At 43.0% G+C, this 57,671-nt stretch carries 50 protein-coding genes and 6 pseudogenes (2 of these 56 cut by a window edge); 44 read left to right on the top strand and 12 right to left on the bottom strand.

Going from position 1 to position 57,671, the window contains the following annotated elements:
• The 4 genes from G9G54_RS03495 to G9G54_RS03480 all read left to right on the top strand — a co-directional run.
• Positions 1-400: the 3' end of a lanthionine synthetase C family protein gene (locus G9G54_RS03495; protein WP_238807689.1), read on the top strand. 884 nt of this gene lie to the left of the window's left edge; the window shows 400 of its 1,284 coding nt (coding positions 885-1,284); the start codon falls outside the window, past its left edge; the stop codon is at positions 398-400.
• 50 nt (positions 401-450) lie between these two features.
• Entirely contained in the window at positions 451-1,128 is a 678-nt protein-coding gene (locus G9G54_RS03490) for a winged helix-turn-helix domain-containing protein (protein WP_165176091.1), read from the top strand.
• Positions 1,103-4,357 carry a lantibiotic dehydratase gene (locus G9G54_RS03485; protein WP_165176089.1) on the top strand — a complete coding sequence of 1,085 codons (3,255 nt, stop codon included), beginning with the start codon at positions 1,103-1,105 and terminating at the stop codon, positions 4,355-4,357. Before G9G54_RS03490 ends, G9G54_RS03485 begins: the two co-directional genes overlap by 26 nt.
• Before the next feature lie 193 nt (positions 4,358-4,550).
• Entirely contained in the window at positions 4,551-6,245 is a 1,695-nt protein-coding gene (locus tag G9G54_RS03480; protein ID WP_238807688.1) for an ABC transporter ATP-binding protein, read from the top strand.
• Between the two features lie 44 nt (positions 6,246-6,289).
• Here the strand turns inward: G9G54_RS03480 and G9G54_RS03475 are convergent, their stop codons facing one another.
• Together G9G54_RS03475 and G9G54_RS03470 are read right to left on the bottom strand one after the other, a co-directional pair.
• On the bottom strand, positions 6,290-6,613 hold the full coding sequence (locus tag G9G54_RS03475; protein WP_165176085.1) for an AzlD domain-containing protein: 324 nt from the start codon (positions 6,611-6,613) through the stop codon (positions 6,290-6,292).
• Positions 6,610-7,335 carry an AzlC family ABC transporter permease gene (locus G9G54_RS03470; RefSeq protein WP_165176083.1) on the bottom strand — a complete coding sequence of 242 codons (726 nt, stop codon included), beginning with the start codon at positions 7,333-7,335 and terminating at the stop codon, positions 6,610-6,612. Before G9G54_RS03470 ends, G9G54_RS03475 begins: the two co-directional genes overlap by 4 nt.
• A gap of 519 nt (positions 7,336-7,854) precedes the next feature.
• On the opposite strand from G9G54_RS03470, the gene G9G54_RS03465 reads away from it, so the two are divergent.
• Complete coding sequence (locus G9G54_RS03465; protein ID WP_061831444.1) at positions 7,855-8,823, top strand: LacI family DNA-binding transcriptional regulator; 969 nt, start codon at positions 7,855-7,857, stop codon at positions 8,821-8,823.
• 220 nt (positions 8,824-9,043) lie between these two features.
• Here G9G54_RS03465 and rpoN read toward each other — a convergent pair whose 3' ends face one another.
• Entirely contained in the window at positions 9,044-10,426 is a 1,383-nt protein-coding gene (gene rpoN / locus G9G54_RS03460) for an RNA polymerase factor sigma-54 (RefSeq protein ID WP_165176081.1), read from the bottom strand.
• 274 nt (positions 10,427-10,700) lie between these two features.
• Here rpoN and G9G54_RS03455 point away from each other — a divergent pair, with 274 nt between their 5' ends.
• From G9G54_RS03455 to G9G54_RS03400, 15 genes and pseudogenes are all read left to right on the top strand, one after another.
• Entirely contained in the window at positions 10,701-11,234 is a 534-nt protein-coding gene (locus G9G54_RS03455) for an HAD family hydrolase (protein ID WP_202983869.1), read from the top strand.
• A complete protein-coding gene (locus G9G54_RS25965) occupies positions 11,168-11,518 on the top strand; it encodes an HAD-IIB family hydrolase (RefSeq protein ID WP_202983868.1) in 351 nt (116 codons plus the stop codon). The genes G9G54_RS03455 and G9G54_RS25965 overlap by 67 nt, the downstream gene beginning before the upstream one ends.
• Before the next feature lie 49 nt (positions 11,519-11,567).
• Positions 11,568-14,348, top strand: coding sequence for a sigma-54-dependent transcriptional regulator (locus tag G9G54_RS03450; protein ID WP_069291546.1), 2,781 nt, complete (start codon positions 11,568-11,570; stop codon positions 14,346-14,348).
• A gap of 200 nt (positions 14,349-14,548) precedes the next feature.
• On the top strand, positions 14,549-14,968 hold the full coding sequence (locus G9G54_RS03445; protein ID WP_013309476.1) for a PTS sugar transporter subunit IIA: 420 nt from the start codon (positions 14,549-14,551) through the stop codon (positions 14,966-14,968).
• A gap of 1 nt (position 14,969) precedes the next feature.
• Positions 14,970-15,452 (top strand): mannose/fructose/sorbose PTS transporter subunit IIB, encoded by a 483-nt coding sequence (locus tag G9G54_RS03440; protein ID WP_160790381.1) that lies wholly within the window; start codon positions 14,970-14,972, stop codon positions 15,450-15,452.
• A gap of 39 nt (positions 15,453-15,491) precedes the next feature.
• Positions 15,492-16,262 (top strand): PTS mannose/fructose/sorbose transporter subunit IIC, encoded by a 771-nt coding sequence (locus tag G9G54_RS03435; RefSeq protein WP_023988666.1) that lies wholly within the window; start codon positions 15,492-15,494, stop codon positions 16,260-16,262.
• Positions 16,263-16,290: 28 nt separating this feature from the next.
• A complete protein-coding gene (manZ, locus tag G9G54_RS03430; RefSeq protein WP_165176079.1) occupies positions 16,291-17,115 on the top strand; it encodes a PTS mannose transporter subunit IID in 825 nt (274 codons plus the stop codon).
• Between the two features lie 203 nt (positions 17,116-17,318).
• Positions 17,319-17,474, top strand: a pseudogene (locus G9G54_RS25375) (PTS mannose/fructose/sorbose transporter subunit IIC); the annotation flags it as partial.
• Between the two features lie 129 nt (positions 17,475-17,603).
• Positions 17,604-17,726: pseudogene (locus G9G54_RS03420) on the top strand (PTS system mannose/fructose/sorbose family transporter subunit IID); the annotation flags it as partial.
• Between the two features lie 125 nt (positions 17,727-17,851).
• Positions 17,852-18,898: pseudogene (locus G9G54_RS26115) on the top strand (glycoside hydrolase family 32 protein); the annotation flags it as partial.
• A gap of 90 nt (positions 18,899-18,988) precedes the next feature.
• Positions 18,989-22,759: a GH32 C-terminal domain-containing protein gene (locus G9G54_RS25365; RefSeq protein WP_342355955.1), complete on the top strand. Its 3,771-nt coding sequence runs from the start codon at positions 18,989-18,991 to the stop codon at positions 22,757-22,759.
• Between the two features lie 172 nt (positions 22,760-22,931).
• Positions 22,932-23,093 (top strand): annotated as a pseudogene (locus tag G9G54_RS26195) (DeoR family transcriptional regulator); the annotation flags it as partial.
• 9 nt (positions 23,094-23,102) lie between these two features.
• Positions 23,103-23,699, top strand: a complete 597-nt coding sequence (locus tag G9G54_RS03410; protein ID WP_235307908.1) for a DeoR/GlpR family DNA-binding transcription regulator — start codon at positions 23,103-23,105, stop codon at positions 23,697-23,699.
• 27 nt (positions 23,700-23,726) lie between these two features.
• Positions 23,727-24,530, top strand: a complete 804-nt coding sequence (locus G9G54_RS03405) for a Cof-type HAD-IIB family hydrolase (RefSeq protein WP_165176075.1) — start codon at positions 23,727-23,729, stop codon at positions 24,528-24,530.
• 181 nt (positions 24,531-24,711) lie between these two features.
• Complete coding sequence (locus G9G54_RS03400) at positions 24,712-24,987, top strand: hypothetical protein (protein WP_202983867.1); 276 nt, start codon at positions 24,712-24,714, stop codon at positions 24,985-24,987.
• A 434-nt stretch (positions 24,988-25,421) separates the two neighbouring features.
• On the opposite strand, the gene G9G54_RS03395 is transcribed toward G9G54_RS03400, so the two are convergent.
• Both G9G54_RS03395 and G9G54_RS03390 read right to left on the bottom strand, forming a co-directional pair.
• Positions 25,422-26,396, bottom strand: a complete 975-nt coding sequence (locus G9G54_RS03395; RefSeq protein ID WP_165176073.1) for a carbohydrate kinase family protein — start codon at positions 26,394-26,396, stop codon at positions 25,422-25,424.
• A gap of 22 nt (positions 26,397-26,418) precedes the next feature.
• Positions 26,419-27,453, bottom strand: coding sequence for a LacI family DNA-binding transcriptional regulator (locus tag G9G54_RS03390; protein ID WP_165176071.1), 1,035 nt, complete (start codon positions 27,451-27,453; stop codon positions 26,419-26,421).
• 505 nt (positions 27,454-27,958) lie between these two features.
• Between G9G54_RS03390 and G9G54_RS03385 the strand changes: the two genes are divergently transcribed.
• The 6 genes from G9G54_RS03385 (at position 27,959) to G9G54_RS03360 (ending at position 34,421) form a co-directional block, all read left to right on the top strand.
• Positions 27,959-28,843, top strand: a complete 885-nt coding sequence (locus tag G9G54_RS03385) for an ABC transporter permease (protein ID WP_230584986.1) — start codon at positions 27,959-27,961, stop codon at positions 28,841-28,843.
• A 14-nt stretch (positions 28,844-28,857) separates the two neighbouring features.
• On the top strand, positions 28,858-29,739 hold the full coding sequence (locus G9G54_RS03380; protein WP_013309484.1) for a carbohydrate ABC transporter permease: 882 nt from the start codon (positions 28,858-28,860) through the stop codon (positions 29,737-29,739).
• Between the two features lie 18 nt (positions 29,740-29,757).
• The gene (locus tag G9G54_RS03375) at positions 29,758-31,377 is read left to right on the top strand and encodes an ABC transporter substrate-binding protein (protein WP_165176069.1); all 1,620 of its coding nucleotides are present in this window, start codon (positions 29,758-29,760) and stop codon (positions 31,375-31,377) included.
• Positions 31,378-31,475: 98 nt separating this feature from the next.
• Positions 31,476-33,014 (top strand): glycoside hydrolase family 32 protein, encoded by a 1,539-nt coding sequence (locus tag G9G54_RS03370; protein ID WP_238807686.1) that lies wholly within the window; start codon positions 31,476-31,478, stop codon positions 33,012-33,014.
• 242 nt (positions 33,015-33,256) lie between these two features.
• Positions 33,257-33,805: a helix-turn-helix domain-containing protein gene (locus G9G54_RS03365; protein ID WP_039269838.1), complete on the top strand. Its 549-nt coding sequence runs from the start codon at positions 33,257-33,259 to the stop codon at positions 33,803-33,805.
• Between the two features lie 100 nt (positions 33,806-33,905).
• The gene (locus G9G54_RS03360) at positions 33,906-34,421 is read left to right on the top strand and encodes an acyl-CoA thioesterase (RefSeq protein WP_165176065.1); all 516 of its coding nucleotides are present in this window, start codon (positions 33,906-33,908) and stop codon (positions 34,419-34,421) included.
• Positions 34,422-34,530: 109 nt separating this feature from the next.
• Here the strand turns inward: G9G54_RS03360 and G9G54_RS03355 are convergent, their stop codons facing one another.
• Positions 34,531-35,997 (bottom strand): RICIN domain-containing protein, encoded by a 1,467-nt coding sequence (locus G9G54_RS03355; RefSeq protein ID WP_165176063.1) that lies wholly within the window; start codon positions 35,995-35,997, stop codon positions 34,531-34,533.
• A 227-nt stretch (positions 35,998-36,224) separates the two neighbouring features.
• On the opposite strand from G9G54_RS03355, the gene G9G54_RS03350 reads away from it, so the two are divergent.
• Together G9G54_RS03350 and G9G54_RS03345 are read left to right on the top strand one after the other, a co-directional pair.
• Complete coding sequence (locus G9G54_RS03350; protein ID WP_165176061.1) at positions 36,225-36,917, top strand: 4'-phosphopantetheinyl transferase family protein; 693 nt, start codon at positions 36,225-36,227, stop codon at positions 36,915-36,917.
• A gap of 50 nt (positions 36,918-36,967) precedes the next feature.
• Positions 36,968-38,557: an amidohydrolase gene (locus G9G54_RS03345; RefSeq protein WP_165176059.1), complete on the top strand. Its 1,590-nt coding sequence runs from the start codon at positions 36,968-36,970 to the stop codon at positions 38,555-38,557.
• A gap of 68 nt (positions 38,558-38,625) precedes the next feature.
• Here the strand turns inward: G9G54_RS03345 and G9G54_RS03340 are convergent, their stop codons facing one another.
• From G9G54_RS03340 to G9G54_RS03330, 3 genes are all read right to left on the bottom strand, one after another.
• Positions 38,626-40,260: an S-layer homology domain-containing protein gene (locus G9G54_RS03340; protein WP_165176057.1), complete on the bottom strand. Its 1,635-nt coding sequence runs from the start codon at positions 40,258-40,260 to the stop codon at positions 38,626-38,628.
• A 157-nt stretch (positions 40,261-40,417) separates the two neighbouring features.
• Positions 40,418-41,269 (bottom strand): DegV family protein, encoded by an 852-nt coding sequence (locus G9G54_RS03335; protein WP_069291558.1) that lies wholly within the window; start codon positions 41,267-41,269, stop codon positions 40,418-40,420.
• A gap of 32 nt (positions 41,270-41,301) precedes the next feature.
• Positions 41,302-41,775, bottom strand: coding sequence for a hypothetical protein (locus G9G54_RS03330; RefSeq protein ID WP_165176055.1), 474 nt, complete (start codon positions 41,773-41,775; stop codon positions 41,302-41,304).
• 219 nt (positions 41,776-41,994) lie between these two features.
• Between G9G54_RS03330 and G9G54_RS03325 the strand changes: the two genes are divergently transcribed.
• Entirely contained in the window at positions 41,995-42,378 is a 384-nt protein-coding gene (locus tag G9G54_RS03325; RefSeq protein WP_165176053.1) for a DUF423 domain-containing protein, read from the top strand.
• A 107-nt stretch (positions 42,379-42,485) separates the two neighbouring features.
• Here the strand turns inward: G9G54_RS03325 and G9G54_RS03320 are convergent, their stop codons facing one another.
• From G9G54_RS03320 to infC, 3 genes are all read right to left on the bottom strand, one after another.
• On the bottom strand, positions 42,486-43,034 hold the full coding sequence (locus G9G54_RS03320) for a hypothetical protein (protein WP_069291561.1): 549 nt from the start codon (positions 43,032-43,034) through the stop codon (positions 42,486-42,488).
• 364 nt (positions 43,035-43,398) lie between these two features.
• A complete protein-coding gene (locus G9G54_RS03315; RefSeq protein WP_165176051.1) occupies positions 43,399-44,169 on the bottom strand; it encodes an ANT(4')-I family aminoglycoside nucleotidyltransferase in 771 nt (256 codons plus the stop codon).
• A 60-nt stretch (positions 44,170-44,229) separates the two neighbouring features.
• On the bottom strand, positions 44,230-44,742 hold the full coding sequence (infC, locus tag G9G54_RS03310) for a translation initiation factor IF-3 (RefSeq protein WP_165176049.1): 513 nt from the start codon (positions 44,740-44,742) through the stop codon (positions 44,230-44,232).
• A 168-nt stretch (positions 44,743-44,910) separates the two neighbouring features.
• Between infC and G9G54_RS03305 the strand changes: the two genes are divergently transcribed.
• From G9G54_RS03305 to G9G54_RS03245, 15 genes and pseudogenes are all read left to right on the top strand, one after another.
• Positions 44,911-45,906 (top strand): ABC transporter substrate-binding protein, encoded by a 996-nt coding sequence (locus tag G9G54_RS03305; protein WP_165176047.1) that lies wholly within the window; start codon positions 44,911-44,913, stop codon positions 45,904-45,906.
• Positions 45,903-47,951, top strand: coding sequence for an iron ABC transporter permease (locus tag G9G54_RS03300; RefSeq protein WP_165176045.1), 2,049 nt, complete (start codon positions 45,903-45,905; stop codon positions 47,949-47,951). Before G9G54_RS03305 ends, G9G54_RS03300 begins: the two co-directional genes overlap by 4 nt.
• A gap of 130 nt (positions 47,952-48,081) precedes the next feature.
• Positions 48,082-48,393 carry an ArsR/SmtB family transcription factor gene (locus G9G54_RS03295; RefSeq protein WP_061831898.1) on the top strand — a complete coding sequence of 104 codons (312 nt, stop codon included), beginning with the start codon at positions 48,082-48,084 and terminating at the stop codon, positions 48,391-48,393.
• A gap of 76 nt (positions 48,394-48,469) precedes the next feature.
• Positions 48,470-49,645: an MFS transporter gene (locus tag G9G54_RS03290; protein ID WP_165176043.1), complete on the top strand. Its 1,176-nt coding sequence runs from the start codon at positions 48,470-48,472 to the stop codon at positions 49,643-49,645.
• Between the two features lie 237 nt (positions 49,646-49,882).
• Positions 49,883-50,404: a hypothetical protein gene (locus tag G9G54_RS03285; protein WP_061831894.1), complete on the top strand. Its 522-nt coding sequence runs from the start codon at positions 49,883-49,885 to the stop codon at positions 50,402-50,404.
• A gap of 98 nt (positions 50,405-50,502) precedes the next feature.
• Entirely contained in the window at positions 50,503-51,180 is a 678-nt protein-coding gene (locus G9G54_RS03280) for a VOC family protein (RefSeq protein WP_165176041.1), read from the top strand.
• Positions 51,181-51,277: 97 nt separating this feature from the next.
• Complete coding sequence (locus tag G9G54_RS03275; protein ID WP_165176039.1) at positions 51,278-51,733, top strand: GNAT family N-acetyltransferase; 456 nt, start codon at positions 51,278-51,280, stop codon at positions 51,731-51,733.
• Positions 51,734-51,956: 223 nt separating this feature from the next.
• Complete coding sequence (locus tag G9G54_RS03270; RefSeq protein ID WP_165176723.1) at positions 51,957-53,288, top strand: helix-turn-helix transcriptional regulator; 1,332 nt, start codon at positions 51,957-51,959, stop codon at positions 53,286-53,288.
• On the top strand, positions 53,278-53,403 hold the full coding sequence (locus G9G54_RS25960) for a hypothetical protein (RefSeq protein WP_274597331.1): 126 nt from the start codon (positions 53,278-53,280) through the stop codon (positions 53,401-53,403). Before G9G54_RS03270 ends, G9G54_RS25960 begins: the two co-directional genes overlap by 11 nt.
• Before the next feature lie 435 nt (positions 53,404-53,838).
• Complete coding sequence (locus G9G54_RS03265; RefSeq protein WP_165176037.1) at positions 53,839-54,408, top strand: hypothetical protein; 570 nt, start codon at positions 53,839-53,841, stop codon at positions 54,406-54,408.
• A gap of 36 nt (positions 54,409-54,444) precedes the next feature.
• A complete protein-coding gene (locus tag G9G54_RS03260; RefSeq protein WP_165176035.1) occupies positions 54,445-55,065 on the top strand; it encodes a hypothetical protein in 621 nt (206 codons plus the stop codon).
• Positions 55,066-55,191: 126 nt separating this feature from the next.
• Positions 55,192-55,361, top strand: a pseudogene (locus G9G54_RS25360) (IS3 family transposase); the annotation flags it as partial.
• Positions 55,316-55,678 (top strand): hypothetical protein, encoded by a 363-nt coding sequence (locus G9G54_RS03255; RefSeq protein WP_238807783.1) that lies wholly within the window; start codon positions 55,316-55,318, stop codon positions 55,676-55,678. The pseudogene G9G54_RS25360 and the gene G9G54_RS03255, both read left to right, overlap by 46 nt.
• A 260-nt stretch (positions 55,679-55,938) precedes the next feature.
• The gene (locus G9G54_RS03250; RefSeq protein ID WP_165176033.1) at positions 55,939-56,484 is read left to right on the top strand and encodes an RNA 2'-phosphotransferase; all 546 of its coding nucleotides are present in this window, start codon (positions 55,939-55,941) and stop codon (positions 56,482-56,484) included.
• Positions 56,485-56,667: 183 nt separating this feature from the next.
• Positions 56,668-57,671 (top strand): annotated as a pseudogene (locus tag G9G54_RS03245) (WXG100 family type VII secretion target); it runs 339 nt beyond the window's last position.

Raw genomic sequence — 57,671 nt, 5'->3', positions numbered from 1 at the left:
ATTCAGAGCAGGAATTGAGTGCAGTAATGGAGAATGGAAAAAGATAGCGGAAAAAACTATCAAATCCATATTTTGCTTAGATGATGAGCTACTAAACGCGCTATCCCCTACTTTCTGTCACGGGTTGGCCGGTTTGCTTCATATGGCTCATAGATTCTATAGCTTAACCGGTAATATAGCAGCCCTAAACTTTGCCGATCAGATAGCTTTAAAGTTAGTAAATTTATACGATGAAGAGTTCCCATTTGGATACCGGGATTTGGAGGGGACAACTCATGTTCATAATGTAGGAATACTGCAAGGAGCAACAGGGATTGCGTTAAGTTTGCTGGACTATGGAATTGGGAAAGAACATCCTAAATATTCAGGGAGATGGAGTGAATTGTTTCTAATTTCTTAAGGGCGCTCTACCTTATTGCTTATCTGAAGCATTGGTTTTGGGGGGATTAGATGAAACAAAAATTTATGGTTATATCATCTTTTAGGAAGATTAAGCATTTTTTTGAGACTTTAAGCACTCCAGAAAACATTCGAATCATGTTTTATGATTCGCTTTACCAGGCTCTACCGGAGATTGATGAGCAGTGTATCGGTATAGCTTTGAATCAGGATCATTTAACGCTAGAGGACTTGTCTTACTGGCACAGCATTAAAGAAAAATTTACGGTTCCATTTATCTTTCTTTCCTATCATAGTGATGACCAACGGCAATTGGATCTCCTCCAACAACTGTTTTCAATGGCTTCATCTGCATGTGGAGTGGAAAGAGAACAGCAGGCTATTAGTTTATCACCCAATGTCATTTTTGATCCTGCTGGAAAGGTTATTTGGAAGCAAGGGCATGAGCATATGCTGACTATGATGGAATTCCGATTATTAATGTATCTTCTAACTGCAAAAGAGTGTGCTTCTACGATTGATCACATTATAGACAGAGTCTGGGGAGTGGATGCTTTTACTACGTCTAATACGGTGTATGTGCACATCCGAAAATTGAGAGAGAAAATAGAAGATGATCCAAGTCATCCAAAAATTCTGGTAACATGTCATGGAATCGGTTACAAGTTGAATATATTTCCTAAAAACTTGGAGGTGGTCAGTTGTGAAGAGACAACTGCATTACACTGATGCGCATAAACTACATAATGAAGTGAGAGATCGGGATGAAAGATGGTTTAGTGCATGTGATTTTTTTCTAATCAGAGCTCCATTACTACCGCTAGACCGATATTTTCAGGTGTTTTCGGATCAAGATGGGGACAGCCAGCTTACTTTGGAGGAAATAACTCGTCGATTAAAGTTGATATCCCAAGAAGCTGTTGTTCAAGAAGCCATATCATTAGCCTCTCCGTCCCTAATGCAGTTTTTACATTACTTAAATGCTGGCCATGCTTTGGATAATAAAGGAGAGCTACAAAAGTATGAGAAGACGCTGAACAGCTTTTATCGGTATTTTGTTCGGATGACTACCCGAACGACTCCATTTGGGTTGTTTTCAGGAGTGGGGCAGGGGATTTGCGGGAAGACTACCGATCTGGATATTGGTAGCTATCCTAAGCATCTGAAGAGAGCCAGACCCGACATGGAATGGATATATAAACTGATTCAAAAAATAGAAGCTGATCCGGCCATATTTAATCAACTAAAGGTCTTCCTAAACAAAACGGTTATGATCAAAGGAAATCGAGCCAAATTACCATTCCGACCTAAGCATGGAGCAGCAGAAGCTGATGATTCGGCAGAAATTTTTAATTCCATTCGGTTTACTGACGTTGTTCGAATGACGTTTGAAGCTGCTGAACATCCAATTCGAGTGATGGAACTCAAAGAAATACTATTAAAGGCATTCCCTGACGCTACTTTGGAAATCATAGCTGATTATTTGCAGCAACTAGTAGAGCAAGAGTTTATTTTGAGCGAGCTTAGACCTCCGTTAATGGATCATTCACCCTTCCATTACATATTCGAAAAAATTAAAAAACTGGACATTTCTGATCCTTGGATTCACATTTTACACGAAATTGATGCTTTATTACTTCAATATAATCAATGCACGATTGGAGAAGGAGAGAAGGTCTACCGGAAATTATGTGACAAAATGCTGGATATCATTTCTGTAAAAACACCTGTACAAGTTGATGTTAAATTGGATAAAGAAGTAACGCTGCCGAAACATGTGCTTGATGAGGTTTCATTAGGGGCTGAAGTCATGTGCAAATTGTATGCATCCCCCAAAACGGATGAATTGGCTGAATATTTGAATCGTTTCTTGGAAAAGTACGGTGTGTATCAGGAGGTTCCTATTCATGAACTTTTTGATGAGGATTGGGGTCTGGGTATACCGGAAATGTATCGTTCAAATGAAAAAAAATCAATGGGCATGGAGGCATTTAAACGCAACGCTGTTCTCTTTCAATGGGTTTCGAATGCCATTTCTAATCATGAAATAGAACTCGTCCTTACAGATGAACAGTTGGAGCAACTGATGATTTCTGATAACTACGGCACTTCCCCAGAATCAATGGAGATCTATTACAGTATATTTGCTGATTCTCCTGAAAAAGTTGATTCTGGAGACTATTCGCTTTTACTTGGAGCCAGTGCTGGCTCGAATAGAGCGGGTAAAACCTTTGGACGTTTTCTGGATATGTTTAGTGAGGAGTTTGTACAAAAATTATCTGAAATATATGATCATCACCGATGCTTTCATCCCGATGCCTTATTGTCAGAGATGGTTTTTATGCCGGAACAGGGGAAAATATCAAATATCTCATTAAGCAAAAATTTAATGGAATATGAGATTGTATCGGGAACCACGTCTTCTAAAGATGAGGACCATACGCTCTGTATTGATGATTTAATGGTGGGTGCTACTCATGATCGTTTTTATGTCAAGTCCAGACGTTTGGGTAAGGAAATAATTCCCTTGCAAACACACATGCTGAATTACAAGCTTTCACCACATATATTCAGATTTCTAACGGATATTACTAATAAAGAGATTGGTACGTGGTCTTATTTTGACTGGGGGCCATTAGAGCAGTCCCCTTTTTTGCCAAGACTAGTATATAAAAAGATCGTTATTAGTGCTGCGCAGTGGAAACTGAGCAAAGCTTCATTGAATATTTCAGAATCATGCGAGTCCAAAGAAGGAGAAGAACTTTTCCAGGTGTGGAGACAACAATGGAATGTACCGCGCTATGTTTACCTAACGATGGGGGATAATCGCCTTTTATTAGACCTATGCAACCTCTTCCATATCAAAGAATTGCTACATGAGGTGAGCAAGACACGTGAAGGACAGGAACTTCTTCTTACCGAGTGTTTGGGTAATCCCTTCCATACCCCATTACAGGGGCCGGCAGGAAGATATATGGGAGAATTTGTGTTTCCACTAAAGAAGAAGAAAATAAAGGTGAAACCGAGTATCCCTAGTTTACAAAACCATGTTGATTCGCAAAAGTTCATTGCTCATACTCCTTCCAGCATTCATAGAGGAATACTTCCAGGAGGCGAGTGGCTATACCTTAAATTGTACGGAGTCAAGGAAAGAGAGACTGACCTGGTAGGCTTAAGCCTAGGGCATCTCTTAAAACAGCCGGGGTTTAAGGATTGGAGTCAAAAATTTTACTTTTTGCGATACGTTGATCCTGAACATCATATCCGTTTACGTTTTCAGGGAGAGCCCGATAAGCTATGGACAGCTGGTTTGGCGCAGTTAAATCAGTGGGCAGCCGAGTTACGTGAAGAGGGGCTAATAACGAATATGGTCATAGATACATACCATCCTGAATTGGAGAGGTATGGAGGACAGACACTTATGGAGCTGGCAGAACAGGTTTTTGACGTGGATAGTCAATGGGTCATCGCCTATATGAAGGGAATTCGCTCTAATGCTTTCAATCTGGACATAGAGATAGCGGCTGTGATTAACATTATTCATTATCTGAGTGGTTTTGGCTTAACAATTCAGGAGCAAGTGAGCTGGCTAGAAGAGAGAATTGATTGCAAGCCTCATATGAAGGCGTTTAGGGATGTCAAAAAAACATTGATTACCGCTGTAGAAGCGAATTATGAATGGATTGGACAAGCAGATTCGGCCACACAGGTTGCTTTCTTAGCACTTGTAGAAAAAAGACAGACTATGATTCAGCAGTATGCTCAAGCGATAAACCTGGCTAAAAATAATCACGAGCTTACCAATCATCCTGATGATATTTTGGGCAGTATCATTCATATGCATTTGAATCGTCTGCTTGGTGTAAATAGGGAGCGAGAAATAAAATGTATGGCTTTAGCTAAGCATACAGTAGCTAACCTGTTGCATAGGAAAGGGGTAAGCTATGTCACAGTCTAATGGACAAACCAATGACCTGATCTCTTTGTCCTATAAAAATATATTTCGTACCTTTCTATTTTGGCCTCGTATATTCAGACTGCTTTGGGACACACATCCTTCCTTTTTGATTGCTATACTCATTACGAATTTGTTGAAGGGTGCAATTCCTGCTGTGATCCTTTTAACCACGAGAGAATTAATCAACAGTGTCGTGGCCGGAGCGTCAGGGGGAAGCTTTCAACCTGTTTTTATAGCTTTTGGCGTCTTAATTGGTGTCAATTTGCTGTACGATCTGATCAATATTGGCGAAAGCTTTTTTCGTAAAATGTTTCAAAGCCGGCTATCAAATCAGGTAAATATCAGAATTATTGAAAAAGCACAAAAGATGTCTTTGCAGTCGTTTGAGGATGCAGATGTGCAAAATATGCTTCAACGTGCTCAGGGAGAGGCAGATTTTAGGCCGTTTGAAATATTTACTCAAATCCTTGCTATTATTAGCAGTGTTGTAACCTTATTTTCGACGGGTGCGATTCTTATCGCATGGAGATGGTGGGCATTCTTATTCATTTTTCTCATTCCATGCTTGTCATTCTATTCTTTTTTACGTATCGGGCAAAGAGAATTTAATGTTCACTTTCAAAGAGCAGGAAGACAACGTGAATCCTGGTATTTGTCGTTTTTGGTGACAAGAGATAATAGTTTTAAAGAAGTGAAAATATTTCAATTGGGAGACTATCTACGAAAAAGATACAAAACGATACTCGAAGGGTTTTATCGCGAGGATAAAGTGCTAGCGGTTCGTAGATCCTATACTTCTCTTGTATTTCAGATTGTAAATCAGGGTGCGTGTGCATTTATTATTTTCATGGCCATACAAGCCACTTATGTTGGTCAAATTTTAGTGGGGAACTTGGTGAGCTTAATTCAGGGTATCACGTTAACTCAGTCAACATCGCAGAGCATTGTACAAGGGATTTTAAGCTTGTGTCAAAATAATTTGTATATCAAGCAGCTATTTGATTTTTTAGATATGCCGGAAGAGGCAAAAATACAAAAAACGGTTCAGCAATTGCCTTTGTCCGCTATTCATAGTATTGAATTCCGGAATGTATCGTTTAGATACCCGAACACGGAGGAGAATGCCATTTCTAATGTTAGCTTCAAGCTTCATCAAGGAGAGAAGCTGGCGATTGTAGGGAGAAATGGATCGGGTAAATCAACGATCGTGAAGTTACTAACTCATTTGTATTCCGATTTTGAAGGAGAAATATTAATTAATGGACATTCTATACATGAATTGGATAAAGACATTTTTAGAGAAAAGATAGGCGTTGTTTTTCAGGATTTTGTACATTATGAGATGGCTGTTAGAGATAATATAGGCTTTGGTCATGTGGCTTCCAGAGAAAATGATGAGGCTATTTGGACAGCTATAGATAAGGCGGGAATTACAGATTTGATAGTCGGCCTGCCTGATAAAATGAATACCTTGCTTGGAAAATGGTTTGAAGATGGACAGCAGCTATCCGGAGGACAGTGGCAGCGTATTGCAATAGCCAGGGCTTTTATGAGAAATGCCGATATATATGTCTTGGATGAACCGAGCTCTTTTTTGGATCCACATGCGGAGAAAGAGGTTTTTCAAAAGTTTGATCAGCTTATTCATGAGAAAATTGGAGTGTTTATATCCCACAGATTGTCCTCCGCACGTATGGCGGATACCATTATTTTAATGGAGGAAGGCAGAATTGTAGAAGCAGGTAGCCATGAACGCTTAATGGATATAGACGGAGTGTATGCAGAAATGTTCAGGCTTCAAGCCTCCTCGTATCTTTCACAACGAGAATGTGACTTTGAGGAAGAAGATCTGTCGCCCTCGTTAGTAAGGACGACAGGTGGATCATAAGAAATGGCAGATGCCCTCCTATTGTAGGAGGGTAATTTTTATCTTCACCACAATAGTCGAACTACAGCCATACTCACAATACCGACAACGACGGTAGCCAGCAGGTTTTTGCTCCACAAGGCGGTCACTAGCGTAGGAAAGACAGCCATAAGCACTTGCCCATTAAGAGTGACTGAGGATTCGGTTCGGACGAGCAAATTCTCCATCACGAGGGCCGTGAATATGCAGATGGGAATATAGGAAAGCCATTGTAGCACTGGCTTGGGTAGCGCCAGCTTTTGCAGCACGACAAAGGGAATGATCCTTGGAATCGCCGTGACAATCATGGCACCGATAATGATATACAGGACATTGGGATTAATGCTCATTTGTCGGTTAACACTCCAATCGTTGCGGTGATCATGGTTGCTACAATGACGGCGATATGTGATGGCACCCACCAGGACAAAAGGTACATCAGAACAGCCATACATAGCACAAGCAGCAGGCGATGCTTGAGTTTGGAGGTCTGGACACTTTGGAGCTGGGAAATAAGCAGGGCAAGGAACATCGCAGGCAAGGCAAAGTCCAGACCAAAAGCCTCCGGCCGGGAAATCCAGTTCCCGAGAACCCCTCCCGCCACACAGGATGCAATCCAAGCGAGATAAGCTGTAATATTAAGCCCGTTCATCCAGCGGTCACTGACCTGCCCACCTTTAGCCAATTTATCCGACGCTACTCCAAAGGATTCGTCCGTCAAAAGAGCGCCGATGCCTATGTTTTTCCACAATGAATATTTAGAAAAGTAAGGAGCCAGCGACGCACTTAACAGCAGATGACGAGCATTCACAATGAATGTCGTTAAAATAATGACGGATGGAGGATTGGATGCAGCCAGCATCGAGCACATAATAAACTGAGAGGCTCCGGCGTATACAAGCGCCGACATGAAGGCAATTTCCATGGTGCTAACCCCTGATGAGGCACCCACAATGCCTGCCGCGAACCCAATACATACATAACCGAGCAATGTAGGAATACAATCTTTAACCCCATGTAAAAAGCTGAGTGAATCGGGCTTCGTTCCGCTCAACTCCGAAGCTATGGACATTTTAACCTTACCCCCAGTGTATAAATTTTATAATAGTATATAACGTAAGTTGTAAAGTATCAATATATTATACGTTTGTACGTTATATTGAATAATGTCTATAGCGAACACACAGGGAGAATGTTTATTTTATTGCTTTTAGAACTTGACCCTATGATCTCTATAGTGAAAAGAAACTTGCAGTCTATTATGCACTACAAGCATCCACGATCTGATTTATGAAGAATTATTCAAACTACCGATGTTATTATGGAAGGACATTTCAGTACAAGGATCGTGCAGAAGTGATTGTAAAAGAAGGACTTCAAAAAGTGGCCATACTAAAACAAGAAGGATAGAGATGAATATGAACAGATGTAGAGGACAAGGACGTATACCTAATGGAATCCGCGCTGGTGCTTCAGCCCGGTAAGGAAGATAAAGAGCTTCAGCGAAAAAAGAGCATCAACAAAATTGAAACGTTTCCATCTTAGTGTTATTATAATTTTCATAAAGAGAGATAGGGGGAGGGAGATGCCGATGCCAAGTATTAAAGATGTAGCTAGCTTAGCTGGCGTAGCTGTAGGAACTGTATCCCGAGTTATTAACAACTCGGGCTCTGTAAAACCAGATACACGCAGAAAAGTGGAGGAAGCTATACAAGAACTGAATTATTTTCCTAATGAAGTCGCTCGAAATTTCAAGATGAGGAAATCCAAGATGGTAGCCTTGCTGCTTCCAAGTATCTGGCATCCTTTTTTTTCTGAACTGGCTTATTACATTGAGGATGAGTTGGATCAGGAAGGCTTTAAGCTCATGTTGTGTAATAGCGGCGGCAAGCCCGAAAAAGAACTGTATTATCTGGATATGCTACGGCAAAACAAAGTGGCTGGTATTGTCGGCATTACTTACAATGATATAGAAAATAGCGTAAGCAATGACATTCCGATTGTAAGTATTGATAGGCACTTCAACAAAAAAATTACTTGTGTGACCTCCGATAATTATGAGGGAGGGCGTCTGGCTTTGAGGGAGCTTGTTAAAGTGGGGGCCCAGAAACCGGCTTTTATGGGAAGCGTCACTTCCATTTTCAGTGAAACCATGAATCGGAGAAAAGGTTTCATTCATGAGGCGCAAACATTGGGAGTCGATTATGTAATCTACGAGAAGCCCGACCCTATAGTGGACGACGATGCCTATTTTAACGAGTTCCTAAATGAGCATCGCGATGTGGACGGCATTTTTGCTATTACCGATATGTTAGCCGCCAACTATATAGAAAGAGCACGCAGGGAGGGCATTCGCGTTCCAGAGGATGTAAAGGTTATCGGCTACGACGGGATTCAGGACCATCCTTATTTTCATCCGATATTGTCTACAATCAGGCAGCCAGTGGAGGAGATGGCACGTATGACAATCAGACTGCTTTATAAGAAAATCGAAGGTGAAACTTTAGATCAGCAAGTGTATCGTCTCCCCGTTGTCTTCAAGCAAGGCGAAACTACATGATTTTATTGTAAAAATATTAGCTCATTCGGTCGATTCATAGTATGGATCTACTAACTGATGTTTTTCTCACAGCAAATTGGAAGCGTTTCAAAAGTGAAAACATCCTAGTTCAAGAAAGGAGGTGTAATGGTGAATTCAAGAACTAGCGAGTCGGATCATTCAGGATCAAGCCAAATCGAAAAATATGGAACCGGATCAAACGCGACTATTCCTTAAACATTCAAACTTCAAACTTTTTTCTTTTGGCAGAAGAAAGATATCTCAGTTCTTCCCGATATTTCGCCACGGTTCTGCGTGATAGATGCAAACCTTCCTTTCCCAGCAGGGTAGTAATAGCCTGATCCGATAACGGTTTTTGCTTGTCCTCATCATCTATCAAATTTTTGATACGCTTTTTTACACTCTCCGATGAAGTAGCATCTCCGTCCGCTGACGTCAAGGAGGAAGTAAAGAAAAATTTGAGCTCGAACAATCCGCGAGGCGTCTGTATAAATTTATTACTGACCGCCCTGCTGACCGTGGATTCGTGTAAGCCCGTCTTATCGGCAATCTCCTTTTGGGTGATTGGTTTGAGGAAATACACGCCATGCTCAAAAAAATCCTGCTGCTTTTCCACAATGGCCTTGGCAACCCGTAGAAGGGTCAGCCGACGTTGCTTCAGGCTATTGATCAGCCATTTTGCCGTATTCATCTTCTCATGGATAAAACGTTTGGTTTCACTATTCGGTAGATCCTGCATCATTTGCCGGTAAAAAGGGTTGATCTCAACCCGCGGCGCACTAATGTCATTAATCAGGACAAGATATTCCCCGTTGGCTTTTTCGACCGTGATATCTGCTATGATGTATTGCTGCTCTTTATGAGCAAATGCTGCGCCCGGGCATGGATTTAGCTTGCGAATTCGATCGGCCATCTGTATAACCTCTTGCCTACCGATTTCAAGAGCATCCGCAATTTTTTGTATCCGATTGTTCGCCAGATCGGCCAGATGGTTGCTTACCATTCTGACTATGCATTCATCATCCATGCCAGCAAGCTGGAGCTGGAGAAGAAGACATTCTTCCAAGCTGTAAGAGGCGATCCCCGGTGGATCAAAACTCTGTATCACCAAGAGCATATCCTCAATTTCGGCTATGGGAACGTCCAACAGTGAGGCGACCGTTGGAACATCAAGTTCTAAATATCCCATTTCGTTCAAATTGCCAATGAGGTACCGTGCCACCATACGCTGTGAATTTGTAAGCCCACATACCAGTCCAAGCTGCCTGTTCAGATGTTCAAACAGGGTATCATTCGGATTGGGGACAAAATCCAGAAATGTAACGGGGTTTGCTCGCTGGACCGATGGATATTTTTCTCCGCCACGATAATGTTCAAGCAGATCTCCTTGATCTTTCTGTGAAAACCGCTCTGCTTCTTCTTTGATACTGCCTATGGACATATTAAACTCCGGCAAATCAATGACTGGATTATTGTTCGCCTGTTCATGCAGAAAGGATATTAAATCAGCCGAAGAATATTGCAAGATCGTGATTGCTTGTCGCAATTCGGGCGTCATAACCAGCTTGAATCCTTGTTCCTGTTGTAATCCATATCGTATCATTGACTTATTAAAACTCCTTTTCCATACATTTCCGGTACGAATTCACAGTCAGTCATTTATGAAAGATCTACTTCTCTAAGCCTATGCAATTCTCCTGCCTAGATGTTAACGTTACCGAGTAATTTTATCTGATAGAAACGATTCATAAACAAGCCAAAGCTTGTCGTAATAAGTAACAGTTATTATGTGTGTTGTATTTTTGGTTATATACACTATCTTTCTTGTATACTCATTCATTGAATAACAAAATACACTGGAGCTGGAGGAATCATTTATGGAAACTTATAAAATTGTCTGCATTGATATTGACGGGACGCTGCTTAACTCGGCGCATCAAATCACGGAAGCAACCAAAGAAACCATTCTCCAGGTTATAAATGATAAGCAGATTCCAGTGGTTCTTGTCTCTGCGCGAATGCCAAAAGCAATTATTCCATTGCAGAATCATCTTGGTATTTCTGAGCCTCTCATATGCTACAGTGGGGCACTTGTTATAGATAAACACGGGAACAAGCTGAACACCCGTTATATAGATAAGAAAATGACACAGTGTTTGCTTGACAGCCTGGCTGCCTATGATCTTCACGTAAGCCTGTATAAGGATGAGTGGTATATTGAGCAATTGGATGCATGGGCGCTTCAAGACGTGACATCACCAATATCGAGCCTCGCATTTATAGTTTTTCTAAGCTTACCAGTGGTTGGAGGGAAGAGACTGATGGAACCAGTAAAATTTTGTGCATGGGTGATCCCGAAGAGATCAGACGCGTCCTTCAAGTATTGCGACCCGTATACGGCGAAGAAGTAAATCTCTACTTATCCAAGCCTACTTATCTGGAAATCATGTCAAAAAAGGCTTCCAAAACGGCAGCCATTCAAATTCTGCTAAAAGAGTACCAACTGAAACAAAGCGATTGTCTGGCTATGGGTGACAACTACAATGATATCGACATGCTGGCCTTTGCGGGACTTGGCATTGCCATGGAAAATGCTCCCCTTGAGGTCAAAGCTGCTGCCAACACCGTTACTCTCTCGAATGACGAGGATGGAGTAGCTCATGCGCTGAAAAACCATATTCTGTTCCCTAAATAAGCGGGTTGGAATAGATTTCCAATGACTGATTCAGGCTGGAGGAATACAGGTGAAAAGAATAGATAAGATTTTAGAGTATATTGCCGAAAGCACCAAGAAAATTTCCAAAGAGGCTTTATTTGCGGGGGAAGGGATTACGGCTGCGGAAATTGCTGATGATCAAAAGATGTTGAGAAACAATGTGAGCAAAGAGTTGAATAATCTGCTACGTGACGATCTAATCCTTAAAATCAAAGGAAGACCGGTCAGATTTCTGCACAAGCAGATTATCGAGGACACCTTTCGGGTTCGGCTGAAAGAGAAACAAATTGAGGTCAAAAGCATCAAAGAGGTATTGCTGCCTGACGAACAGGTCGATCCGTTCCATGCTTTGATCGGTTTCAGGGGCAGCATGCGTAACCAGGTTGAGCAGGGGAAGGCAGCGATTCTGTATCCTCCTAGAGGTCTGCATACCCTGATAGTCGGGCAGACGGGTGTTGGAAAAACTATGTTTGCCAGGTTGATGTACCATTATGGAAAATATATGAAGCGGTTTTCAGAGCATGCGCCATTTATCGTTTTTAACTGCGCTGATTATTTCAATAACCCCCACTTGTTACTTTCCCACATCTTTGGTCACGTTAAAGGGGCGTTTACAGGCGCTGATCATGAAAAAGCAGGGCTGGTGGAGAAAGCTGACGGAGGCATCCTGTTTTTGGATGAGATTCACCGTTTACCCCCGGAAGGCCAGGAAATGATTTTCTATTTCATGGATACTCACACCTATAACAAATTGGGCGAAACGGATCGAAAAAGAGATGCGAGTGTGTTATTGATTGGAGCTACGACGGAAGATCCCGGATCATCCATGCTGAAAACCTTCATTAGGCGCATACCCATCACGATCAATATCCCTTCCCTTCAGGAACGTGCTATTGAGGAGCAAATGCTGATTTTGAAGTATTTGTTTGCTAACGAGGCCAATAGGGTAAACAAGCCGATTAGGATTGAACCAGAGGTAGTAAGAGCACTGATCGGCAGCGTCACCTACGGCAATATCGGCCAGTTAAAGTCGAACATCCAGCTGGTATGCGCTAAAGGTTTTTTAAACAGCATACATGAAAACAAAGAAGAAATAGGACTTGATTTTAAAAACCTGCCGGGAAATATCCGAGATGGTTTGTTTAATATTGATAAAACGCAATATAAGATGAAGGAAATCGGATGTATTTCCTCGTGCCTATACATTACTCCAGAAGGAAGAAAAGCTTTGGATGAAGAGGTTGTTTCCGAGCTGCCGTTTAACCTTTACAAATTAATTGAAGACAAGATTGGCATGCTGAAGGAAGAAGGGCTCGACGACGCCTACATCCACAGATTTATTGCTACGGATGTCAATATCCATATTAAAAGCTTTTATAACCGTTTTTATAACACCAAGGGGAGCAGGGAACGAATTCTGAAAATTGTGGACAAAGACATCCTTGAATTCTCCGAGCAGATTAAGGAAATGGCCAAAAAGGAACTAAACCGAATTTACAGCGAGAGATTCGTGTATGCTTTCAGTCTTCATTTAAGCGCCTTTTTCAAGCGCACCAGAGAGAGAAAATACGGTGATGCACGAATCTATGAACCGATGAATGAACATGATGAAGAGTACAGACTGGCCCAGACTATCAAAAGTTTGATCGAGTCTAAGTTTGGTGTACATGTACCGGAGGCCGAAATAACTTATATGGCGATTCTTCTGAAATCTGTTGAGGAAGAACGACAGGGTAGTGTGGGAATTATTGTGGCAGCACACGGTACCAGTACAGCGAGCAGCATCGTCGGCGTCGTAGACAGCTTGCTGGGCAGTTCTAATCTTTGTGCTGTTGATATGCCCCTCGATGTCAGTCCTAGGGAAATTTTGGAGCTTATTATCGATAAAGTAAAGAGCATTGACCGTGGTAGAGGCGTGTTGCTGCTGGTTGATATGGGCTCTTTGCTCAATCTTGAAGAAACTATTATGGAACGTGTTGGAATCAATGTAAAGACTATTGATATGGTTTCAACTCCGCTCACGCTGGAGGCTGTCCGAAAGGCCAGTGTTTTTGACATGGGGATAGAGGAAATATACCAATCGCTAAAAGATTTCAGGGGATATAACAATAGCAGCGCCGCAGTGAAAGTAGTCCATAAGGCAATTGTGACGGTTTGCTCCTCCGGCAAAGGTGCAGCGGTTAAATTGAAAGAGTTTGTAGAGAAAGTTGTCTGCGATTTGACGGATGAGGAGATACTGGTTGTCCCGGCAAACGTAAGAGAGTTGGATAAAGTGGTCCAAGATATGCGGTCTAAGCGAACAATTCTTGCCGTGATTGGAGTAAAACGGCCAAGCGAGCCGGAAATCCCGTTTATTCCCTTGGAAAAGCTGATTGAAGCGAGCGGTGAGCAGACATTGAGAGAGCTACTGCTGAATAACAAGCAGATCCCTGCTGTGGATCAAAGTGTAGTCGTCAGGGAGTTATGCGAGGAAAGTCTGAAAGAATTTATGACGTATTTGAATCCCCACAAAATTCTGGGAATGGTGATGAGATTTGTGCAAGAGCTGGAACTTGGATTAGAAGTCAAATTTGATTATGCAACAAAAGTCCAAATTTCTACTCACACAGCTTATGCGCTGGAACGTATGGTTATTCGCGATGGACTTGTTTATCAGGGGGAAGTGAAACAGCTCGACCAGCACATATTCGAGGTGGTAAACCGTTCATGCAGCATATTTGTTTCTGGTATGAATCTTATACTTTCTGAAGACGAAAAATATTATATTTGCGAAATGTTGAGCGAAGTATATAACTTTATTCCACAGTAATGGCCAAAGAGTATAAAACGCTTTCATATGTGTATGAAAGCAGTGGAGATTGATAAATAATGATCTGTTCAGACTGGAAAAAAACCTCCGACGCAACGGGGGTTTTTTTGTTGTTTACAAAATTTTCTCTGATCTATACAGAAGTTTGGCACAGAACTTGCATCATAGATATGTGGAGAGAAACAAAGGGGGTGAGACAGATGATCGGTGTAATTGTTGGGACACACGGGAAATTTTCTGAAGAAATACTGAGGTCAACAGAAATGGTTTTCGGCCAATTGGATAATGTGGCAGGTGTTACGTTTGAACCAGGTGAAAGTGTCAGCGGACTTGTAGAGAAATATAAGGCTGCGTTGGCATCGCTGGATTGGACGGACGGTGTTATCTTCCTTGTTGATCTATTCGGCGGCAGTCCTTATAATGCTGCCAGCCGAATTGCAGTTAACCATGAAAAAATGGATATTGTGACAGGAGTAAACCTGCCAATGATCGTTGACCTTCTTGCAAACAGAGGAATTGAACAAGTGGAGAATTTGGTAAATTTAGCGATCCATGCAGGGCACGATTCCATGATGTCTTTTCGTGCCATTCGAAACAGTCAATTAGAGGAGGAATTATAGAATGGAAATTGCATTAGTTCGTATTGATGACCGTCTGATTCACGGTCAGGTGGCGACCGTTTGGGTGAAAGAAGCGAAGTGCAACAAGATTATCGCCGTTAGCGATGAAGTCGCAGCGGATACATTACGCAAAACCTTATTGCTTCAGGTGTCGCCGCCTGGAATCAAGGCGTATGTCGTAACGATTAACAAAGCGATAGAGGCTTATAATAACCCCAAATACAGTGATTTTAAAACATTGTTTCTCTTTACCAACCCTACGGATGTACTGCGGGTTGTGGAAGGGGGAGTACCCATCCGCTCGGTGAATGTTGGAGGAATGTGTTTTAAGGAAGGAAAGACACAGATTACCGGGGCGGTATCCGTAAACCAACAGGATGTAGATGCATTTCGTAAGCTGCATGAAAAAGGCATTGAGCTGGAAATCAGAAAAGTAGCCAGTGATCCGAAAATCAACTTGATTACCAAACTGCAGGATATGTGATCGTAAATACCAGGCGGCAACTAGAGAGGAGTTATAGAAATGACTGTTTTTCAAATTGTGATGGTAACACTGGTAGCGGCCATATGTGGCATGGGTAGCGTTCTGGATGAAGGGCAAACCCATCGTCCTCTGATTGCGTGTACGTTGATTGGCCTTGTCCTCGGCGATCTCAAAACTGGCATTATACTTGGCGGTACTCTGGAATTAATGGCTTTGGGATGGATGAATGTAGGAGCATCCATGGCACCAGACGCTGCTCTAGCCAGCGTGGTTTCAACCATTTTGGTCATCGTCGGCCATCAATCGATCGGCGCCGGAATTGCCGTTGCGATTCCAATTGCAGCCGCCGGACAAGTGCTTACCATTTTTGTCAGGACAATTACTGTCTTCTTCCAGCATTTAGCCGATAAGTATGCGGAATCTGCAAATTTCAAAGGAATTGAGCTATGTCACTTTATTGCCTTACTTTTGCAAGGTCTGCGCGTTGCTTTGCCCGCTGTTTTGGTGGCAGTTGCCGCAGAAACGGGCCTGGTGACTGCTATGCTTAACGCAATTCCGGAGGTTATCACCAGAGGACTACAAATTGCGGGCGGCTTTATCGTCGTCGTAGGGTATGCGATGGTCATTAATATGATGGCAGCCAAATACCTGATGCCATTCTTCTTTCTGGGCTTTGTCATTGCAGCTTTTACCAGCATTAATCTGGTTGGTTTTGGGGTCATTGGCGCGGTTCTGGCTCTGCTTTACATCCAGCTGAGCCCAAAATACAACCAGCGTAATGAGAAGATGGAAGAAATCGAAGAGTTATAGTAACTACCTGAAGGGAGAGGAGAGCACTATGAAAGAAAAGAAGCTGACTAAAAGTGATTTAAATAAGATGTTTGTCCGTTCATGCTTCCTGTTAGGCTCGTTCAATTTTGAGCGAATGCAGTCGATCGGTTTCTGTGTCACCTTGATCCCTGCGATTAAGCGGCTGTACAGCAAGAAAGAAGATCAAAAAGAGGCATTGAAAAGACATCTGGAATTTTTCAACACTCAACCGTTTATCTCGGCGCCTATTATGGGTGTAACGGCTGCGATGGAAGAGCAGAAAGCGAGCGGCCAGCCGATTGACAATGCCACCATAAGTGGAGTCAAAGTCGGTTTAATGGGACCTCTGGCGGGAGTGGGTGACCCCATTTACTGGGGGACTTTACGCCCGGTTCTGGCTGCTCTCGGAGCCTCAATCGCCTTATCCGGCAGTCTTGTCGGACCGGTTCTTTTCTTCCTTCTCTTTAACACTGCACGCTTGGCAACGAAATGGTACGGTCTGAAATACGGTTATCACAAAGGTACGGAGATTGTCTCCGATATGTCGGGAAACCGGTTGCAAAAACTCACGGAGTCAGCCTCCATACTGGGGCTTTTCGTTATGGGTGCACTTGTTTCCAAATGGACCACCCTGAATGTGCCGCTGGTGGTATCAAGTTATGTGGGAACGGATGGAAAAGAGGTTATTACGACCGTTCAGATGATTTTGGATCAATTGATGCCTGGACTTTTACCACTATTATTGACCTTTTTATGTATGAGGCTACTGAAAAAGAAAGTGAACGCAATCGCTCTGATTTTTGCTTTATTCGCAGTAGGCATCATTGGGTACGCATTTGGTGTTTTGGCTTAAAACGTGCGGTCAGGGAGTCATCCTTGGCCGGACTTTGTCGGATTTTGTGACCAAAGCAGCGTAAATATAAGATATTGAGCTATAGAGTTAAATATAAACGCTTTGTCAAGAACATTACTTGGAGTTCAAAATATTAAAAGAGGATTTGAAAGATGGTGAAGAGGAAGTTAAGTATGCTGCTTATTTGCAGTGGGCTATAACATCCCTTCTTCTTCCTGGGATTTGTCATTGCCGCTTTCACGAACATCAATCTAGTTGGTTTTGGGATCGTAGGAACTGTGCTGGCTCTGCTATACATCCAGCTCAGTTCGAAATACAATCTGCGGAACGATAAAACGGCGGAAATTGAAGAGCTATAAGAAAATATTTTATGAAAGAAGGAGAGTACATATGGAAGAAAAGAAGATGACCAAAAACGACTTAAACAAAATATTTGTACGTTCTTGGTTCCTTAATTCCGACGATTAAGCGGCTGTACAGTAAGGTTACTACCGTTCTTACTGACCTTTCTTTGCATGAGACTGCTTAAAAAGAAAGTGAACGCCATGGCTCTCATTTTTGCGCTATTCGCAATTGGTATTATTGGATACGCTCTCGGTGTCTTGGCTTGAATAATTCTTAAAACTATTTGGTCAAGGAGTTATCCATCACCGGGGATAGGCTTTCATTATAAGGCGTTTTGAACTGATTTATAAAATTAGTTATAAAGGGAGTGAACAAGATGAGGATTAAAAATATGAATCGGATTTGTTCTTTAGCACTTAGTATCATCTTATTATTATCTTTAACTTCATTCACGAAAGCGTTTGCATCAGATCCAGGATATTATCAGGAAACGTACCGCAATCAATTTCATTTTTCTCCCGAGGCCAACTGGTTGAACGATCCCAATGGAATGGTTTATTACAAGGGTGAATATCATTTATTTTACCAAAATTATCCATATGGAACGACATGGGGACCGATGCATTGGGGGCATGCAGTGAGTAGAGACCTTGTTCATTGGGAACATCTACCTGTTGCACTTTCTCCTGATATCCACGGACAGATTTTTTCCGGAAGCACTGTAATCGACTGGGGAAATACAGCCGGCTTTGGAAAGGAAGCAATGGTAGCCATCTTTACCCATGCAGGTGATAAGGGGCAGGTTCAAAGCATTGCTTACAGCTTGGATAAAGGGAGAACATGGAAAAAGTATGAAGGGAATCCGGTAATGCCTGAACCTCCCGCCGCCGATTGGCGCGATCCCAAAGTATTTTGGCATGAACAATCCAATCAGTGGGTGATGTCGTTAGTTGCTAACAATAAGGTGATGTTCTATACTTCTCCCAATTTAAAAAATTGGACTTATGCCAGTGAATTTGGTCCAGATGGTGGAATACAGGCCAATAGTCTGGATTCCACTTCTTACGCGATTTCCTCACAAGAAGGTGGATCATTCAACTATGAGGGCGACATTACCCTTAATGCAAAAAATGGCCGGGAAGGATCAGGAGGACTGGTTTTTCGTTCTGATAAGCGTGCGGCCAACGGCTATGTAGTCAATCTAGATGCCAAAAATGATCGCGTAACTTTAACCAAAAATAGGAATGGAGAAAGCATTGAACTTGGGGTCAGTTCTTTGCGCTTGGATACTTCATCTACCTATCATTTACAAATTGTAACGGATAGACATCACATTCAGGTTTTTGTAAACAACCAATCGGTTATCGAACAAACGGATGATGAATTTGTATACGGCTACTATGGGTTAACCGCATGGAATTCAACAGCCTCTTTTCGAAATGTGAAATTCAATAATACATCAAACTTTGTGACCAATTTGTCAAAATGGACTACTGTAAGCGGTTCCTGGGAAGACACCGTGAAAGGAATGACCGGGACTTCCGTGGTGAATTCATATGTAATGAGCGGGCAAGCCGGGGAAAACTTTCGATATCAGGCGAACATTGAATTATCGGATGGTGGAGATGAAATCGGCTCACTTGTTTTTCGGGCAGATGCCGAGGTGAGAAATGGATATATGGCGAGCCTCGACGCTCACAACGATAAAATAAAATTGATGAAGCTTGAGGACGGGAAGCAATCAGTCCTAGCCGAGGCCACTGTATCTCTCGCTACGTATACGGATTACCCTTTAGAGGTGAGGACCTATGGAGAGAATATAAAAGTATATTTAGATGGTAAACTTACTCAGGATGTAAATGATTCTACCTTTTCCTCCGGCGTTTTCGGCTTGCATTTGGCGAATTCCTCTGTGCTCTTCCAGAATGTTCAGTTGGGCAAAAATATCATCACAGAGGAGAATGAAATACTTAACCATGATTTTGAAACAGGGGATCTGACTGGGTGGACCAGTGTACAAGGGGAAGCATTTACTAATGACCATGTAACAGATCGAAAGGATTGGTGGGGTGGAACTTTCGACCAGCAAGGCAAGTATCATCTATGGGGGTTTTCCGATAGTCACAAGGGGGATGATGCTACTGGAGAACTGCATTCATCCTATTTCAAACTGGGTGGCTCCGGAGAGATTAACCTGATGATGGGCGGAGGCAAAGACGTCAGCAACCGTTATTTATCATTAGTCAGAGCTTCTGACGATCAGGAATTGCTTCGTCAAACAAATACGAAATCCGAAAAGGAAACGTATAGCAGATACGTATGGGATGCTTCCAATTATATTGGTGAAGTGCTATATATCAAAGCTGTAGACAATGCAACGGGACGTTGGGGGCATATCAACCTGGATGATATCAATGTTTATAATGACAAACCAATTCCGGAAGACGTTGACCAGGTTGCACAAGATCCGGAAAAAGGCAATTTGCCACAAAGTGGCCTCATAACGGATTGGTCTGCCGTCTCAGGTTCGTGGATACCTTCTACAAACGGAAGTATAGGTGGCGTATGGGAATGTCCTGCATTAATTGAATTGCCTATTGATGGCGACCCTTCAAAAAAGAAATGGGTTCTGCAGGTAAGTATAAATCCGGGAGGACCTGCAGGCGGATCCGGAATGCAATATTTTGTAGGAAGCTTTGATGGGAAAACCTTCACCAATGAGAATTCTTCCGACCAAATATTATGGTCCGATTATGGAGCTGATTATTATGCCGCTGTGGAGTGGAGCGGAATTGAAGGGGAGAAGGGCGAGAAATACTGGCTTGGCTGGATGAGTAACTGGACTTATGCTCAAGATACACCTACTTCAACATGGAGAAGTTCCATGTCACTGCCGCGAATGATGGAACTGACCCAGACAGAGGAAGGATTACGGTTAAAACAAACACCAATTTCTCTGGCCGGCATTCGTGCTGAAACAAAGGGAATTTCATATATAAATGAAAAGATTAAGGGAGAAAGCGACCTCCTATCCAACTTTTCTGACGATACATTTGAAATGATTGCAGAGTTTGATCTTTCCAACACCGAAGCAACTGAGTTTGGTTTTAAGGTTCGTAAAGGAACTGAGGAATATACAACGGTCGGGTATGATGTCTACAATGAAAAGCTGTTCGTTGACCGTACGAATTCCGGGAATTATGATTTCGGACCTGATATCACAAATAAACATGAGGGCCCGCTGAAGGCTTTAAACGGTACGGTGAAAATGCATATTTTTGTTGACCGGTCGGCGCTGGAGGTGTTCGGGAATAATGGAGAAACAGTGATAACTGACCAAATATTCCCTCATCCTTCGAGTAAAGGAATGCAAATCTACAGTAAGGGCGGGGATGTGGAATTAAAGTCTTTGAAAATATTTCCGTTAAAAAGTGTCTGGAAAGCGCCCCCATCTAGTGTCTCCGTACTGTCAGATTGGACGACGATCAGCGGCAAATGGGCGGATACTATCAATGGAAAACAGGGGCAGGGCGTAGGGGATGCGTTTATTCTGGCAAGTAATTTCGGTGAGAACTTTATATATGAAGCGGACATTAAAGTGCCGGATACAGATTCGCATCCCGATGATCCTGAAAAAGATAACATAGAAAACCCCATCGGCGCAGGTGCCTTGGTCTTTCGTTCAGACCCTACGGCAAAAAATGCGTATGCAATTAATCTGGATGTAAGGAATAATGTAGTTAAGTTGATGAAATTTGTTAAAGGGACCAGTAGTGATCTTGCCATCTACAATAATGACGCGAAGCTGAAACTACGGACAAATCAGGATTATCACCTCAAAATTGTAGCTGTCGGGGATACCATAAAGGCTTATTTGGACGGACAACTGGTGATTGATACCAAAGACCAAAGTTACACACGAGGATACTTTGGGTTAAATGTAAGGGATACAACAGCATTCTTTAATAGTGTTCGAATAATATCAAGTTCCAATTCCGGCCATTCCGGTGGCAATTCTCAGAACAACAAGGGTAGCGACAGTCAGGCGGTAAAGCTGCCAGTCAAGGCATCTATTCCGGCTTCCGCCACTTCAGGAATACTGGAGTATGCTCCGGGTATTACACAAAAGGCTGATGGCAGGAAAGAAGCCGCAGTGGTCGTGGATGATCTTACTTTGCTTAAAGCTTTGCCGGTAAGAAAAGGTTCTGCACTAACTTTGCATGTGAAAGCTGCTGGGGCTGACGTGGTTATCGTTGAGCTGACCAGCATGGCCAATAAGCTTTGGAGCGAGCATCGAACTCTGGATCTTCAGTTAATTACAGAACTGGGGACGTACACCCTTCCAGCCAGCAGGGTGAATAGAAATACCTCACCTTCCAATAGCGTGCCAGGGCTGCGAATTACGTTATCCAAGGCAACAATGCAGCAAAATGCGGCTATTCAAGAAGCGGCTGTAAAAGCGGGCGCAACCGTGGAAACGACTCCTATAGACTTCAAGGCTGAAGCAGTAACAGGCAGTACAACAACCGCTCTTGATTTCGGTGATACCTATGTGAGCCGGACACTTCCGCTTTCATCAGCGATGGACCCAAATCGTTCCACCGCAGTTTGCTACGACGAAGCCAGAAGGAAACTTATCTTTGTACCGAGCATTTTTCGGGCTGGGGATGATGGAGCCTCCGTTGAAATAAAGCATAATTCCAATGGTGTATATACCGTTGTCAACAGCAGCCCAACCTTCGGTGATTTACCAGCTGGGTACTGGGGCAAAGCCGACATAGAGCTGCTTGCCGCAAAAGGAATTGTTGTCGGTTCGATAAAAGGAATATTTGAGCCATCCAGGCCTGTTACCCGCGCCGAATTTGCCGCTATGCTTGTTCATGCACTTGGGCTTAAAGAACGGGCGACTCCAGCCTTTAGGGATGTAGTCAAGGGTTCATGGTACAGCGGATATCTCAGCGCAGCCTATTCAGCTGGGCTGGTCAAAGGTTATGAAGACGGTGCTTTTCGTCCTGAATCGGGAATTAGCCGCCAGGAGATGGCTCTACTTGTCCATCAAGCATTACAATATACCGGGTATGTCTCAGTCAACAGCAAAAACGGGCAATCGCTAGATGGATATGCCGACCGCTCGTCTATCGCGGTTTGGGCGCAAAATGCAGTAGCTGCTGTTACAGCTCAGGGCATCGCACAAGGTATGGACACTGGACACTATGAGCCACATGCAACAACTACCCGCGCCGAGGCGGCAGTTATGATAAAACGTTTGCTTCAAAAGATTGAATTTATCAATAAATAGGCAAAATGAATAAAGTCCCCGGACTCTTAATGCAATATGCATGCGGACCGGGGACTTGCTATGTGAAATACACAATATAAGCAATTTGCTTATCTTTATAAAAATACTTAAAAACACTTAACAAAAAGCGTCTAATCGCTTATAGTGAATATAGGGATAGGGGGGGCTTTATATTTACCAAGAGGAACGACTTTTAAAAATTTTGGAGTATCTCCAAAGCCGTAACCAATTATCAAATTCGGAAATTTGTAATTTATTGAACATCTCGAGAGATACGGCAAGAAGGGATATTATTAAGCTTGTTCACGAAGGGGGGGTTATCAGAACCCATGGAGGTATTGCCTTGCCCTTATTAAAAGAAGAAATAAGAGCCTACAAGGAACGTGTAACTTCAGCAACAAAGCAAAAGATGCTCATTGCAAAAGCAGCTTCCGCGCACATCGCTGACGGAGATGTTTGTTTCATGGATGTATCGACTACCATTCAACTGCTCTGTGGGCAATTGGACAAGAATCTCACGGTTTATACACACTCGTTGGATAATGCAGAAGCTTTATCAGCAAAAAGTGAAATTAACATAAACTTGCTCGGGGGCAAATTTAATCATGAAAACCGTTTTTTTTATGACCACTACACGGCTATGCAGTTGAACGATGTTTTTTTTGACAAAGCTTTTTTAGGAGCTGCCGCCATCATGGAAGACGGAGTGTATTTTGCAAACCGTGATGATGCTTTAGTTAAAAAGCTGGTATCGGGACGTGCCAGAGAAGTATTTTTACTTGCTGATTACAAAAAATTTAATTTAACAAGCCCGTTTAAAGGCCTGAATTTTTCCGAAATTGATATTCTAATTACAAATCAGGATGCACCGGAGCACTCATTGCTGATGTTGCAGGATAGCGGAGTAGAAATTATCAAGGCGCTTGAGGAAGAATCGTGATAAATAATCGCAAGGGAGCCATCGGCCATGATACAAGCAATCTTTAGCGATATTGACGGGACGTTGTTAAATTCAAAACATCAAATTACGTCCGACACCAAAAATACAATCCAAAAAGTTGTGGGAAGAAATATCCCTTTTGTACTTGTTTCAGCGAGAATGCCAAGCGGCATTTTTCCTCTTCAGCAAGAGCTCAATATTCACGCTCCCGTCATTTGTTATAGCGGTGCTCTAATATTGGGCGGCAACAGGGAAATCCTTCATAGCATCTGTTTATCGAAAAAGAGCATTAAACGAATATACGATATTGTAATGGATCATTATCCTTCTATCAGTTTTAACTTGTATGGACATGACCAGTGGATCGTTGGCAACATTCAAAATCCTTGGGTAATTCAGGAAGCGGAAATTATTAATGGCTCCCCCATACAGAGGTTACTCCCCTCATATATAGAAGAAGATCATGATATTCACAAAATTTTATGCATGGGAGATCCCGAAGACATTGAGCGGCTTGTACAACAAATCAATAAAGAAGTTACTGGTATCAGTGTTTATAAATCCAAGGGAACTTATCTGGAAATTATGGATGAGATGGTGTCCAAATCGTATGCCATTCAGGAGCTCGAGGGGATATTTAATATTACTTATCGTGAATCGATGGCCATTGGAGACAACTATAATGACATGGATATGATTTTGTACGCAGGCCTTGGGATTGCAATGGGAAATGCGCCGGAGGAAGTTAAGAAAATTGCCGACAGGGTCACATCGAGCAATGATGAAGACGGTTTGAAAATAGGCTTGGAGGAATACATTTTGTCCGTTTGAAATGATCCAGTGACATTGGATATCCAAACACCAAAAGACGGTAGGCATTGGAAATAGAAGAGAGGGGTTAACTAGTTACTTATTTCGAATAGCAGGAGGCAACCTGACAACAGAGTATTGTTTCTTGGATTTGATGCCCCAAAATCAAGCATATATATGTCTATTAGGAAACTTATTAGGTATGAGTGAGGATGAAAACCTTTTTCATACTTATTATTCTGCTGTAGAATCAGTTATAGAAAAAGCTAGCGTTCAGATCCTAGCGTCTTATTTAACTTCAGATACAAAATGGGGCTTGTTTAATGGATTTTCTTCTAGACCTATGATGCCTATCACAGCTAAAATGCTATTTTCCAAAGAAGTGCTAAAAGAGGATGCACGCCTCATCCAACAACTAAAAGTATCGAAGGATGATATCAGGATACTAAAACTCTATAATATGATGGCAGTAACTTAACAATGTTTTGTTTTAATTAGGTTAATTAGGCAAGCGCTTTCTCGTTCTGTCCACTGTCATTGTTTACAATGCCTGAATAGTTGATCGAATTATCATTTTAGTCATAGATGTATCATCAGGATCATTTATTGCATTAGCAATAGCTTTGCAATCCGATCAGGATAAATGCTAAGTCTGCAATATGAATTATAATGGTTTATGAGAATATCTGAGTTAATTAAAGATGAAAAGTTTTTGGCAATCGAAAAAAATCCTGGCCTGCCTTATATAAAAGAAAACGACTACGTAGGATAAGTACTCGTTTTCTTTTGATTAAACTCCCTCGATATGATTTAGTTTCCTCACTTCTCCTTCCAAAGAATAACTAAAAAGGTGTCCAGCGACCTTAGAGATTGTCGGACACCTTTTGCTGTTCTTACGCTTTATTCCTTGATTCAACCTTGCGCTACGAAACGATTAACTTCTTCCAACGACGGCAAGGCTGCAATCGCTCCAACTTTAGTGCACACGATGGCGCCAACTTGATTGGCAAGTGTCACAAATTCCTGCTGCTGCTTCGCGTTGGAGGTAAATGCCTTAGGCTGACTCAGCTGGCTGATTTGATACAGCATTGCTCCGACGAAGGCATCGCCGGCACCAGTAGAGTCGATCGATTTGACAGTGATACTGCCGATTAATGAACGGGAGGCACCACTTGAGATGAGGGTTCCTTCTTTCCCCAAGGTAACCGCCACCGTCTTGGCTCCCAACCCATGCAAAAGATCCAATGAAGCATCGCGGTCAGCCAGCCCTGTAATGATGTTTAATTCCTCTTCGCTTACCTTTACCAAATCCGCATTGTGTATTCCTCTTCTGGATAGTGTGATAAATTCCTCCTGCCTGTCTTTCCAGAGGTCCCCCCGGTAATTGGGATCAAAGGAGGTGAATTGCCCGTTTGCCTTCGCTCCATCCAATAAAGACAAATACGCTTCTCGGAAAGGATCGGCGAGCAAGGCCGTTGCCGAGCCAAAATGCAGAATGGCAGCCTGTCGGGTCCATTCTCTATCAATGTCCTGCAGAGACAGTTGACGGTCAGCTCCCCGGTTGAACACGAAATCCCGTTCGCCGTTAGCGGCAAGGGAAACAAAGGCCAGTGTAGTCGGCGTTGACGGATCAAAAAGGAGCATGGACGTATCCACATGCTGCTCATCCAACGTTTGCTTCAGGTACATGCCAAAGGGATCAGCCCCGACTTTCCCCAAGAATGACGCTTTTCCTCCGAGCTTGGCTACGGCTGCGCTTACATTTGCCGGAGCGCCGCCGGCCTGCTTGGAGAAATGCTGACCCTTGGCAAGATTAACATCAATATCCGTGCAGAAAAAATCAATGAGCAACTCGCCCACACAAAGAACCGTTCTGTCATTTTTCACTTTGATTCACCTCTTGGTAGATTTAGTTTAGAACAGGGGTCGAGTCCCGGTATACGATATCCGTTGCAACATGAGTCACTCGGTATGGCATGGTATTGTCTTTGATTCTGGACAATAACATTTCGGCTGAAATAATCCCCATCTGACTACTGTAAATATGCACGGTTGTAAGATGAGGCTCGACAACCCGGGATTCCAAAGCATCATCGAACCCGCAGACAGCAATATCTTCCGGGACTCTAATCCCTTTGTTTTTCAAAGATTTGATCACGCTGATGGCAATGAAATCATTGGCACAAATAAAGACGGAGGGACATTCCCTCAGGGCATCCAACTGCTGTTCCATCCAGTTCTCCTCTAGAACGAAGTTGCGGTCAGGCGCTACAATGCTATGGGCAGGATCTACGGCGATTCCTGCTTCTGCTAAGGCCTTATTAAATCCGGTCCAGCGTTCATTAAAACTTTTGCAGTGATTGTAATCGCCTACAAAACCGAAGCTTTCATAGCCATAATCGATTAATTTCCGGGTAACACAGTATGTGCTGTGTTCATTTTCCATTAATACTAGATCCGCCTTCAATTCTGGATACATCATATCCGCAGCGCAATCAATAAAAATGGTTGGGATGCCAAGATCTGTGATCAGCTTGCTGTATTCCTTGCTGAACATTTCGATGCAGAAGATGCCAGCCACATTCGAAGGTTCAAAATTGCCGGGTAGGGTCATCGAATTGATATCATTCTCACGGACAAAATAAATAGATAAAGTATAGCCCTGTTTGCTGATTTCCTTCTCCAGTCCGCTAATCAACAATGATCCAAAGTGTGAGCTATTAGGAAGATTACAGGTCAAAAGTGCGATATTGCCTTGTTTTTCAGAAGCTGTTTCCATATAAGAAAATTGTTTGTATTTAAGCTCCATTGCTTTTTTGACCACCTTGTCCCTAGTAACGGCGGGAATACTCTCCACTCCATTAAGCGCCTTGGAGGCAGTGTTTCTGGAAATCCCCAAGGCATCAGCGATATCTTGTATCGTAACCTTTGACTTTCTCGTCATATTGTTCACCTTATTCTCCGAATTAAGATTCTTCATATTTCTAAATATATAGTATTTTCATGTTTTTAACAATCTATTTATTCAAATGAACAATATAAGTTTACGTTTGTTTATTTATATTGTGTATTTTTGATAGATTTTTGCTAAAAACATTATAATTATCTTGAAATACGCTTTTTGAATGAATTTTTCACCCGAAATATATTGACTAATTAAATGTACATCTGCTAAATTGTAAGAGTGAAAATGTTCAAATGTAAATTGTAAGCCCATTCATTTTGGGAATGTGTAAAATTCTCGTTCTGTTGGAGGTGTGGATATTACAAGCAAGTATTTGAAAAACATCTTGGTTAATTATGTCAGAGAGATGACATAACATGGCTTATATTTTGTGTCGTATAACAAGCCGTGAACAGTAGGAGGGAAAATATTGGCAAATTCGATCGTTCAAAAAAGGGGACTAAAGGCTTCAGAAACAAAAAAAAGAAACCATTGGTTAAGCTATATGCTTCGAAATTATATATTGTATTTGTTTCTGCTTCCGTCCATAATTCTTACCGTCATTTTCAAGTATGTTCCCATGTACGGCTCGATCATTGCGTTTAAAAATTTCAGCCCAAGAAAAGGCATCCTCGGCAGCGAATGGGTTGGATTTGAACATTTTCAGCGGTTTCTTTCATCACCAAATTTTTATGACATTTTAATGAATACGCTTAAATTAAGCGCTTACGGTCTTATTCTCGGCTTCCCAGTACCAATCATTCTGGCCTTAATGTTAAATCTGGTCAGAGGAGCGAAGTTCAAGAAGAATATTCAGCTTATTGTATACGCACCTAACTTCATCTCGGTTGTTGTTGTTGCCGGTATGCTGTTTGTTTTTCTATCGCCAGCTGGAATAGTGAACGCTTTGGTAACAACCTTCACCGGCAAGCCGATTGCTTTTATGACTGATCCTGCCTATTTCCGAACGGTATATATTTTGTCCGGTATATGGCAAACAGCGGGCTGGTCCTCTATCATTTATGTGGCCACCTTAGCCAATGTGGACCCGCAGTTGCATGACGCTGCAACAATTGATGGCGCTTCATTGATGAAGAGAATCTTCCACATTGATCTGCCAGCTCTTAAACCCGTCATGGCCGTCCTGTTCATTCTCGCTGCAGGAGGTATTATGTCGATCGGCTATGAAAAGGCTTACCTGATGCAGACGGCTCTGAACACACCAACCTCGGAAATCATCGCGACTTACGTATACAAGGTGGGGTTGCAATCCGGCGATTATGCTTATTCTACGGCAATCGGGTTGTTCAATTCCGTAATTAATGTATTCCTGTTGATTTTCGTAAATACCGTCGTCAAGAAGCTGAACGAAGGAGAAGGGCTGTATTAAAGAAGGAGGTATTTATGGATATTCATTACACCGGGAAGGACCGGATTCTGCTCATCATCAATTATATTCTACTTGGTTTGTTTGTTCTCGCTATTCTGTTACCGCTGGTTTATGTGGTGCTTTCGTCCTTTTTAACTCCAAATACCCTGATTACCAAAGGGTTTGCCATTACATCATCAGACTGGACACTCACGGGATATGCCAAAATCCTAAGCAACAGTGCCATGATCCGCGGTTTTTTTAATGCTATTTTTTATTCAGCAGCCTTTGCGTTCGCAACCGTATTATTTTCCGTCTTCGCGGCTTATCCGCTTGCGATTGAAGAGTTGGTAGGGAAACGGTCCATTATGATCTTTTTCCTGATAACGATGTTTTTCGGTGGCGGTCTGATTCCTACCTATCTGGTGATTAAGGATTTAGGCATGTTGAATACGGTCTGGGCCATTATTCTGCCAGGCTCGATCAGCGTATTCAATATTATTCTGGCAAAGACTTATTTCCAGGGACTTCCGAAAGAACTGTTCCAGGCGGCGAGTATAGACGGAGCTTCCGAGCTCAGTATTTTCTTTAAAATCGTCCTGCCGCTTTCCAAGCCTATTATTTTTGTTCTAGCTTTATACGCTTTTGTCGGACAGTGGAATTCTTATTTCGACGCCATGATTTATCTGGATGATCCGAAGCTGTTTCCGCTTCAACTGGTACTGCGCTCCATTTTGATACAGAATCAGGTTCAGCCCGGCATGATTGCCGATGCGATGGCACAAGCGGAGCTTAAGAAATTGTCTGAAATGATTAAGTACTCTGCCATTGTCATATCAAGTTTGCCTTTGATTGTCATGTATCCATTCTTCCAGAAGTATTTCGAAAAGGGTGTCATGGTAGGTTCGATCAAATAACAAATCGGGGGAATAGAGATGAAAAAAACATTACTAACCTTGTCTGTGTTGGCACTTTCTACTTCACTGCTTGCCGGATGTGGCGGTTCAGGCAATAATTCTGCGGCATCCGAAGATTACAAGCTGGAAAATATTACTCTGCCGCTTAAAGAGAAAGTTACTTTGCATTTTATGACTCAAAGCTCGCCGCTGGCACCTTCCGATCCAAATGAAAAGTTGATTTATAAAAGACTGGAAGAAAAAACAGGGGTGCATATCGATTTTACCAACTTCACCTCCGATTCCTTCATTGAAAAAAGAAACCTTGCTGTTGCCAGTGGAGATCTTCCAGATGCCATACTGGATGCCGGATATTCCGATTACGATTTGTTGAATCTCGGAAAGGATGGAACTATTATCCCTTTAGAGGATTTGATTCAAAAATATATGCCGAATCTGCAGAAGGTATTGAAGGAAGCACCTGAGTACAGATCCATGATAACCGCACAGGACGGGCACATTTATGCCTTTCCTTGGATTGAAGAACTGGGTTCTGAGAAGGAGAGCATTCATTCTGTAAACGACATGCCATGGATCAATGTGGAGTGGCTGAAAAAGCTGGGACTTAAAATGCCAAAAACCACCGAGGATTTAAAAAAAGTTCTGCTCGCATTTAAAAATGGCGACCCTAACGGAAATGGCCAAGCGGATGAAATCCCGCTGTCCTTTATGCTCAATAACGGCAATGAGGACCTGAATTTTCTGTTCGGATCATTCGGTCTTGGGGACAACGGCGATCATACGGTAGTGACCAATGAGGGGAAAGTGGTCTTCACTGCCGATCAGGATGGTTATAAAGAGGGGATTAAATATCTTAATGAGCTGTATAAGCTGAACCTGATCGACGAAGAGTCATTCGAGCAGGATTACAATACGTATCTGGCCAAAGGCCAGAATGAAAAATATGGTCTCTACTTTCAATGGGATAAGGCGAACATCTCAGGAGATAACGATAAATATGAATTGATGAATCCGCTCGCCGGGCCAAGCGGTGAAGTCAATGTGACCCGCACGAACAATCTCGGCTTTGACCGGGGGAGAATGGTGATTACCAGTGACAACAAAAATCTTGAGCTTACGGCAAAATGGATTGACCAACTGTATGATCCTATCCAGTCCGTACAGGACAACTGGGGCACCTACGGAGACAAAACTCAGCAGAACATTTTTGAATACGATGAAGCGAGTCATATGCTGAAGCATCTTCCGCTTAAGGGAACGGCCCCTGTCGAGCTGCGGCAAAAAACGAATATCGGCGGTCCATTGGCAATTCTTGACGAGTATTACGGAAAAGTAACGACCAAGCCCGATGATGCAGTGGGACGGCTTAAGCTCATGAAGGAAAGACTCGTTCCTTATATGAAGGCTGACCATAATTTCCCGAAAGTCTTCTTCTCGCTGGAGGATCAGAAGCAGATCTCCACATTGGAAACCGATTTGTTTGCTTACGTTAACCGCAAGCGGGCGGAATGGATCAAGACGGGTAAAGTGGAAGAAGAATGGGCCGAATATAAAGCCGAGCTGTCCAGACTGGGGCTAGATAAATGGCTGGAAATCAAACAAAAAGGCTATGACAGATATCTTAAAGATCAAGGCTGAAACATTTAAATGGTAGTATCTCAAATTCATTTGCAAACGAGCAAACTCAAATTATTATGTTAAATACCTTATCAACAATTAAAAGGAGAGCGGATACTATGAAAGAATTAAAAAGTAACTATAGTGAAACGTACAGGCCTCAATTTCATTATTCACCGGAGAAAAATTGGATGAACGATCCCAACGGCATGGTTTACTTTGAAGGAGAGTACCACCTGTTCTACCAGCATACCCCCCATGATACGCAACCTGATTTTGGCAACATGCATTGGGGGCATGCGGTAAGCAAGGATCTAGTGCATTGGACTGAGCTTCCACCGGCAATTCCACCTGGGGAGGACGGAGCGATCTTCTCGGGGAGTGCGGTGGTGGATAAGAACAATACCAGCGGATTTTTCGACGAGGAAGGATCAGGATTGGTTGCCATTTATACGAATGAGGGCAACAAGGCTCAGCCTGGAAAGCCGCAGGTGCAAAGCATTGCTTACAGCAAGGATAAGGGTCGAACCTGGACAAAATATGAAGGTAACCCGGTTTTATTTCCAACGGACACGCTAGACTTTCGTGATCCGAAGGTGATTTGGCATGATGAATCATCAATGTGGATCATGGTTCTTGCCGTAAGGGACCGTGTAGAATTTTACACATCTCCAAACCTGAAAGAATGGTCTTTTGCAAGCGAATTCGGTTCCGACATTCCGCATATCCACCGAGGGATATTTGAATGTCCTGATATATTTCGAATCCAAGTGGATGAGGATCTTAATACCACGAAGTGGATTCTGATGCTAAGCGTCGGGGATAGAAATGGTGTGAATCCAGACGATCCGGAACCACCGGCAGGCGGTTCTGGCATGATGTATTTCGTAGGCAGCTTTGACGGTAAGTCGTTCACGCCAGATGAAGCGTTGGAATCTATCGATACTATCAAATGGGTAGACTATGGATCAGACTTTTACGCGGCCGTGTCCTGGAATGGCATTTCAAACGAAGACGGACGGAAAATTTGGATCGGCTGGATGAATAATTGGCGTTATGCTACCACGCTTCCTTCAAAGGAATGGCGTGGCAAGACATCAATTCCCCGGGAGCTACAGCTAAGGACTTACCCGGAAGGACTTCGCCTAATCCAAACACCCATAAATGAATTAAGTCAGCTAAGAAAACCGATTTTGTCTCTGCAAGATTTGACGATTAAGCCAGGTATGAACGTGTTGTCTGATATTTCCGCAGCCAAGGCAGAAATTATTGCAGAATTTGAAATCGGTACTGCCGTGGAATTCGGGTTTAAAGTACGAAAGTCCGCCAATCAAGAGACGATCATCGGATATAATATTTCGAATGAGGAATTGTTCGTCGATCGGACGAAGTCGAGCGCCACTGATTTTCATTCCGATTTCACAGCAATACACAAGGCCACTATGAAGCCAGAGCATGAGAGGATACAGTTGAGCATTTATCTGGATTGGTCAAGTGTCGAAGTCTTCGGAAATCATGGAAAAACAATCATTTCAGACATGATTTTCCCGGACTTCGAAAGTAAGGGTCTAGAACTCTACGCCATTGGTGGAGAACTAAGGGTCGTGTCGCTTCAGATCAATGATCTGGTAAGCATTTGGGGAAATGAGAAGGTTTAGACGTTAACTATTGATATCATTCAAATTTTAATTATCTCACGAAGGAACTCATTGAGTAGCGAGTGTCAAATTGATTTTTCAATTTGACACTTTTTTATATTGGATAAGATAATGAGTTTGTGTAAGCTAGATAGCAATAAGTCTGTTAAGACTTAGTTGTAGATTCATGTTCGAATGAACCTCTCTCGATTAAATTGTGTATTCTTCTTATATAGACTTTTGGATACAAGGAGGCAACATCCGTGGATTCAATGCAGCATATTATTGGCTCTAATTTGGCCCAAATCAGGAAGACTAGAGGATTAAGTTTGGATAAGGTGGCTGAACTGACAGGGGTCAGCAAAGGGATGCTGGCTCAGATTGAGAAGGGGAAATCCAATCCTACGGTAACAACCCTTTGGAAAATTGCGAACGGTTTGCATGTATCCTTCTCCACCTTTCTCAAAGAAGACCCGCCGCAAATCACGAAGATTCGGAGGGAAGACCTGCATCCGGTTATTGATGAGGACGGTAACTATTTTGTTTACCCTGTATTCCCGTATCACGCTGAAAAGAAGTTTGAGGTGTTCACGGTAAGTCTGAAGCCAGGCTTTACACACCAGGCAGAGAAGCATCTGGGTGAGGAAACGATTCTCATGATCCGTGGGGAGATGTACTTTGAAATGCAGGGGCAACAGCTCAAGCTGAGTGCAGGGGATGCTGTGCAATTTCAAGTATCTGACATACATACCTACCGCAATGATTCGGAAGAGGATGCCGATTTTTATGTATTGATTTATTATGCGGATTAGTGGGATGATTAGCATAGTCTAAAACAGGCTTCCACATCAGGATTTTGCAAAATCCAGAGATATAAAAAGAGAGCAACGAGGAAAAGAGAGGAAAGAACCCATGGAAAGCAAGTACATCCGAGAAACCTACTGCTTCAAGACGTCCCGAGTATTTCCCAACGATATCAACAATCATAACACGCTCTTCGGCGGCCGATTGATGTCGTATATCGACGATATCGCATCTATTGCAGCTGCTAAGCTGTGTCGTACGAACACGGTTACAGCCTCTACGGATTCGGTGGATTTTTTGCTACCTATCCATCCGAGTGATTCTGTCACGCTGGAAGCGTTCGTAACCTGGACAGGCCGTAGCTCGATGGAGGTGTTCGTAAAGGTAATTCGTGAAGGACTGATGACTGGCGACCGAAAAATCGCAGCCACCGCCTTCCTGACCTTTGTGGCATTGGACGAGAACAACCGTAAAGTGACCGTGCCGCAGGTGATTCCAGAAACAGAAGAGCAGTTACAATTGCACCAGACGGCTCCATCACGCGCAGCCATACGGCGTCAGCGGAGGGAAGAAAGCAAGCAGCTGGCTAATTTTCTGACAACAGATTATCCGTGGGAACTGTAACGTACTAGAGATTATCAATTTCATCGTTTTACGTAAAAGGAGCCGTCTTTTCCGTTAGCAGTCGACCATGATCTGCTTGGAATACGGCTCCTTTTGAAAATAATTTGAGCTATTCTACTTTAACTACACGGAAATGCTGATTTGTCCCACCGTTATCGCCCCATTGAATGGCTTTAGCTCCATCGGCGGTGGCGCCTTCAGAAATATCGATCAGTTTGCCGGTTGCCCGATTTTTCAGCTTGTAATAACCACCGGTTACGGATACTAATTGCCAATGCTGACTGGACCAGCCTCCGTCGCTCCACTGCTCAATAACTGTACCGTCTGCTGTCGTACCGCTTTCAACACCAATTAGCTTTCCGCTGTTGCGGTTCATAATTTTATAATATCCGCTGCCTGCATCCTTGAGCTGCCATTGCTGGTTTGCTGCCTCGGAATTTGCACGCTGCTCCAGATCTGCGCCGTCTGTCGTTGCATTGCCAATAATGCTTAGTGGCTTATTGCTCTTGCGATTCACTAGCTGATAATAGTCATCCGGATCAATGGCAATTGGCGTCGTTATCCCCTCGACCACACCACTGGCGGTGTCAATATTAATGCTGTCGAACCAATCCATGGCTAATGAAGTAGCTGTTGGAAAACGCAGTGGCAACCATACATATTGAGAATCCTGCACAGGACCGCTCCACGCACCCGCCCAACGGTCGCCCAAATACAGGTATGAAGTTGTCTGGGCACCTTCAACAGGGATCACGTAAGCCGACTGTGAACCATATGTCGTACCATCCCCGAAGTTTATCGTATTACTCCAGGTTCCTTCAATGCTGGATGCGGTAGCATACTTGGCCTGGTTGGGATTCCAGCCGGTTGCCCCGGATGTAATCAGGAAGTAGACGTCTCCTTTTTTGAACATCGCCGGAGCTTCACGATATTGTCCAGGCCAAAGTGTAGTCACCAGCGATTCAACTTGCAGAAAATCCGGTGTCAGACGATAAATGTTCAGATCTGCGTTTACCCGGGTAGCCGAAATGAGGTAAGCTGTACCGTTATCGTTGTATACGGTCATATCGCGCGAATCGTAATCCAGAGGACGGAAGCTGCCCTGATACGTGTAATCGCCGTCCACCGTATCGGAAGAGGCGACAGCCACTCGGGCCTCGTTGTAATTAACCCCATTCTCCTTGTGCATCCATAATACGTATTTACGTGTTTTTTCATTATAAATCACTTTCGGACGTTCAATATTCGAAACATTCAGCTCTACGGCGGAGCTACTGGTCAGTACGTTTTTACGAAACTCCCAGTTTTTTAAATCAGAGGAACGGTAGGCGGATACCGCCTTGAACGTGCCGTTGGGATTACGATTTTCACCAAACCAATAATAGTAACCGTCTACTTTAATCATACCACCCCCATGGGCATGGACCACGTTTCCATCTGTATCTTTAAACTGAATGCCATTCACAACATTCGCTGAAGCGGCTGAAGCGATCTTAGGTGAAAACATCTGAAAAATGCTCAACGTCAGCAAAATAGAGAGCATAATACACAGCAAGCGGGCAAAATCATATTTCATTGTTTCGTCCTCCTCTGTATGTGTTATTTTAAAGCGCTTTCATTAATGGACTCTATGAAGTAGTTTTAGTAGAGCTACTTATCCCAATTGTATCCATATTGAATTGAAAGTGCTAGAGTAGTATATTGACCATGTACACGGCACACGCCATCCATATCTAACAGACTTCCATCGAACGGTGAGTGTTACAAACTGGCTGATATTCATTAGGTATACAGGAGGCAACCATGAAAATATACGCGATTGATACGAGCAAGCCGGAGGCTGAGGAGCATTACGAATCACTGGTAAATCAGGTTTCGCTGGAAAAGCAGCACAAGTTAGATCGTTTTTTACATCGGGAAGATGCTTTGAGAGGCTTATATGCCGATGTGCTGCTAAGATGGTTGGCCTGCCGGCAATTGAAGGTATCTAATGCCAGTCTTCAATTTACATACAATGCATTCGGTAAGCCTTCCTTGATCAATGCACCCACATTCCATTTTAATGTTTCTCACTCGGGAAAATGGGTGGTATGCGCTATTGATGATCACCCGCTTGGAATCGACATTGAACAGCTCCGTCCTATTGATTTTGAGGTAGGTAGAGTGTGCTTTTCAGACACAGAGTATAATGCGTTAATGCGTCAGGACGCAGACAGCCGCTTATCGTATTTTTACGATCTATGGACGCTTAAGGAAAGCTTTGTCAAGGCCGAGGGGCAGGGACTAACCCTACCGTTGAAGTCTTTTTCATTTGAGCTAAAGGCACAACCATTCATAGGCTTCACGACAGAGGGCTTTACCACCGAGTATTGTCATTTTAAGCAGTATGAGCTGGATCAGGATTATAAAATGGCTGTCTGTGCAGCTCATGACCAATTTGCCCAGCAGGTGCAGCAGATAGATATAAATACACTACACTTGGAAGTGGCAACATAGGCGTAATATGAAGTGGATTGCGTATAGTTGAAAAAAGGAGATGAGTGGCGTTGACATTCGTTTTGTTCAAGCACGGCCGGTTGTATGGGGAGTGGGCTTCCAAAGGAGACTCCATCGTTGTACAGCATGGACGGATACAGGCTATCGGGTATGCTCGGGAGCTTGAATTACAGTTGTCCGGTAAGGAATATGAAACTGTGGATTGGGAAGACGCCTATGTACTGCCAGGCTTAACCGATTCACATATGCATTTGTCTATGCATGGTATGAAGCTGGCTATGCTGGATTTAACATCAGCTACCTCCAAGGAAGAGATGCTGGCTATGCTGCGCAAACGGGTCGCTGTAACACCGCCGGGAGAATGGATTTTAGGACTCAACTGGAATGAAAATGCGTTTATTCCTGTTGAAATACCGGATATAGCCGAGCTGGATGCCATTACAGATCAGCATCCGGTATATCTCACTCGTACGTGCTTTCATACGTTCTTGGCCAATTCAGAGGCATTTCGACGTGCGGGTATTAACGAGGACACCCCTGATCCGGCTTCGGGAGCCTATGGGCGAGATGCAGATGGACGGTTGAACGGATTGATTTATGAGGAAGCATCCTTTGCCTTTACTAGCGTGCAGCCAGAGCCGGATTACTCGGTTAAGAAGGATACGATTCGGCGGGCTTGTATGGATGTGCTAAGGCTTGGTTTGACTGCTGCGCACACAGAGGATTTACGTTTTTTGGGCAGCGTGGAGACGATGCAGCGAATTTACAGGGAGCTGAGGGAAGAAGGTCTTCCTTTTCGCACACACCAGCTCATCTATCATCCATTTTTGGAAGAAGTGAAAGTGCAAGGGCTGCGTGCAGGTACCGGAAATGAGTGGTTTAAAATCGGTGCGATAAAAATGTTTGCCGATGGCGCTATTGGTGGAAGAACGGCTTTATTATCCGAACCTTATAGTGATGCTCCACATACCTGTGGAATGGCGATCCAACCGCAGCCGGAGCTGAATCAGATGGTGGCTGCTGTCAGAGCCGCAGGCTATCCCGTGGCTGTGCATGCCATAGGAGATGGGGCGACGCACATGATTTTGACAGCGATGGAGGCCCATGCGCTCACGGAGGAAAGCGGTTTGCCAGACCGTCTGATCCACGGACAGGTGCTTAGGGGTGATTTGGTCAAGAGAATGGCGAAGCTGCCGCTGATCGCGGACATCCAGCCCCGTTTTGTCGCAAGTGACTTCCCTTGGGTACTGGATCGGGTGGGGAAAGAACGGACTGAATATTTATATGCCTGGAAAAAGCTACTGGAAGCAGGCATTCCATGTGCTGGAGGTAGTGACGCGCCGATTGAGCCGTTAAACCCTTTTCTTGGTATTCATGCGGCCGTGACTCGCGCCAAGCCGGAAGAAATGCATGAGGGCTATCTTCCCGCTGAAAAGCTGGATGTACATGAAGCCATTCGTTTGTTTACCACGGGAAGCGCAGTAGCAGCCGGCGAGGCTGATGAAAGAGGGACGATAGCTGAAGGGAAGGCCGCTGACTTTACAGTCATTGACCGTGATGTATCGGAAAGTCCGCAAGCTTTACTTGATGTTAAGGTACGAATGACAATTGTAAACGGGAAAGTTGTATATCGGTCATAGGCTGGGGATAAGTATTATGCCAAAAGCCTTCAACTTCACTTTTCATGTGAGGTTGAAGGCTTTGTATTTTATAAACCACGCTGTATAAATCGGTCTGCGTTTTTTACACTGGACCACAGATCAGAGCTTGCTCCACCCGGATACCAGTAGGCGAAGCCAGCAAACCCAGCATCCTGCCCCAAGCGATACTTACGAGTGAAGGATCGTCCTTCCTCAAGCCACAGCTTATGAAGCTGTGTGTCTTTGTAAGACACGGTATACTGCTGAATATCCTCATTCCAAATAGGTTTGGAGACGGAACGGGATACTAGCTGGTTTTGCTGATCTAGTGATATATCAGAGGAAGCGATTGAATGTCCGCTAGCGTTAAGCGTCCAGTTCCGTGTAAATAATGGCAACGCCAAGATCGCTTTCTCCGGATGGGTGGTTTGTACAAAACGCCGCACGCTTTCACGGAGCCATGGCAGTGAGGACACAGAGCCGGGGATCGAGCTACCTCCCCAATGCTCGTCATATCCCATCAGGATCAGATAGTCTGCCGCAGCGCCAAGCTGTTTATAATCAAACGCGGCAGTCCAGTCCGTTCCGTAATCAGGGGATACACAAATCGCCAGTACCGTATTCTGACTCTTCAACTTAGCTTTTAATTGTTGGACGAACAATGTTAAATTGGCGCGATCCTGACCATCTACATTTTCAAAATCAATGACAAGCCCGTTCAAACCGTATACAGATACGGCATTAGCAAGCTGAGTTATGGTTGTATTTCGTAGAACCTCACTGGACAGAATTTGGTGTGTCAGTGCCAAATTGGAACGGTTGCCTACCATCGCCCAGATATTTTTATGATGCTGTTTGGACCAGGCAAGAAGCGACGAATTGGTATAATCGCTGATAATACCTGTTTCATTTAGAAAAAACCAACGTGGTGACAGGGTGTTGATGTTGGATTGAAGCACCGTATTTTCAAACTGCTGAACGGTTTGATCATATTGCCAGCCTATTCGGATGGAAGAAGCGGTGGAAGCAGTTTGGTTAGCATGCTTTGTTGAATACGCTAGCAGTCGCTCCAACAATACTGCTGTTTCTTCACGGGTCAGAGAGGATGCAGGATGAAAATAGTTACTTTCACCTTTCATAAAGCCGTAACTATTTACGGTGGTTACCGCATCAAGAGCCCAATCTGCAATTTCGTCAGTATCTGTGAAGGAGGAAGTAGCATCTCCTGATCGACCCGAAGAGCGGATGAGACGTGCGATCATCAAGGCCGCTTCTTGACGGGTTATAGGACTATTAGGTTGAAATGTCGCAGACGTTCCCCCCTGAACGATATTGAGTTGAGAAGCTGCTTCAATCCATCCATAGTACCACGTCTTTTTGGCAACATCTCGGTAGGAGGTAACGGCCGCTTGTACAGGCTCCAGACCGAGTGTACGGTCCAGTGCGGTAACCCATTCGGCTCTGGTAACAGCCTTTTTAGGAGAGAAGTAACCAGGTTGTGTACCGTTCAAAATTCCTTTAGCGTGCAGGGAAATAATAGACTGATAGGCATAGCTGTGTGCAATATCTTGGAACGTAGCACCGGATGCTGCTGCTGGAGCAGCTAAGTATGAAGTGAATGTTGTGAATATTGTGAATATTGTGATGGCTGCAGTTGCTGAAAGGGTGAGCCTGGTTAACCAACGTGATCGTTTGGAACTCATACCAAATAACCTTCTTTTTTATGATAGATTGTAGACTCATATATCGTTACTCGACGAATAATACTATCAAAAAGAGGAAGGTTATTCATTGCTAAATTGCTGGAAAAACACCAAAAAACCCGCCACCTACGCGGCAACGGGTTTGATATTGGATAAACTATGCTTTTTTGGCATACATAATACCGATGGTCTGTGGACCACAATGACTGGAAATGACACAGCCTGCTGTCGTTAGCAGTACCTCTTGTGCGTTCGTTTCTTCTTTCAAACGAGCTTGCAGCATCAGCGCATCTTCCTCGGCCAAAGCGTGCACGACAATAATGATATCGTTATCCATCTGATCTCGTTGATTCAGTGCATTTTGCAGCATCTGATCCAAAGCTTTTTCACGTTTGCCGCGGACTTTGTAGGCAGGCGTCATTTTTCCGTCAATCACTTTGATCACCGGACGAATTTTGAGCAGACTGCCGATCAGGTTTTGCATGCCTGAACATCTTCCGCCTTTATACAGGTATTCAAGTGTGTCAATGACAAATTCCGTGTCTATTAGCGGCCTGGTTTTCGTCAACATGTCTACAATCTGCTCTATCGTATTGCCGTTGGTTGCCGCACGAGCAGCTTTCATCACAAGCAGGCCAAAGCCGCACGATAAATTCAAGGAATCAAAAACCGTAACGCGGCCTTCCGGAAATTCAGAGGCAGCGAGTAGCGCATTCTGGTACGTAGATGATAGCTCGGAAGACAGACTGATATATAAAATGTCGTCCCCTTGTTCTATGTAGGGCGCAAAGGCTTGAATAAAATCCGACGGAGAAGGTGCGGCGGTACGCGGTAAATGTCCCTCGCGGCTTACACGTTGAAATAATTGTTCCGGGTGAATGTTCACCCCATCCTGCAATGCCTCATCACCAAATACTGTATACAATGGCACAATGCTAATCTCGTACTGTTGACGCCAGTGAGCAGGAACATCACTGGTACTGTCGGCAAAAATTTTAATTTTGTTCATACATTGAATCCTCTCTGTGTGATGCAGAAAAATTATAAAGATTGCACGGAGGAAGGATAGATATCCGCTGTGCTATTCGGAACGGAAAGACCGATGGCCAGAAGAGCAATAAAGCCCGCAATAATAAGTGCATTAATGATTAAGCCTGTAATAGCAAAGGTTTTCTTACGGTTTTTTAACGCAATTCCAATGATACCGACCACAAGTCCGCTACAATTCAGCAACAGGCTGCCTAAAAAAATAAAAGGAAGCAATACCGTTCCGGTTTGCTGTAGAGCGACTTCCGGGTTCAACGTTTGGTATTGGCTGAAATGAGCCAGCAGATTAATGACCATAATAGCCAGAATAATATATCCGATCAGGCTGACAAGCGACATAATAAAAGAAGCAATTCCGGGACCGGAATGTTTGAGCTTGACCGGAGGCTGAAACACAGGAGCTTCTGAAAAAACAGGGTGCTCCTCAGACGCAGCAGGTTTTTGCAAATTAGGATCTTGGTAACTCATTTTTTCCACTCCTTGAACATAGTCCGAACAGGTACTAATTTTCCACAAAATAAACAAAAAAGCAAGCCATCCTACACATTACCCTTCAAAAGACAGGGTCTAATCATCCAATTCTGTATGCGGTCTGTTCACAATCGCTGGCTGGTAAACTTCATACGGTTTCGATAAAATAAGAAGAACATTCGGCTAAAAGGATGAGATGAAAAGGAGTACACAAACATGCAACAAAAATGGATATTTGTGGGATCTATAATGATGATGTTGGCGGTAGCCATTGGAGCGTTCGGGGCACATATTGTGAAAGCCCGGATCGACGCGGATGCTTTGGCCGTGTATGAAACAGGTGTGAAATATCATATGATTCACGCTGTCGGTTTGCTGATCATTGCGTTGGCTGCCGGACAGTGGGGGCCTTCCAACCGTTTAAGATGGGCAGCGCGTCTGTTATTGACGGGTATCATTTTGTTTTCTGGTAGCTTGTATGTGCTAAGTTTGACTGGAATCCGTGTGCTGGGGGCTATTACCCCTCTAGGAGGCGTGTGTTTTATTGCAGGATGGGTATTGCTGGCATGGGCTGCCATGGGTCTGATGAAAGAGGATTAGAGTTCTTTTCGGATAATGCAAAAAAAGAGAATGGACAAGAAAGACGTCATGTTTTCCTGCCCGTTCTCTTTTTTTCATGCTTCGTTTTTTTTGTGAAGTATTTACATTTACGATGTGATTTCATCGATCTCATTCATTTTAAAGGAGTACACTTGCTTCTCATCTACATGATACACACTCAGCAGGCTATTATCATGATCCAGATTGAGGATGCGGCAAGGAATGCTGCGCTGTCCGCCATAGCGGTTCACGATTAACCGTACAAGCGTGTTATCTTGAATATAGCGTTTGATCCATTCATACGTACTAAGGTCTTGTTGAATTGCAGGCTTTGGCTGTACGTGGGATTGTTTGATCTCTTGAACGACTGGTGGCTTGTTCGTAATTGCGGCTGATTTCTTTTTAGAGAATTTTTCCGCGAGCGTAGCGGCTGCATTAGATGGGTTATTCACGGCCGACTGTTTTTTTAGGTACAGTGCAGCTTCAATTAAATTGCCAAGTTCGATACCGGATTGAATCCGGCTATCCGCAATTTGTTCATTTTGGCTCAAGAGATTAAGCAGGAACTGAAGGGCCTCTACGTTCGAACGACCTTTAACTAATACATCTACATTAAATAAATAACTGGTTTCGTCTTGATTTGATTCCTTTTGCATACATCCTCCAGCCCAAGCCATGGGTAATTAGTCTTTTATAGTACCTATCAATATATCATTAAAACGTAATCTATCATAGTGCCTAAGGCCCTGTTGTTGGATATTAACAAAAATAAAATCTATATAAAGCCCTATGCGTAATATTTTCTCAGATAAGCAAAGCCAGAGTTACATATACAGAGAATAAAGGAGGTAGGGGGTGAAATCAAGTGGTTTAAATTTTAAATATATTACAGTGGAAAAATATAACTAAGAAGTATCATACATCCAGAAGAAAAGTAAAATCCCCCTTAACGAAAGGGGGAGGGGGCATATCAAAAACATATATTATAGTAAGCGCAATTAAAGTAAATTTTATTTTCGATCAAAAGGGGATTCGTTGTGATCGAATAAGGTAATCATGTTCGACTGCCCAACTCACAAGACCACTCCAGAAATCTTCACAGGCTGAAATGATCTTCGCTGGTTCAGCTAAATCTCCAGACATGACCAGCTTAACGATATGATCAAATCCTTCTGGACGACTTGGTAGTTCTAGGGCCTCCGGTAGAACCATTGAACCCGTTGAGAAAAGCTTCTGATTGTGCAACCCAACTAACATAGCCCCATATTGGGCAAACTGCATTCCCAAGTAAGGCAAGTAGGTATGAGGGCCATTTACACAGACATTTCTAAGCTTTCCTATAAACTCATACATTTCACCTACAAGCACTTCGTTGATGGCATGCCTGAAATCTTCCTTTGTTGGGGATTCGGCCGCTTCCTTTAATATAGAAAAAAAGTTTTTAGGATCATACAGACGAAGTGGGGAAAAGAAGGGTCCATGTGTCAACGGCCAATCGCCCTCAACAGTAGAGGCAATTTTAAGAAGAATGTCTGAACTACAGACGTTCACCTCAGCTTTCCAGGGCCCTGCCGACCATTCATGGCTAAATTCTACGGGGCCGTTTGGTTCACTCAGTACGCAAAACATTTCAATGTCCGAAAAAGGGCCGTCAGTACCTTTGGCAACAGATCCATAGATCCCTATAGCCAGAATTTTGTCTCTGTATACTTCATGTAACCTCGCAGCTATTTCGTGGCAAGTCTGAAGTCTCTCACTTCGAGAAATGTTGACAGGTCCATTCATGTCCATTAGTGATCTCCCTCTGCTTCCTACGGTCTTAGTGATTTGTCCAATTTACGGATTTGCCATTCAGCGAGGGTTTAATTTCACTTGTGAGCCCTTGCCGCCCGTCTGGATTCCAGTATCCTTGAGTCCGGCTTCCTTCAGATCGACTAGTAACCGCTCTAGTACCGCTTTGGCGACAGGTGCTTCTTTTGCACCAGACGCTTTAACGACCAACTGCACCGGTTTGCCGGAACGCAGATGTTTGTCTGCCTGACGCAGCTTCGTGTCGTAATCATACTCCTCAATATGAGCAGTGAAGCGAAGCTCCTTGACCTTTTCTTTGCCGCTGTTTCTTGCGGCTCGGCCGACATTTTTGCTTGCTGCGGTTTCTTTTTGCGCCAGCGCTTTTCCTTTGCCCTTTGCGACTAAGCTACAGGGCGGTGGACTGCTCATGAGTGAGGTACATACCAGGTCCACCCCTTGGGATCGGGCCATAGCCAAGGCTTCTGACCTGGAGACAACGCCAAGCTTCTCTCCCGCGAGTCCAGTGAGTACCACTTCGTCAGCTTTTATTTGCTCGTTGATTAATACTGCCACGTAAATGTAGCCTCCCTTAAACAATGATAAAGCTATCATATACGGAACCTGTTTGTGATTCAATTTTAGATTCATCCGTATTGACAAAAGTCACTAACCCCTATAATCTTTTACTGATAATGATTATCATTTTCCAATGCAATATACATACAGGGGTGATTGAGAGAAATGAAAAAGATGTTGAATAGCCTATTATTATTTGTAGTTTTTACTATTGTATTGGCGGGCTGCGGTGCAGCTGGGGATAGCTCGAAGACGGAAGGTACTGCAGGGTCTGAGCAGACATCCACAACGGCTGGTCCGGTTACGGTTAAGGACGACCACGGGGAAGTCAAACTGGACAAGCCAGCGGAACGTGTCGTGGTACTCGAATGGACGTTTACCGAGGACCTCATTGCACTTGGCGTACAGCCGGTCGGCAATGCAGACAATGAAAACTACAAGCTGTGGGTAACACCGGAGGCGAAGCTGGCTGATACCGTAACTGATATCGGCACACGGGGCGAACCGAATCTAGAAGCGATTGCGGCGCTCAAGCCGGATCTTATTATCTCTAACGCCGATAACAATGCAGCGATCTATGCGCAGCTTAAAGGAATTGCACCAACGATAGAATTCGATCCTTACAAGGGGAACGGCTATGATTACGACCGTATGGTTGAAATCTTTAAGCAAGTGGCTGTAGCTACCGGTAAAACGGAACAGGCTGATAAGGTCCTAAGCGAACTTGACCAGCACTATGTAGATGCAAAGGCTACATTGGAGAAGGCGGGCAAAGCAGACTTTCATTATGCGCTGACACAGGCCTTTACAGCTCAAAATGCTGCCAGTCTACGAATGTTCAAAGAAAATTCGGTTGTAGTGGGAACGCTTGCGAAAATCGGCATGGTGAACGACTGGAAGTCGGACCAGACCGAGAAATACGGGTTTAGCACTGTTGGCATTGAAGCTCTTCCAGCTGTACAGGACAGCAATTTTATCTATATTACACAAAAGACGGACGATGTATTTGGAGCCGCGATGAAGAACAACTCGGTATGGAACGGACTGAACTTTGTCAAAGAAAAACGGACCTATCCGCTGGACGGTACAACATGGACATTCGGTGGTCCTATCTCATCCAAAGTACTGGTTGATCAAGTAGTTGGAGCTCTGACGAAATGACCCGAACAGACACAACGGGGTTATCGAAGACTTGGCGTGTAGGAAGCATCTTTGGGGGCGGATTGATCGTCCTCATCGTGCTTTTTTTTGTAAGCTTGTGTTATGGAGAGGCTTCAATCCCGCTGCATACAGTAATTGAGGCGTTGACCCAGCGTCAGAATACGCTTGATCATAACATGGTGTGGGATCTCCGAATGCCGCGTACGGTCATCGGAATCATGGCTGGTGGTGCACTGGCCATCGCCGGTGCTTTGCTCCAGGCCATCACCAAAAATCCGCTGGCGGCTTCTGATACACTAGGAATTAACGCTGGTGCCTACTTTGTGGTCGTCCTTGGCGCGGTGATGTTTCCCGGATTGCTGCATCAGGCGCCGTTTTTATTTGCTGCTGTCGGCGGCCTGCTAGCAGCGGTACTGGCTTACTTCATGGGCGGGGGACGAGCTGGAAGTCCGATTCGGTTGGCGCTTGCCGGCTTGATTGTATCCATGGTTCTCGGTTCGTTTACCGGAGCTTTGCATATCTTTTATTCATTTGAAACCCAGGGACTGTTTCTCTGGGGTTCTGGCTCGCTTGTGCAAAACGACTGGAGTGGGACAACTTACGCCTGGCCCTGGGTCGTAGGACTCTCGGTCATTGCCGTTCTGCTGTCAAGGCAGTTTGATGTCCTGGATCTGGATGAGTCCACATCCACGTCACTCGGGCAAAAGGTTAGCTTGACCCGGGCGGTGGGAATTGTATTGGCTGTCCTGCTGTCAACCATTACAGTCAGCGTCATTGGACCCATTGGTTTTGTGGGTTTGGTAGCTCCGCATTTGGTGCGCTTAAGCGGTCTAAAAATGCATCGTTGGGTGCTGCCCGGTTCCTTCCTCTGGGGGGCATTGCTGTTGACGGGTGCTGACGTGCTGGCGAAAATGGTCCACCAATCAAGCATGGATCTGCCGACCGGAGCAATGATGGCTTTGATCGGTGCTCCTTGGTTAATTTGGCTGATTCTGTGGAAAATGAAGCTGCCTTCTGGTATTAGCGGGCAGTCTTCCATGAACATAGGTGTGCGCTCTCGGAAATTACCGTATGGCAGGCTGGTCACGTTGTTTGGATGCGGTGTCGTGCTGTTGACTGTATTCAGCCTGATGTTTGGAGGGATGCGAATTCCTGTCGGCGATCTATTGTCCGGCCTGTTCGGAGGTGAGAACGCAAATTCGGCCTTGCTGCAGTTTAGAATTCCGCGCACGCTGGTGGCAGCCGGGGCTGGTATCGCTCTTGCGGTCAGCGGTGTCTTGATCCAATTAGCCGTTCGTAATCCCTTAGCGGATGCCTCGATCATTGGTGTTTCTTCAGGGGCTGGCTTTGGTGCGCTTGCAGTGATTATCGTTTGGCCTGGACTACCTGTTTATATGCTGCCCATCGCGGCGATTGCCGGAGCGACGGTGTCGGCGGCGGTGATCTTCTTTTTATCATGGAACAAGCACCTAAACCCGTCTGTGGTCATCCTACTTGGGATTGCTGTATCAGCGATCGGAGCAGCCGGCATTCAGGTACTGATTATCCAAGGCTCGCTTTGGGGCAGCACAGGCTATATTTGGCTGACGGGTAGTACCTACGCTCGAAACTGGGGGCAGGTGGCGACGATTCTGGCCTTTCTGCTCGTGTTGTTGCCAATAGCCTGGTGGCTAGCTCGCCGCTTCGATCTTTTGGTGTTTGACGATAGCAGCGCTATGGGACTGGGACTTCCGGTGCGCCGCACCCGGCTGCTGGCCATGGCAGTGGGTGTGCTGCTGGCGGGTGGAGCGGTAGCCTGTGTGGGGACAATTGGCTTTATCGGGCTGATTGCTCCGCATATCGTGCGTACGTTGATTGGGCACCATGTACGCCGCTCCATTGTTCTGTCGAGCCTCTTGGGAGCAGTAATGCTGGTGCTGGCTGATACGATTGGCCGGACGGTGCTTGCGCCGACCGAAATTCCTTCCGGATTGCTGATCGCACTGATCGGTGCACCGTATTTCCTGTACTTGATGTATCGCTCCAATAAGAGTAAGTCAGTGTAGTTAAATATGTACTTGAACAGGCTGCTTCCCAACGGATTTTCCGGTGGGGAAGCAGCCTTTATTATTAATTTTCTACGTAATCAATGGACTTTATATTTACAAATCTAATAAAATAGATATAATGTTTTATATGGAACCGTCATTGATTTATAAAGCATTGTCAAACGAAACTCGTCGTCTAATTATGCTGTGGTTAAAAAAACCAGAAGAGTTTTTTGATGAACAGGCTTATCTAAAGCAAGGACTTAATTTTCAAATTGGTGTATGTGTGGGAGATATTCAGGCTAAATCGGGACTTGCGCAGTCTGTGATTTCAAGTTATTTATTAACGATGCAAAAATCCGGTTTGTTAGAGTCTGAGCGTATTGGGAAGTGGACGTACTATCGTCGGAATGAAAAAACAATCCGGGAATTTGCCGAGTACGTTCAAAAGGAACTATAAACTGAAAGGAGGTTTTTTTTCACATAATATATCTACAAATCTATATATATAATTAAATTGGAGGCTTATACTTAAAATGAAAAAGGTTAACCCGTTACTTATTATCATTCTGGCTTTAGGCGTATTCGGCATTATTACAACGGAAATGGGGATTATAGGCGTTCTCCCTCAAGTAACCCAAAAATTCAATGTATCAGCTGCCCAGGCTGGTTGGCTCGTCAGTATTTTTTCTTTAGTTGTTGCCATTTCAGGTCCGTTCTTGACCTTACTCGTTTCCGGCATGAATCGTAAAGTCATTCTATTAACCGCTGTATTCAGTTTTGTCATTTCTAATATTGTCTATGCCTATACCACTCATTTTGAGGTCATGCTCATTTTTCGTGTTCTTCCTGCTATTTTTCATCCTGTCTTTTTTTCGGTCGCTCTCGTGATTGCATCTCATCTTGTCCCCCCTGAAAAGAGTAGTAAAGCCGTCACCAAGGTTTTCGCTGGAATTACAGTAGGATTTGCGTTTGGCGTGCCTTTGACTTCCTATCTTGCTGAAAAGATATCGTTAGAAGCTGCTTTCTTGTTTGGAGCTGTCGTAAGCATGATTGCATTTGTGGGAATACTCGTATGGCTTCCTTCCCTGCCCGTTCAGGAAAAGATGTCTTATGGCAAACAGTTTGGTATATTACGTAAACCTCAATTGTGGTTCAACATTGTGACTGTTATTTTTATCTTTGCAGCTATGTTTTCGGTGTATAGCTACTTTGCCGAATATCTTGGAGAAGTAACTCTTATGAACGGGTCATGGATCAGTATGATGTTGATGGTCTTTGGAATCGTCATGATTTTTGGAAACTTTTTATTTGGAGGATTATTACATAAAAATCTGACCAAGACCGTCATCATGTTCCCATTGCTATATATGGTCATTTACGTATTCACTTATGCTCTGGGAGCTTCTTTCCTGCCGATGATTGTGGTTGTGCTCATTTGGGGGACCGTGCATTCCGGGGGGCTTATTATTAGTCAAACATGGTTAACCACTGAAGCAAAAGAAGCTCCAGAGTTTGGTAACAGTCTATTTGTCTCATTTTCTAATCTGGGTATTACGATAGGGGCTGCTATGGGCGGGTGGTTTATCTCTCACTTGGGAATACACCAGCTCATCTGGAGCGGAATGATGTTTGCACTGCTGGCGTTTTTATCTATGATTATAAAAATAAAATTGTTCAATTCGAATGCAACGGAAGTCAACGTGCGTTAAAATATGGAGAGATATTAGAAGAGTACTCTAGACGATGATGACCATAAAATGATGCATGGGGTGATGTTGATTGCATTTCGTATGGACTTCGATCTTAATGACATTCGTAATCGTTATCGGGATTTTGGCGTTGCTCATTTGGGGAGTGATATCCTTAATTAAGCGTTTTCGCTAATCGCAATGAGGAAGTAGACATCTCTATGTGTTGAATTTATATTATCTAACTGGGAGGAATAGATGAATATTCGAATGTATCACGATCTGGAGGCTCCATTGGAAGAGGAAATTTGGGCTCTTGGTGAGGAAGCAGCTCATATACTCCCATTAGATAGCAACTTGGCCGAAGAAAAAGCACAGAGGGCTTGGGATCTAATACCCGAGCCTAAGCATACATGGGGCATCACAGGTGTAACCTTGCATCAATACGTTCAAATTCTCAATTATAACGGGCATACTCAGCGATCAGTAGAGCTTTTAAATGAGGAGATTTTAGATTTGGAAGGTACAGGGCACCGGATTATACATGCTCAACCTTATATTCAGATGGCGGAAACACTTCTTCATCAGAGCAACCCTGTATTAGCTCATAAATATCTCAAGAAGGCATACTCGATTGGAAGTGCAAGAGCATTTCGTGACCAGCCCAAGCTTTATCTCGAATTGGCAAAAAGTAAAGCTCTGGATGAACAGGATATACTACTTCAATTTACGGCGTTAGATGTGAACACGAAACTTCTAAGCGATTTAAAGGATAATTAATAACCAATGTAATGACCTCATACAGTCTGAGATAAAATGCTGATCTGGATACGACGGACTAATGGGCTTCAATATTATTTATGGGGAGGACTAATGCATTGAAATTAAAAGAAGTGCTCTTAGGCACCCACAGTTTCGAAGCGATGAAAGCTTTTTACGGCTCTCTCTTGGATTTGCAGGTTGTGGAGGAAAGCTCTTTGCGGTTGTCGTTTCAAGTAGGAGAATCAGTTCTTGCTTTCCAGGAATCCCCCCATATGGAGAATGGATTTTATCATATTGCGGTTACGATTCCAACGAATAAATTCATAGAAGCAAAACAGTGGGTAATCGACCGTGGGATTTCATTGATTTCAAGACCCCAAGAAGATGATGAGTTTTTTTTTGAAAACTGGAATGCAACAGCGCTTTATTTCTATGATCCAGATCATAACCTTGTTGAATTCATTGCCCATCATACACTCGATAATGCAGTCGCTGAAGCTTTCGGACCCAACTCTATACTTCGTATAAGCGAGATTGGTCTTCCGGTCGATGATGTTCCAGAGGTATCTAGAATAATTACCGAAACATTCCAACTTAATTCATGGGGAGGGGCTGGACAGAAATTCGCACCGCTAGGGGATGTGGAAGGTTCCTTTATTATCATAGACAAGCAACGGCCTTGGTTTCCTGATGATAGGCTTCCGGCCGTATTTAACACCAGTGTCTTGTTTGAAGCTCCATGCTCTGCCCGTCTTTCGCTTCACAATGGTTTGTATGAATTGAGATCAATCTAAGTTAAGGCTTCATCTCATCGCCACCACCCCCGGATTTCTGGAATGAGCCTACGAAAGAGGGAAGTCCGGGGACCACAATACATTCAGGAGAGAATATATGAATATTAGACTACTTAATTCAAATGAAAATTATCCAATAGAGCTTTTGTTACTAGCTGATCCTTCGCACCAACTTGTTGAGGAATATTTGAAAAGAGGGCAGTGTTATGTAGCAGAAATTGACCAGCATATTGTCGGAGTCTATGTCCTTTTACCTACAAGACCTGAAACAGTTGAGTTAGTGAATATAGCAGTATCAGAAGATATGCATGGTAAAGGAATAGGTAGACAATTAGTGACACATGCAATTGAAACAGCCAAGACACAAGGTTATAAAACGATGGAGGTGGGCACAGGGAACTCTAGCATTGGGCAGTTAGCTCTCTACCAAAAATGTGGGTTCAGAATTGTTGGTGTAGATCTAGATTTCTTTGTCAGACACAACTATCTAGAAGAAATTTATGAGAATGGCATACAATGTAGAGATATGATTCGTATGTCTCAGGATTTATAGAGCTTAATTTTCTTTGCAAACCCTTCAAAGGTATCTTAAGTAAGGTTCTGAAAGGTATATGATATTGTGCCAAAAGATGGTACAATGAATTGCGGAAAGGCTATACAATCATTGGATTGCAATAGTCCTTTTTTAATGAGCTGATATCCTAATAAGTTCCTGATAAGGGGTGGTTACTTTGTACAACACAACAACCACGATACTCACAGAGATAGCAAAACATATGAGAGATAATGATTTAATCCTAAGTGATTTAGCTAGAGCAGCGGAAATGAATCCGGGCACCATGAGCAGTATTATTAATGGGAACCGTACTCTTTCAGTGGATCAGCTAGACCGAATTACAATAGCAATGGGGCATCCTGTTGGCTATTACTACGAACGGTATGTGTCTGAGTATTTAACAGAGGCTAATCCGAATTGGCGTCGAATGAGTCCTTTTATACATAATTGTGCGAAATTAAACAAACTGGACTGCATTCATGATGTGGTCAATCTTTTGATGGATAAGTTGGGCTATTCAGAATCCTTATTTGAGCTTGCTGAAGAATTATTTCATGAAAAGATGTACCAAGCGGCAGCCATACTTTATGAAAATGTAGCTTTAAGTGAGAAAAAACAATACTCAGAACGCCTCGCTATGTGTCAGTACCGCTTGTTCCATACGAGGCAAGGAGACAATCAAGAGAAAAATTATGAGGCGGCAGTTCAATTTGAAATATATGTTGAACGACTAGATGAGATAGATCAGTTAGAAGCGTTAAAAGATTTGGCGAATACATACCGTTCGTTACGTAAATGGGACAAAGTAGAACTGTTCGCTAAAGCTTTGGGAGACAAAGCTAAAATTCAATACAAAATGGAACAACAGCGGCATCATGTGAAAAAAGAAAATTCAAAGAAACCAAGTTTTCCTCTGTTTGCTTATTGGGCATTCTCGCATTTACTTCGTACACAAGCTTGTGCCGAAAGAAAGGATTATGAACGCGCGTTTCATCATATTAAAAAATATACTGATTTGAGCTGGATTAGAGATACAGATGAAGAAACTTCAAAATGGAAAATTAAGTATGAAGACTGGGCGGTAGTAAACACGTACGTAAATAAGCTTCTTTCTGGCGATAAGAGCGTTCTTCCCAATTACGTAGCTTATATTTCTTCGAGAAAAGACGAGGTTCTTCCTGCACTTGATAATATCCTTGAGGCGGCTAACCGATACCATTTTGATGTAGATGATATTTTAAAGCAATTCGAGGTGAATATTTCATCATATCTGGAGGAACAGAAGGTCGAGAGCTTTTATACTCAACGCTTTATAACAGAACGCTTCATGCATTTTTCAAAGGAAATAGCAATTTACTATTTGACCAAAGGAAGATTTTCTGATGGCTTTCAATTTTTATTAAACTGTTTGGAAAAATCTTCATCCTCCAATAATAAATCGTATATAATTAAATGTATGAGGCTGTATGAGTCTTATCAGGAGTATGCATCACCTAAGACGAAGACAGCCTACAGAAATTTAATGAATGAGGTGGATAAGGATGAAGCGTAAAATATTTCTGACCTTTTTAGCAAGCAGCTTTATTTTAATAGCGATGGTGACTGTGCCCTTGTATTTTCATGATCAAGAGCCCAGCTATCATATTACATTTCATGGCGAAATGTAATCATTTCGTTAGAAATAAGATGATATATTTAGTGAAAGGGCAAGATGGAATGATCCGTCGGGTCCTTTTTTTATATCGCCTGTTTTATTGTACATAAACTATAAGGCTGCTGCAGTACATAGAGTAAGTGAGACTAAATGGAATTTTCAAGCTATTAAAAGACATGCAACATTACATTTCAAGTAGGAATAAAGGACCAAATTCATGTCGAATTATGGAATATATTGTTTTTAATGTAGAAAAGAAGAAAAATAATCGGTATATTGATAGAGGAGGGATATCCCAGTAAAAAAGAGGAGTGGTTGAGAACAAAAACGGGGCTAATGAGAGCGTTTGGAACATAAAGGGTATCAAATATGGACAACAACTATGTAAATCTTCTATTTCATCAGGATTGATAATAGGTTTCCAAATTTCCTAAAAGGGGTGCTAACCTTGAAGAAACTATTGGCTTCCAAGAAAAAACTTTTTTCTATGGTCGGAATATTATCTATTGCCGTGATTTCTATTAGTTCCACTTCTTTTGCAACTAGCTTTACCGGAGGAAGAAGCTCAGCCAATTTTAATGCATATTATGATTCCTCTGTTTCTACGAACGGCTATACCAGTGCCTATGATACCGCGCGTTCTGATTGGAATGCTGCGTCTGGATCAGTAAACATTGGTAAAACGACATCGACGAGTGGGAATCCAGACAGATATTATGTCGGTTCTACAGCTACTTCTGGTTTATTGGGATTGACAACTCCGTATAACACATCTGGTGGTGTGGCAGGTGTAAGCGATAGATGGGCATATGCCACGGTGGTGATTTATCATAATCAGATGCAGGCTTACGGTATGAATTCCGTACAAAAAACCTCCAACGCAACTCACGAGATCGGCCATACGTTATCTCAAGCGCATCCATCAACCTCTAGTAGTTCTGTTATGAAACAAGGTATTCAGTCTATCGGTGTTCAACCCTATGACAAGCAATCATTAATTGCTAAGTGGGGAAACTAATTAGCGTAATAACTAATTTAGGAAAGGGGTACTGTTATGACTTTGAATAAAAAAATAAAGTTGGGCATTTCTGTATTAGCGATAGGAGGATTAATTGCTTCAGGGAGTATTTTTTTTACATCTATGAACGCTTCTTCAAAATTTTCAGAACTGAATACTCCAAAAATCTCATTGGAAGCTTCTTATATCGATTACAAAACTGTAAGCGAATTGGACTCCAGTGCAGAGCTTATTGTGATTGGGACTCCTTTACAGGGGTTTGATGATCGACAACATATCGTTACAAGCTTTGATGATGGTACTATACAAGACTTTTATACACTTACTAATATAAAAATTGATAAAGTTATTAAATCACCCGAAGGGGTAGCATTAAACGTAGAAGAGCCTTTGTCTATCGTGGAACCGATTTCTTATATTGATGATGCCGGAGGCAAGAAAAAAATAGCTTATGAGGATTATACTGAATTGAAGCAAAATGAAAAAAGTATTATTTTTCTCAAAAAAAATACACAAGGACAGTATAGCGTAATCAATATGGACCTTGGAAAGTTTGCTATTGAACCATCATCTCAATCTCCTAGTTCTTCGGTGGAAAAACAAGACTCCAAAGAACAATTTAGAGAATCCGTATTGGAAAAATACGGTTTGGAATAAAATCAAAAAAAAGACCTGTCCTTTGAATGAAGGGACTGACCCCATAACGTGAGACAAATCAAAACACCTTCAAGAGAATCGAGCCATGTCGTAAGATATGGAGATAACCTTGGAGGTGTTTTTACGTTGGCAACGAGAGTGAGTTACCCCTTAGAAATAAAGATGAAAGCTATTGAAATGAGATTGGCAGGAGTTCCAGTAAGAGAGGTTATGGAGCAATTGGGATACGGAATAAGACACAGCTAAAAACATGGATGAGGTGGTATCGAAAAGGCGAAGTGCATCGTCTGGAGCAGCTAAAAACGAAGTGAAAAATAAGTCAAGTAAAGCGGTAATAGCTCAAGCCAAGGCTGATTGTGATAAATTAAAGAAGCAGCTCGGCGTGGCTAAGGTGGAACTAAATAAAATAGTTAAAAATTACAAAAAAGAAAGCGAACAAGCATTAAAGGATATTGCAAGTCAGAAAGCAGACCTTATAAAATTCATTAAGAATCACACAGCAGGAAAAGATAAACTTACGGAGTCTCAATTTAGCAAGCAAGTTAATGGAGATATTATGTCGATTAACGGCCCATTTACTGGCATTTTAAAAATGTTGACGGAAGCTGAATAATGGTGAGTAAAGGCAGCAGGTATCACCTGTTGTCTTTTTAATTTAGGCTTAGAATGGAAAGGTATTGTTGAAGTGTTATTCATTTAATGCGCGGACAAGTGTTCAATATTGAAGGCTTATAACAGATATAGTCTAAGAGGCTTTTAATTGGAGCTATATTTTTCCTTATCGGGGGATTGGTGCTTTACTTCACAAGACGCTATGAATCATCAGATTGGTTACTATAGATAAAACAAATATTTCATTACAAGGAGTATATGATGTTATCACCAAAACAAGAAGAGAGCCTTAGTAAATTTATGAGTAAAATTCTTAGGCATACACCAGAACAGTTTGGAATTAAGTTGGATCATGAAGGTTATTGCCACGTGCAAGACTTAATTTCAGCAATTAAATCAGAGAATAGATGGTCGGATATAGGAGAAGAAGGAATTGATCAAGTCGTAACTAATTGTCCAAAGAAGCGATACTACATGGTAAATGGATACATACGAGCTAACTACGGGCACAGTACAGGAAGATTAGATTATAAAGAATCTACTCCACCAACTACTCTTTATCACGGAACAAATAGCAAAGTAGTTGATAAAATTATTACCGAGGGTATTAAACCCATGGGGAGAAAGTATGTTCATCTATCTGAGACACTTGAATTTGCAACATTGGCAGGTAAGAGACGTGGTGAATTAGTCATTCTTGAAATCGATACAGTAAAATCGATGGCTAATAATGTGAAGTTCTATATCGCTAACAATGGTGTTTGGCTTGCCAATTTTGTGCCCCCACAATATTTTAAAAAAATTTAACACTGATATTTTCGTTTATATTAAAAAGAGGCATTTATACAATACTTTTGACATAGTAAATCCGTTTATATCAGTCCATTTGTCACATAGTATAAAAGGAAATTTCAGGATAACAGGTGGATATCCCTAAACATCTCCTTCTGATAAGATGATTTCCATCTAAATTAAAATGGACGTGATCAATTGGGGAGAATATTGGTTCCACCTGACAAGCTAATGGAAGTGGCTGACCAGTTCTTGCATGGTAAACACGAAATGGAACGTATGTTGAATTTACTGAATGGAAGAATTGATTTTGTCCAACAAGGTTGGTCTGGTGCTACCCGAGAGAGGTTTTTTCAAGATTTTCAGGTCTCTAGACAATCCATGGGCGTGACGCTTGAACGACTTTCTACGGTTGCACAAGAACTCATTTTTATTTCAAAAAACTTCACACAGGTAGATGGAGAAAAAGTCGTACTGGATATGCCGGGGAATGGTGTGCCTGTTAAAACGGCATCAAGCGGTGAAGGTTGGTTACATAAAATCTTTGAACAGATCGGTAAAGCTGAGATCACAAAAGCCGAAGCTCAGATGGAAGCTAGTAAGCTTCAAGGGGAAATTTTGTGGGATACTGCTCAGGGAGCGAAAGGTGCTATTCAGGAAGATTTAACCTTGGGGATGCTGCCTGACAAAGACCGTGACTATGATCATCCAATGGAGCTAAAGTAGGTGAAATTCTCGGTCACGTAGCTACGACATTGCAGGGGGCTGGTGAGATAGTAGCTGGAATAGGTGGAGAAGGATTATCAGTTGCTGTTTCATCCACGGGAGTTAGTAGTATTATCGGAATACCTGGATTGATTGGCTCAGCAGCTTTAGCGGCACATGGAGGTACAACCGCAGTTAAAGGCGCAAGCGGAATAGGAAAAAGCTCAGCGGAATTGTGGCAGATGATGAAGGGAGAAGGTGGAGGTTCATCTAATTCTACTCCATCTTCGGGAGCTAAGGCAGAAAAGGCTCCACATGTAATCGAGGGAACTCACAATAATAATATAGGGAGTATAATTAAGGAAGGAAATAAGACGAAATATAAAAACCCTGCTGGCAATGAATTGACATGGGTTGATCAACATCCCAAAAATATTAACCGGGATATTGAGAACTTTATGAATAGCTCAGATGTTGGAAAGGCAACTGAAGCAAAA

Source organism: Paenibacillus sp. EKM212P (genome assembly GCF_011066115.1).
GTDB lineage: Bacteria > Bacillota > Bacilli > Paenibacillales > Paenibacillaceae > Paenibacillus > Paenibacillus polymyxa_B.
The sequence above is the reverse complement of the archived record's forward strand: the minus strand, read 5'-3'. Positions and strand labels throughout refer to the sequence as shown.

Coding starts and splice junctions, on each gene's coding strand:
- G9G54_RS03490 (WP_165176091.1), top strand. CDS start 451: ATGAAACAAAAATTTATGGTTATATCATCTTTTAGGAAGATTAAGCAT.
- G9G54_RS03475 (WP_165176085.1), bottom strand. CDS start 6,613: ATGAGCATTAATCCCAATGTCCTGTATATCATTATCGGTGCCATGATT.
- G9G54_RS03470 (WP_165176083.1), bottom strand. CDS start 7,335: ATGTCCATAGCTTCGGAGTTGAGCGGAACGAAGCCCGATTCACTCAGC.
- G9G54_RS03465 (WP_061831444.1), top strand. CDS start 7,855: ATGCCAAGTATTAAAGATGTAGCTAGCTTAGCTGGCGTAGCTGTAGGA.
- rpoN (WP_165176081.1), bottom strand. CDS start 10,426: ATGATACGATATGGATTACAACAGGAACAAGGATTCAAGCTGGTTATG.
- G9G54_RS03455 (WP_202983869.1), top strand. CDS start 10,701: ATGGAAACTTATAAAATTGTCTGCATTGATATTGACGGGACGCTGCTT.
- G9G54_RS25965 (WP_202983868.1), top strand. CDS start 11,168: ATGGGTGATCCCGAAGAGATCAGACGCGTCCTTCAAGTATTGCGACCC.
- G9G54_RS03445 (WP_013309476.1), top strand. CDS start 14,549: ATGATCGGTGTAATTGTTGGGACACACGGGAAATTTTCTGAAGAAATA.
- G9G54_RS03440 (WP_160790381.1), top strand. CDS start 14,970: ATGGAAATTGCATTAGTTCGTATTGATGACCGTCTGATTCACGGTCAG.
- G9G54_RS03435 (WP_023988666.1), top strand. CDS start 15,492: ATGACTGTTTTTCAAATTGTGATGGTAACACTGGTAGCGGCCATATGT.
- manZ (WP_165176079.1), top strand. CDS start 16,291: ATGAAAGAAAAGAAGCTGACTAAAAGTGATTTAAATAAGATGTTTGTC.
- G9G54_RS25365 (WP_342355955.1), top strand. CDS start 18,989: ATGACCGGGACTTCCGTGGTGAATTCATATGTAATGAGCGGGCAAGCC.
- G9G54_RS03405 (WP_165176075.1), top strand. CDS start 23,727: ATGATACAAGCAATCTTTAGCGATATTGACGGGACGTTGTTAAATTCA.
- G9G54_RS03400 (WP_202983867.1), top strand. CDS start 24,712: ATGAGTGAGGATGAAAACCTTTTTCATACTTATTATTCTGCTGTAGAA.
- G9G54_RS03390 (WP_165176071.1), bottom strand. CDS start 27,453: ATGACGAGAAAGTCAAAGGTTACGATACAAGATATCGCTGATGCCTTG.
- G9G54_RS03385 (WP_230584986.1), top strand. CDS start 27,959: ATGCTTCGAAATTATATATTGTATTTGTTTCTGCTTCCGTCCATAATT.
- G9G54_RS03380 (WP_013309484.1), top strand. CDS start 28,858: ATGGATATTCATTACACCGGGAAGGACCGGATTCTGCTCATCATCAAT.
- G9G54_RS03375 (WP_165176069.1), top strand. CDS start 29,758: ATGAAAAAAACATTACTAACCTTGTCTGTGTTGGCACTTTCTACTTCA.
- G9G54_RS03370 (WP_238807686.1), top strand. CDS start 31,476: ATGAAAGAATTAAAAAGTAACTATAGTGAAACGTACAGGCCTCAATTT.
- G9G54_RS03360 (WP_165176065.1), top strand. CDS start 33,906: ATGGAAAGCAAGTACATCCGAGAAACCTACTGCTTCAAGACGTCCCGA.
- G9G54_RS03355 (WP_165176063.1), bottom strand. CDS start 35,997: ATGAAATATGATTTTGCCCGCTTGCTGTGTATTATGCTCTCTATTTTG.
- G9G54_RS03350 (WP_165176061.1), top strand. CDS start 36,225: ATGAAAATATACGCGATTGATACGAGCAAGCCGGAGGCTGAGGAGCAT.
- G9G54_RS03340 (WP_165176057.1), bottom strand. CDS start 40,260: ATGAGTTCCAAACGATCACGTTGGTTAACCAGGCTCACCCTTTCAGCA.
- G9G54_RS03335 (WP_069291558.1), bottom strand. CDS start 41,269: ATGAACAAAATTAAAATTTTTGCCGACAGTACCAGTGATGTTCCTGCT.
- G9G54_RS03330 (WP_165176055.1), bottom strand. CDS start 41,775: ATGAGTTACCAAGATCCTAATTTGCAAAAACCTGCTGCGTCTGAGGAG.
- G9G54_RS03325 (WP_165176053.1), top strand. CDS start 41,995: ATGCAACAAAAATGGATATTTGTGGGATCTATAATGATGATGTTGGCG.
- G9G54_RS03320 (WP_069291561.1), bottom strand. CDS start 43,034: ATGCAAAAGGAATCAAATCAAGACGAAACCAGTTATTTATTTAATGTA.
- G9G54_RS03315 (WP_165176051.1), bottom strand. CDS start 44,169: ATGGACATGAATGGACCTGTCAACATTTCTCGAAGTGAGAGACTTCAG.
- G9G54_RS03305 (WP_165176047.1), top strand. CDS start 44,911: ATGAAAAAGATGTTGAATAGCCTATTATTATTTGTAGTTTTTACTATT.
- G9G54_RS03300 (WP_165176045.1), top strand. CDS start 45,903: ATGACCCGAACAGACACAACGGGGTTATCGAAGACTTGGCGTGTAGGA.
- G9G54_RS03295 (WP_061831898.1), top strand. CDS start 48,082: ATGGAACCGTCATTGATTTATAAAGCATTGTCAAACGAAACTCGTCGT.
- G9G54_RS03290 (WP_165176043.1), top strand. CDS start 48,470: ATGAAAAAGGTTAACCCGTTACTTATTATCATTCTGGCTTTAGGCGTA.
- G9G54_RS03285 (WP_061831894.1), top strand. CDS start 49,883: ATGAATATTCGAATGTATCACGATCTGGAGGCTCCATTGGAAGAGGAA.
- G9G54_RS03275 (WP_165176039.1), top strand. CDS start 51,278: ATGAATATTAGACTACTTAATTCAAATGAAAATTATCCAATAGAGCTT.
- G9G54_RS03270 (WP_165176723.1), top strand. CDS start 51,957: ATGAGAGATAATGATTTAATCCTAAGTGATTTAGCTAGAGCAGCGGAA.
- G9G54_RS25960 (WP_274597331.1), top strand. CDS start 53,278: ATGAAGCGTAAAATATTTCTGACCTTTTTAGCAAGCAGCTTTATTTTA.
- G9G54_RS03260 (WP_165176035.1), top strand. CDS start 54,445: ATGACTTTGAATAAAAAAATAAAGTTGGGCATTTCTGTATTAGCGATA.
- G9G54_RS03255 (WP_238807783.1), top strand. CDS start 55,316: ATGGATGAGGTGGTATCGAAAAGGCGAAGTGCATCGTCTGGAGCAGCT.
- G9G54_RS03250 (WP_165176033.1), top strand. CDS start 55,939: ATGTTATCACCAAAACAAGAAGAGAGCCTTAGTAAATTTATGAGTAAA.